Raw genomic sequence first — 57172 nt, forward strand, 5'->3', positions numbered from 1 at the left:
CTTGGTTTTCTATTCGGCCTTGGCTTCGATACGGCGACCGAGGTCGCTATGTTTGGCGTGTCAGCGACACAAGTGGCCAGAGGCGTTCCGGTCGAGGCGATCATGGTCTTCCCGGTGCTGTTTGCTGCCGGTATGTCCTTGATCGACACAACTGACGGCGTGATGATGCTCGGCGCCTATGATTGGGCCTTCGTCAAGCCGATGCGAAAACTTTACTACAACATGACGATCACACTGGTTTCGATCGTCGTAGCCGTGCTCATCGGCGGTATCGAGGCCCTCGGATTGATCAGTGACAAGTTGGGGTTGGAAGGTGGCCTCTGGGACATCGTCGGCGGATTGAACGATAACTTCAACAATCTCGGGTTCGTGATCATCGGCGTCTTCCTTCTCGCCTGGATCCTCTCCTTCGTGATCTACAAAGTTAAAGGCCTGGACGACGTCAAAATCAAAAGTCCGGTCTGACGCTATCGCAAAGGTTTCAAGGGGCCATCGCGACGGCCCCTTGTCTCTATGCAAGTCCGAACCCGCAGGTCACACCGCTCTCGCCTTATTCAGTACGTTTAATCTAAGGGTCGTGGCGAGGACAAGTCCAGTCTCTTTGGCGACAAATCCGACAATGATCTTCGAGATATTGAAGAATGCCGCCGATCAAGAGCCGACGGCTGATTTGACCGAGGGCCAAATAGCTCAAAAAACAAATAGCCGAACCGAATTTGCCCAAACATCCTAAAGGCACGCACTCACTCACCGCGCAGCACTAATGATTTTACAAATTCCTTTGCGGACAACATCCTTACTGGTGAGCTGGCCGGCCTGGATGTCAAACACGACATCTACCCTGACACCTGAGCCTTTTTGGCGTGCGACGACGCGGAGCGTTTGAACTCTACCACTGCCACTTGTTTCCTGAAATGCGTCGATCGACGAGAGTTCTTTATTGGTCCTGATGCCCGAAAAGCCCTCCGCCGCTACACCCTGTGCCAATCTCTTCAAAATCACTGGCGCGCTTGCTTTTGGATAGTCTTCCCATGAGCGGTAGCTGAGCGCGGTGAGCATAGGCACACCCGATACCGTAAAATTACCTTCGCATGAGGCTGCCTGTACAAGCGTTGTTTCGCCAAGCAGCAAGGCTATCATTATCACCACAGTCTTCATTAGCTTCCTCATCGGTGAGTATGTTGATTTCCACTAAGGCTGACCCGGCTTCGGAGTGAGCTCCTCAGTACGGCTGCCACCCTGTCCCACGGGCCGATACGCTTCAATGAGATCGCAGAAATTTTGTTCAAGTCGGGTGCGGTGACGCTCCGGTTGAACGGTGGAACCGGGTAAAGGGCGGTCGGTTTCGGCCCGCACTCGCCCAGTGTGAAGTGCTCCGTGCAACTGGGGTGGGCCTTTCGCACGAACATCCTCACCACACGACGGTGCAGCTCTGGAAGACGTTCATACTGAGTACCCTTCTCTCAGTTCGCACCGGTGCACAGCCTAACGATAGCATCAAACTCCAGACGCACCGGGACTGGGACCGGTGCGTATCAAATGCCGGCTGGAGAGCCAACGCCTTGGAGTCCGCGAAAAGTGCACATGTGTCTATATTTCCAAAAAAGCTCGAGTGTGCTGGCCAGTTAGAGCTGGGTGACATAGGTCTGTTTGCGAAGCGTGGGCTTGCGACCGGAGAAGGCTCAAACCATGGCGGCGCAGTTGCACTAAACTTTCTCGGTCCACGGTCGGGAAAACATGTCAATCGGACGAGCCAAACCAATGTGTCGCGAGCGTCTCACAACTCTTGCAGAGATCATTTGTTACGAGGATCCCAACATGACTTTCCAACAGGGCGCACTCTTTCGTATCGTTCTTTTCGTCCTGGCAATATCAATTCCCGTTCTGGCAGAAGCCGCCGACGGAAAAAGCGATTGCTTCGGATTCAACGCTCTAGATGACGACCCGCTCTCCGCGCAGCTCTATGAAGTTCAGCCCGGTGATAAGGTCGAGTTCCAGTGCCCTGAGCGATCCCTTTTTTGCAGTAAGGGGGCCTTCGTGCTGCCTGGCGATCAAGTGGTCGTTACAAGAATCGACGGTAATAGGGGATGTGCTGAATATCTTAACGCAGCGAAACCACATGACACGGATACAACGGCCGGTTGGCTGCCACTAGAGCGCCTGTCTAAGCAATCACCCCGAGCTGACTGGGTTGGCATTTGGGGGGACGACGAAACAAAAATTATCGCCAAACAGCAAGGAGATAAAGTTCGCGTTGATGCAACAACGACTTTGCAGCTTGGAAGCGGAGACGAAGGAGGTCAGTTTGCCGCCGTTATAGACAGTACCAAGCCGCTAGCGAAGTTTGGCTTTGAGTGGGACTTCAAGGGAAATATGGGCAAACTGCTTGCCTACCAGGAAAAGGTGGGCCCGGGAATATGCCAGGTAAAAATGAACCAGCTTGGACGATATCTTGTTGTAGGAGACAACCATATGTGCGGAGGCATAAACGTAAGCTTTTCGCGCGTGTACAGACGGGCCTATGAAAAGGTGACAGCTACCCAAGCCCAAGCGGCGGAAAATTCGCCCGAGGTCAGCAACAAAGCTGACGGCATCCGTCCCTCCTACGGTTCTTGTCTAGAGAGTTCCGAGGGTGTCACCCTCGACATGCGGAATTGTGCCTCTGCAGAATACAAATATCAGGACGATCGTCTTAACACCGCTTACCGCCGCCTTCGCACCAAATTGGAGAAAAATGCTGCTGCAAGATTGAGAGACGAGCAACGAGGCTGGATTGCACAACGCGACAAACAGTGCGAGGCCGATAAAACAAGTGGGACCTCTGCGCTAATCGTTTCCGATGATTGTTCTGTCACAGCTACAGCTAGACGTGCAGCGGAGCTCGAGAGCAAACTTTTTCAATAGCGGATGTGACAAGCCAGGAACCCGCACAGCCTATGTTGATTACTCAGGAGCGAAACATGCGCCGCACCTATTGGTTAGCCGTCGCAATCCTTATCTTGGCATCACCTAGCTTTGCAGCAGGCTTCGCCTGCGGAAAGGCCGGTACACCAACTGAAAAAATGATTTGCGTCAACAGCGCGCTAGGCGAACTCGATACGAGACTTCAACAAGCCTATATCAACGCGATGGCTGCGGCCGCACCCTCAAGTAAACCCACATTGTTGACTGAACAGCGCCATTGGAACCGCTATGTTCGCGATATCTGCATGGATGAGGCTTGCCTCACGCGCGCATACGAGGCGCGTATCTCCTTACTCTCGAGGAAAGACATGTACATCGCCGATGCGTCGCAGTGCGAAATCCGCCAAGGCAAGTCGTGCCGCGGCGTTGTCACAATGCGTGACACCGGAGCTCGGGTGGAATCGTTCAACAAATCACTGGCGGAAAACAAGAGCCCCGGCCGTATACTAGGGTGCGAACAACTGATCGACCTGCCCAGCGGCTCCTTCGAAGGCAATCATAGTTTTGGTGGGCTTTGCATCCTGACAAAAGGTGCCGTGCGGCAACGCGTCCATATCTGCAATGACGAGATGGTGGGCCATTTCGCGCTTGAACCTTCCACGGACGACACTGCCCTTGCCTTGCGCGATTTCACCAACAGCCGTTGTTTCGGCGGATGATATGTCCGCGAAGTCATCGGCTGGTTGCCCTAGTCATAAATCATACAACGGATGGGAGTCACAAAGGAGGCAATTTAAATTCGGAAAGTGGATAACCTATTTAATTCAACCATTAAAGGCCGTCGATGTCGGAGTCCCAGGGGCTGAAAATACCAGCTCGTCCGCGTTAACGCCAATAGCGAGCTCAAATCAGTAATCAATATCAAGCAGATATCTGCGGGTTGCCAAAGCGTCTCCGAGCTCCCGCGTGGCAAGATGTGAGGGATTAATGTTACAGGCAAAAATGATACGGCAGTTGGCCTTTTCTGCGCCACTCATCACTTTGGCATTGCTCACGTTGACTGGATGTGTGTCCGAGCAAAATCAGGGCGTGGCAGCGCAGCACCAACTGTATGAGGTGTTCTCACCTGGGTCCGACGTGCCTCACTTTGTCACCGCTGACAAGGTCAGCGAATATACGCAAGGTAAACCGCAATCCGGGATGGAGCAGGACGCATCGCAAGATGATCAAGAGCAATATCAGAGGGCTGTTCAACAGGATCTGTCAAACCGGGAGTTCCTCCGAGGTCAACAAGGTTTCCAGTAGGCGTTACGATGACAGGCCGGGAAGCCCCTCCGGTGGTCGCCCAATGCGGCGATGACGGAGACGCCTCTGCAAGATCGCCGGGGCGATTTTAGCAAATCAAGCGCATCCGATTTCTTTTCAGGAGTCATTTAAATAGTGTCTAACTATCTTTTAAAGGTGCACATCTGTTCGAATCTTTATTAGGGCCCTCACCAGATTGCCCATCTGGGATACATAAAAGCCGACAATTTGGACGATTGGACGGATTATATTATGTTAGAATGTAGTTTCTGGGGGATCTTGGGAAAATGGCTTCATTGTCACCAGCCCGCCTTTCGTACGCGTAAGCAAATAGTAGGGGCCTTGACCGCATTTTTGACTATGGGGGCATCATCGTCGGCCTGGGCCATTAATTGCGATAAGGCGGTTGCGCCTATTGACAAAAGGATATGCGGCAACGCCGGCCTGAAGGCGGCGGATGCCGCCATGGGCCAAGCTTACGGCGTAATCCTTAAGGCAGCGCCAGATTCTGAAATTCGAAAAATGCTGACGGACAGCCAACGCCGGTGGATTGCTGCGCGCGATGACGGCTTAAGTGCAAATTCTGAAGGAGCCCCCCTTCCGATCAGCGAGCTGCAAAAGGCGTTTGCCGAGCGGACCAGCCGGCTTAAAGACCGCACAGACAAGGGATTGATCGCCCAAGCCGCGGCACAACGGCGGTTTTTGGCCAAATACACGGGTGGGTCTTTCACCGGGTTCGAGACGAATTGCGAATTTATCCCCAATGACAGTGGCGGAACCAGCTTCTCCTACCAATGCTTTGGCGCCATGCATGTCCAACAGAATTATCGAGTATGCAGTGCCAGAACGGATTGGGCGACTTGGTCACTTTCCGAATATCACGGCGTCAGCGCCGTTAAGGGCGATGTCGCGAAGCTCTCGGCTATATGCGGCGATCAGTCAGGCAACATTTGCAACAGTGGAGACGGAAGAGACGAAGATTCAACGTGGAAACTCCATCCTGAAAGAGACGAACGTCTCCTCTCACCGAAATCGAATCTGACAAAGCTTGACGTAGAGGGCGTCTGGCCGCTTGAGGATAGCGACGTCAACTGGTTCGACCAGTGTTTGACGAACGCAATTTTCCCGCCGGCTCAGTAGCAAGCGTTTGAGGAAGACGAATGATACATCAGAGAAAAGCATTCTTAATGGGTGCTAAAAGGTGGGCCCGCTCCATACAGCGGTACGCTGATCGCGTGCGGCTTGCTTCTTGCATCCAACACGGTGTCACGGGCCTGAAAGCGCAGGAAGCTCGGTGGCTCCTTAGCCCGGCGAGCCGTATCAGTGTCTCCAAGTCCTTCTGATGCGGTGAAAGAGGGCTCGTGTTTCTTGCCCCTGCGGCATTTTATCGGCGAAGCTAATGACAAATCGAACAACATTTGATGAGAACGTGATATGAATGATTTTCCTCGGACGTCCTCTTCCATTCAACGTCTGCGTATTCCCCTGATTGGCCTCGCCCTTGGCATTCTACCCTTGTGGGTGTTCATGGGCGCCTCGCAAAGCGTTTCGGTGGATGGGGTTTCGGTCTCGCAAACACGGTTCAACGTTCTTGGTCTCGCTATGGCCAGTGTCGGCCTTGGCATGGTTGTCAAGCTGTTATGGAACGACGGCCCTTGGCGTGAACGCTGGCTCCCTCGCACCGCTCTTGCCTTTGTCGCGGCCTTTGCCTGCGTCGTTCAACTCGCCTATTCCGCTGGCTTCATCGATCTGAATCTGAACCAACCCGCCGGCGAGAGCGCGCAAGTGCCCGATTTGGCAGCGGACGCCGACTACACCATCGATACCGTTCCCCTAGCTCGAGGCGGCGAGTGGCGTGCGGAAAAGCGTGTCAACAAGCCTGCCAAGTCCAGCGCACCACCGGATGAATGCATCGCATTGCGTTTGATCGGCAGGGCCAGCGAGATCGGTCTGCACGCACAGGGGCAAAGCCTCACGCTCGATATCCGTGACGATCATCGATCTTTCATCGGCAAGGCCGTTGGAATGATTACGCTTTCAACCGGGACGTTGCAGCGCCAATTTCCCGGGACGGTCGCGAACGAGAATGTAATAATGGCAAAGTTGAGCCAGACGGATATGGCCGCCCTGCTAACGGCCCTAGAGCAAGGCACAGATCTTACGGTGACCTCGTCGGTCACCGACCCGACGACGGCGTCGCTCACCGGCGCAGCCCCAGTGTTTGAAGCGTTCCGCACCTGCACAAATCTGTCCCAGCAATGAGACGAGGGCTTGTTCCCAAAAGGAGCCTATCGGGCATTTACCGCCAGTCGAATCCGAGGACCCACAATGCTGGACGAACCAGCCATGGTCGCATAACTTAAACGATATGGCCTTCGGCAGACCAGGTGCGGTTCAAATCGTCTACTATTTTTAACCAAGGAGCGAACATGTTTGTACGTGCTGCCCTAATCTTTGTCCTGCTGTCAGGATCGGCCGGGGCCGCCGGCGATCAGTCATACCAAAATCCAAGATTTGGCTACTGGATCGAAATACCGAAGGAATTTAAAATCGCCTCTGCGGCGGATAATAATGACGGGATCACGCTGGAGTCTTTGAATGGTAAGGCAAAGTTGTTGGTGTGGGGCAACTATATCATGGAGAAAAACTTCAAGGCCGAAAGCGACCGCCAACGCAAATTTTACGTGGACGATGGTTGGCGCATTTCCTACGAGAAGCGCCGACCTTCTTGGGTGAGCTTTTCTGGCGCTCGCGACCACCTTATACTTTACGTACGGGAAATCGCGCTGTGCGATGGAGCGATGGGAAATTTCTCCCTCGAGTATCCCGAGGCTGATCAAAAAATCTATGGCGACGTTATTGAACAGCTTCTGAAAAGCTTTGTCCCACTTGGTCATTGCTAGGGAAGTGAAGTGTGTCTGGATGGTCGGATCTTACAGTCCTTGGCTGGAAATGTCTCATGGCATTGCTCTGTTACCCAACGAGCGTCAAACAGAAGAAACTCAATAAGATTCATCAAGAGGCAAGCCACAATGCGCCGTTACGTCGTTGTCCTCATGGTTTTCCTAACAATCTTATTTATGATTTCACCGTTTATCGTCACCGGCTTGGCAAGTCTGACCGCGAATCTTGCCGGTTGTGAATTGAATGAAGGTGAGACCCACGCGTGTGTAATTCATGGAGAAGATTACGGTGAGGCTCTTTATAAGATGGGTATGTTCTTATGGATGATAGTTTTTACCGTTCCCATGGGGGCACTTGCGCTCGCGACCTTGACGATATCTGTACTTTGTCGCGTTCTATTCAGAGCCATTGCTCGAAATAAATCCGCAAGAGGCAAGCATATCTCGCCGTAACAGGAAACTATCGTGTTTCTTACAAGCGGGTATCTTGTGTCAGGAGGTAAGGTCTTGATCCCGAATGGAGGTGCCGATCCAATTCTTAGCAACGTCTAAAGCAACAATAGTACTCCAGTTTATGTGGCCGATTCAGATGTTTAGCTTATAAAATCCGACACGCAGGATGAGAACGCCTTAACTCCCGCTTGACCTTCTTCGCGTGAATAGAGGTTGTAGCGTTCCAAAGCCCAGGCAGGCTTTGACGCCACCCGCCTCGGCACATAATAAGGTCACCGTTCATGTCGACGGCAGGTCAAATTAGGCCGGCCTGGATACTGGGAACCAAGAGCAGCGAAATTTGAAATTTGACGATGCAAAACCTTTCCAGCTTTGTCTTTGATTTTTCAACGATCGACTTTCCCGAAAGAGATCGCTTCCAGATGTGGATCCAGGACAATCATTGCGATTGTCGATTGTGGGACACTTCATCTCGGGCCTACGATGCGAGGGCAACCGGTGCCGCGCTTGGCCCTTTGATCCTCTCTGGCCGACAGTGGCTTGGGGAGGGGTTAGCGCCTGCCTATGAAATTTTCCGAACGGACCGCCGTATCCGCACAGACGGATACGACTTCTTTCGCTTCACTTTGGTTTTGGGCGGTCGATTTACCTACCGTTCGAAGGATCCAACATCTGTGATGTTGGCTGGCGATTTGTTCGTAGTGGACGCGTCTCAGGTCAACGAGTGCCTGGTGGAGACGAACAACGTGATTTCGATCGCCGTACCGAGAGACATGCTGCCGAGCCAGACGGCTCTGCTACATGGTCATGCGCTCAAAGGCGGCATCGCTAGCCTCCTGGCAGATCATTTTATTTCGCTGTTCGGCAATCTTGCAGGGTTGAGGGAACAGGATATTCCTTATCTCGTGCAATCAACCTTGCAACTGCTGACTGCCGCCGTTTCATCTGCATCCGACGAGATGCAAGTCGCCGCAGCTCCTATTCGTGACCTTTTGTTTCGTCGTATTTTGCGATATCTGGACGCACGCTTGCTCGATGCCGATTTGACTCCAGCAAAAATCTGCCGCGAGGTCGGTGTATCAAGGGCCAAATTATACCAATTGTTTGAGGGCAACGGCGGCATAATGCGGCAGATACAGCGCAAACGTCTACACCGCGCCCATCAGTTGCTGGCCGATCCAAGCCAACCGAAGCCACATATCGCGGAGATTGCGAGCAGCCACGGTTTCACTAGCGAAAAGTATTTTTATCGTTTGTTCAAAGCGGAGTTTGGCCATACCCCGGGTGAAACACTCGAAAAAACAGGTCTCCATTACTCTGCTTCCGTGACGGTTCCTATCGGGCCTTTTGGAGAACAGATCATCCGTCCTTCGGGCTGGACATTGCCGTTTGGGGTTCCGAAAAGCTAGAATGATCTGTTGCGAAACTTAGACGGATCTGCACTCGAAACAAATAAGAAGGCACTTGGTTTGTGTATATCATTTGCCGGAGGTCGCTATCCTCCGGCGTGCGATTTGGTTCAATATGTAGGATGCGCTCCGCCCATGTCTTTATCAGTCCGCCGCGGCTTGCACAATACCACCTACACGATTGCCGTGCTTGTCTCCGTCTTCAACGCTCCGACCCTTATCTCAAAAGCGATTGCGAATGACGGAATTAGCGTAAAAACCACTGTCCCCGGAATAGCAATTGCCCGTCTTTCAAAACTGCCCAAGCCGCCCGAACCCATATCGTCGGCGACAGCATGCAATGTGTTGCGAGAGTTGAAAACGCAGGGCGGTAGCGAAGCCACCTCCTTGGGATGGGGCGTGACTGGGGAAGCGAAGCTGGGTCAATATGACGCCGTTAGTTTTGCAGGCCGACTCGATCAGGTAGCGGGCAGCGCTTGTGAAGTTGCCCAGGGAAACGTCGCCTTGTTCGATGGTACAGAACTGCTAGCGATATTGTACGCCGACAAACAAAGCAAATTAACAATTGGGCGGATCACTGCGGTGAAGGACCGTGTGCGCATTCTGGATGGTGGGTTGGTTGCGATGCCTGTAGGCGAGATCCGTTTTCGTGGCGATCAGACGATTGAGGTCGACCCGCTAGCTCCAGAGGAGGGCGTTTGCGACGACAAAGGATTGGTGCCAAATGTATACGGCAAGCCTATTGCGCAGGCGCGCAAGCAGATCATGGCGAGGGGCTGGGTGCCATATCAGAGCCCGCCCTCGTCAACTCGGGACCCGGTTGGAGACGACATTCGCAAAACAGGGATCGTGGAGGCCACAGATTGTTCCGCCACAGATTTTGCCTACTGCAGAAACTACTATCGTCAAGGTCATATGGAGCTAGGGGTTACCACATTTGGAGATGATGACCCGAAGGTCTCAGATTACGCAGCAACCTGCGACCAGTCCAGTTGGCATGAGTCGAATTGAAGGATCGGTATCGCGTTTCGCACCGCCGCGCGGGCAAACTGCGCAAACATTGATCCCTTCGCAGACCATTTCGCGATCAGCCGATTAGCCCCGCAGCGGGGCCACAGTTCGGCGCTACTACTTGGCGAACGGGTTCGAATTTTTATCCCACTCGAGAGGATTTCCACCGGTTGCTGGTTGTGACGGAGCGGCGGTCTGCTGATCGTCGCCGCTCTTGTCGTCTTTAGGTCGAAATCTGGGTGAAAAGTGCGGTAATACGAGCCGCGCCCACGAGCGGGTGATCTTGGACGCCTCGTCGGGGCAGCGAGCAGCGCGCTCCTTGGGCAGCATCCCGTTGTCGACCATGGCGCCGTTATTTTCGGGATCTGACCCATATACCATGCATAGAAGATTGAAATAACGCTGCGCATCTAGCGCATGCTCGTCCGCAAATGCGGCAGTATCGGGAGAACCGGACTGGCTGTTGACTTTGAACCAGACGGAAGCAAGCTGGAGAACGCGCGTAATGTCATTTTTTGTCTCGCCGTCGTCAGCGTGTGTGAGCAGCAGCACTGCCGCAAGCTGGTCGACCGAATCTTCCTCGCGTCCGACTGCCGGAATATCAAGCAAGTCGATCAACGCATGTCCTGACTCATGCAGTAGGATGAAACGAAGGTTATCCCGCACGAACTCCACAGTTAATGCCTTCGGGTCGGATGCACCTTTTGAAAGGGCTTCGCCCATTTGCAGGAGGCTGTCGATCATTTCATAGCAAAGGAAAACCGCGCCGTTTTTTTTGTCGTAGAACGCATTGATTGTATTGCATTGTCGCGTGACGTAATGCAGCGGGCGTGGCGTGACGAAGAGCCCATCCAGCCCGTTGATCTCCGGGATGTTCAAAAACAAATGCGTGTCGATAGCCCACTGGTACGCGTAATTGAATTTTGGATCTTCCGGTGCGAAATAGTGATACACGAACCGTAGTCCCTTTCCATCCGATGTTACTAGGGAACCATCAGCCGGTGGTGGAAGCGCTCCTTCTTTCTGTTCCGTTAGCCCGTCCTTGTCGTTTACCTCAGCCGACTGGTTATCAGTCCCCTGTTGAGACGGAGCTTGGGAGGTTGTCGGACCGCTGGAGCCGCTCACGCTCGGCGCCTGATTAGCATTTGCCAGGTCTGCAAGTTTTCCCAACGTTGGGTAGCTCGGGTCGCCGTCTGCGGGGTCCGCACCGAATGGATAGAAACTGCTTGAAATCAATACGGAGACATTGTCGAGCAGCTTGCCGTTTTTGTCGTTATTCCAGCTTAAGTCATAACCTCGAACTTCAGCACCCCGCTGCTCGAAACGAGTGTAGAACTTGCGATTGTTATTGGTGCCTGAGGTGATGAACCAACTCTTACGCTTGAGCTGATATGTGATCGTGCTTCCCTTCTCGTTCAGAAGGCTTTGATATAGCTTGTCGAGGCGGTCATCTTCGCTACTTGCGAAACGCACAGTCTTCAACACGATGGCTCCGTCCTCGGTTTGCAGGTTCTCACCCCCAAGGGTATTTTCCTGACGTTGCGTGAGAAGAGCGGTGGGATATGAGATCATCATTCCTGTGAGCGATTTATCCAGTTTATGCCATTGGAGTTGTTTTCTCATGTTGAGCGCTACGCCGCCTAATTCCAGTGCGTCTTGCGCTGAAAGCTGACCTGTCGCGGATCTGTCGTGATCGCGCTGATAGCTGGCGATCGCATTGCGGCCGCTCTGCCCGAACGTGCCGTCTGCAAAGCCGTTATAGTAGCCGAGTATGACAAGCCCTTCCTGCGTAAGTCGACGCTCCCAGATGTTGAGTGTGGCTTCCACCGAGGCACTAGTGTCCGCTTGATCTGAAGTCTGGGCAAAAGCTGGCATGAAGCACACTGCGGAGACGATGAAGCTTGTAGCCAGCGCGATGATGGCTTTGGTCGCGAAAGACCTGGCGGAGAAGTTCATTCGGATCTGGCTCCGATATCTATTTGAGAAGTGACGACTTGGTGCTGTACTAGAGGCGCTAAGCGGCGGCCGATCAGTCAACAGGGACGGTGCGCAGCAGAAGGATATCGATATCTCTCTCGGGTTTATAGTTCTGGCTCTTCAGCTCGAACTGCGTTGGACCGATCTTCTTGACACCGTCGCCACAGAAAGAGACAAGTGTTTTAGGATCTCCCTTGTCGACGACTAACCTGTAACTGCCAATCGGCCCTGCCCAGTTACCCCCTGACTTGATGACATAGGACAGGTACTGTTCAAATGACTGAAAGCTCTTGCCGTTGTCGTCAGCGGCTTTTGAATAGAGGGTATGGGCGGCCTTGGTGAAAGCGGCGTCTGTGCAGAATTTTTCGCGATAGGATTTGATGCGATCCGCATCCATGTCGGGAGAGCCGAACGATAGACTGGACTGACTGCCAAGAACCGGCACATATGTCTGCTGAACCGCAATCTCTCGCCCAACTGGGAACGTTTGATTGCGCCAGTATTTGGAGCGCAGTGTCCAAACAGGGTACAGCGTCTGAGATTGCCCACCGTAGTCGCCCGCATCGCCGGTATCGACGAAATTATTTTCTACCAAATTCTTGCGTTGCGCATTCGTCAGCTTGCTGATCGCTTCTTGAGTTGCTTCCACAGTGGGGACAAGCGGGATATGAAGCGCCTTAAGGCGCTCGGTGATTTCTATATCTGCAACCCCGTCGGCGGCAAGGAAGGCGCGTTGTTCGAGCTGCGCTTCGATAGGTTGCCCATCCACCAATGTCTGGAATTTCATGAAATTATCGCTTGCTGGGTCTGGAACGACCGTTGTCGAGTTTGATCCTCCCCCAACAAAGTCGGGCATCGGAAAAGCGATAGTGGTAGTGAAGTCTGTGTTGGCCACGTTTCTGAAGCGATAGGAGACGCGGATAGAGTTAAGGGACAGATACAGGTCCTCGGAAACTATGGTAACCTTGTCCGTTTTTTGGAGGACAAGCCCTCCGGCTCCCAGCGTCGCTGAGCTATCATCGCAAAATGCCGTGCTCGAAGACACTAGAACAAAGAGACAGACGACTGCTTTATTGCGCATCAAGAATTCTTTCGGTGAAGAGGGGTTAGCTCGCGCCAGGTGCAGAGCGACCGCGCATGAGCAACAGCAATTTGGCAGTTGGCCGGATATTCTGAGTGCCCTTCTCTCAGTTCGCACCGGTGCAAAGCCTAGGATAGCATCAAACTCGCAGACGCAACGGGACCGGGACGTATCAAATGCCGGCTGGCGAGCCAACGCCTTGGAGTCCGCGAAAAGTGCACATGTGTCTATATTTCCAAAAAGGCTCGAGTGTGCTGGCCAGTTAGAGCTGGGTGACATAGGTCTGTTTGCGAAGCGTGGAGCATGCGACTGGAGAAGGCTCAAACAATGGCGGCGCAGCTGCACTAAACTTTCTCGGTCCATGGTCGGGAAACATGTCAATCGGACGAGCCAAACCAATGTGTCGCGAGCGTCTCACAATTCTTTGCAGAGATCATTCGTTACCAGGATCCCAATATGACTTTCCAACAGGGCGCACTCTTTCGTTCGTTCTTTTCGTCCTGGCAATATCAATTCCCGTTCTGGCAGAAGCCGCCTACGGAAAAAGCGATTGCTTCGGATTTAACGCTCTAGATGACGACCCGCTCAAGGGCGTCTGGCCGCTTGAGGATAGCGACGTCACCTGGTTCGACCACTGTTCGACGAACCCAATTTTTCCGCCGGCTTAGTAGCAAGCGTTTTGAGGAAATACGGAATGATACGTCAGAGACAAGCTTTCTCAATGAGCGCTAAGGGTGGGCGCGCTCCAAGCATCGGCACGCTGGTTGCGTGCTGCGTGCTTCTTGCATCGGGCACGGTGTCCGCCGCCGGCTTCGACTGCAAGTCGGCTGGAAGCGAAGTCGAAATTCTCATTTGCAAAAACACAGAACTATCTAAGCTAGATGACCAGATGAAAGTGCTGTTCGATAAGATTGAAGGCGAAACATTTGGGCACGATGCCGAGACGGGAGAAACACTTGATCCTGCTGGTAAAGAACTAACTTTTTGGCGAAAGACAGTGCGTGACAAGTGTAAAGATGTGCGCTGCCTGAGGAATGCCTATACCGCCAGGCTCAGGGAAATGCGAGTTAACTGGGCAGATGCGTTGGGTCCGTCCGATCAATGACATCCCCACGTCCGCTCGGATCCAGTGTGGTTGCCGTACGGGTTGCTATTTTGGTCAGCCGCACCGCATCTCGCCGGACGGAGTGTATTGCTACCTACGTCAGTCAGGTCCTTTTGCTGATTTCAGCGGCGCGCTTAGCCTATCTCTTACCATGTACCAATCATTCGATTGCCGATGCCGCACCGGTTCGCGGTGAAAGTGAGCCTAGTATCTCAACAAACTCGTCTCGTCGCCTTTGGGAATATTTTAGAATTGGAGAATTCATGTCCGCCACGAGGTTCCTTGCGTCTTACGCAACTCTGCTTCTCAGTGCTTCGACGGCAATAGCTGGTGTGAACGGCCCTATCAGATCAGTGACCCTTTCCTCCGGGGGCTTGGCTGAGATTGTCAGGTCAGCCACTATCGATGATAGTGCAGGGCTCGATATCGACGTTCCCATTGACCAGGTTGATGACATCCTCAAAAGCCTTGTCATCCGCGATGACAAGGGCCGCGTTAAAAGTATGTCGCTCACTGGCCCAAAACCCGTAGACGAGACATTTAAGACATCACCGTTCAAGCCTTCTGATTTGGCGTCGCTGCCCTCGCTTCTCAACTCTATCAAGGGGAGCCGTATCCGGGTGGGCGACGGGCAAGAGGGCATGGTGCTCGGCGTGACCGACATTCCGGGCAATGCCCAGTCGAGTTTGAGTTGGCAATTGTCGCTTCTGCGTGATGACGGCACCATGTCTATGGTCGCGATACCGGGCACCGCCATCTCCATTGTAGATCCGACGCTCAAGACAAAGCTAAAAAGGGCTATGCAGATAATTGGGAAAGCTAATTTGGATGTCGCCCGGAATATCCACATCGAGCTAGACCGGCAAGACAGTCGAAACGTTGACGTTTCGTACGTTGTACCGGCGCCAATCTGGAAGACCTCATACCGTTTGGTTACTGGAGTGGATGGTTCTGTCAGACTTCAGGCTTGGGCCGTATTCGAAAATGCTTCTGGCGAAGACTGGAGCGATGTTGGGATCACCTTATCATCTGGGCAACCGGTAACGTTGAGGCAACGGCTCTATGACCATTTCTGGAGGCAACGCCTCGAGGTCCCTATGGATACATCCGAACTTGGTGTCAATCAGCCACCACCTGGGGCTCTACTGGCCAAACGAAGCATGCCACCGCTCGCAATAGCGCCGCCACCGCCGGCTCCCATTGCAGCAACGAGCAGGAGTAACGACGGGTCGATGGCTCATGCTGCGGATCCCGGACTGACAGTTGAGGGAAATGTCACTTCGACGTTTGTGCTTTCAGGCCGCTACAATATCAAAAATGGTGACACAATCGCCGTGCCCATCCTGGATCACGATGCTAAGGCAGAAATGGTATCGCTTTTCCGTCCCGAAAGCGGGAGCGAGCATCCGACCGCTGCGTCGCTCGTCGACAACGATAGTGGCGTGAGCCTGCCGCCTGGCATCATCACTGTCTACGATGGAAAGCAGGGTTTCGTCGGCGACGCCCAGATCCCAGCTCTTCCAAACGGTCAAAAGCAGGCCGTCAGCTTTGCGCTTGACCAGAAGGTTTCTATCACGACCGAGCCTAAATCAAAAACCACCATCACACGGATTAGGGTCGTTAACGGGTTGATCTATACATCATCCGTGACAAGTCAGGAAATCATATACAAAATCAGGGGTGCTAGCGATGCTCCCCGGACCATTCTCATCGAGCAGGACAAGCAGCCCGGCTGGTCATTCAAAGCAGACGGTATGATCGAGGGTACAGTCACCAAAGATCGGATGAAAATTGAACTGCGAACAGGGGAGGTCAAAGCTGCCAAAGCCAGCCTTTCGATCGTAAATGAAGAAAGCACAGCCTTGGCGGACGCAGAACCCGATGCGCTAATGCAGTGGCAGGATGCTGCAGCCGATCCTGCGATGCGTGCAAAACTTGCCGAGCTATCGACCGCAAAGGCGGAGCAAGATGGGGCAAACCGGAAGCTGAGTGCGCTGGACGAGGAGTTTGCTCGTGTTGAAGCGGACCAGCAACGTGCGAGAAGCAATCTTCAATCGGTTGGTTCGGGAGACACCAAATCTCGGTTCGAAAAATTGCTGAACTCCACCGAGAATAAATTGGAAAATATCGAGAAATTGCGGGGGGAGCAGCGCGAGATTATAAGCGTAGCGAGCGAGAAGGTTTCGGCCGCAATTAGATCGTTCTAACGGGTGGTTGGCAGAGGTCAAACGCAATCGCGGTGGTCGTAATTATCCGCAAGTCATCAGGCAACCGTCAACGACGAGCTTATATTGCGCGGACGAAGACATTTTGACAGAATCGACGGAACTCCAATGGGGGTCATCTGCATGCTTTCTTTTCGTTCTTTGCCTCTTTGCGGTCCATGCCGCCCAGCGGTTGGTGTGCCGTCCTTCGATTGCGAGAAGGCCAAGTCCAAAGGCAATTTGTCGGAAAGCCGCGCTTGCGGCCTTAGATTAGCCATTGCCGTTGAATCAGAAACTGCGGTCGGAGTTTGATCCCAAATTCGCCACCGCCTTGGAGGAGGATAAGCGCTGGTTAGTCGGCGCTCGCGGCGAAATCGTCAAGGCCCTGACCGAGAAGAGCGTGCCGGATCTCGGCGAGTTCCAAAGGATCGCCTGTGGCGCGCTGCACGAGTTCGCGAGCGGTGGTTTGGGCATCGTCAATGGCTCGGCTGCCGCCCGAACCAGAGGTCCGTAATCTGGTGGTGACGCGGCCAGATCTGTTCATTCCGGCACTGGCGCAGGTCGGTCTCCATCGTGATCGGGTTATCTTTGTAGGATCCGACAAGGAGGAAGACGTGCTCGCCAACATGGAAGAGGGGCTGTCCTCCTGGGGAGACCGCGGAAAAATGGTCAGTCCTGATTCCGGCCGTCGTTTGCATCGAACCCGCACGGTTCAATGCTCCCAAAAGGCTGCTCAATGGCGTCACGTCCAAGGTCTTCACGGAAGCGTCCGGCACTTGGAACGAAGCGGCCTCGTCGCTAGGCGCGTGGTTACGACCCAACATTGGGTGTTGAATACTCGATCACGCCGCTTGGCTGTTCACGTTGTCAATCGGCTTGGTAACGGGACCCTTGCCGGCTCCCGAAGGAGTTGACGCAATCTCGATGACGTCAGGGTGCCCCCACGATACGTGCCTAACGCCCATACATCAGGCGTTTGATGAGTTTGAGCTTATGCGTCCCATACATGAGGTCGCAGTGTATCTTCCGTCTCCATCCCATTTGGGGGGATAGACCAATGCCTGCTGCAGTCATTTGAGGGTCTGGGTTGGCGGAAAGGTCTTATCCGAAAGGCAGACTTTCAACCATTCATCCCCTAGTCCGTCATCCGCCTCGGGATCCAGTTTCTCCAGCGCCCCCCCCACTGGGCCATCGCTCCCCACTTCGGGACGGCTATCCCACCCCCCGTCGGGCGTCGCATCGCAGATGTCGTCCTTGCAAAGGGCTGTGACCTTTACCTGGCCAGCCACAACGTTTGCGACAAACCGCGTCGTGTAAGCACGAAAGGTCGCCCAGTCCTGCGTCTCGCCACAGATTCGGTCATTGTTCTGATACTGAGCAGTTCCGAAACAGGCGTAGTCGTAACCAAGGTCCCCCGCGTTATGAGGTAAAAAGTTGCAAGAGGAAGAGAAGCCGGCGGAAGGGCCGCCAGTGAACTGAGCGCCGAACTCACGTTGTTTTAGAGCCGCCTGGATCAGGCTTGGTTGCTTCGAGCCTTCGTCCGATTTCGCTTTCAAGATTTTCGTGCGATCCTCGGTGGCGTGAAGAACGAGGCTGCGTTGCAACGGCTTGGGGTAACCCTCGCCAGTCATACCATTGGTGGCCCCGTCAAGGTTGCCAAACGCATCATCTCGAGCGGCCACCCAACGCTTCTGGCTGACAATAAGCATGGTATGGATTTGTGGGTCCGGGGCGGCTTTGAGGATCTCAGCATAGGCCCTACCCATTGCCACATCGGCGCGCAAGAGGCTGGCATCATCGCAAATCATGTGCTCGATATGGCTGGAGGCTCGAGTGCAGTCAATCGCATGCGCGGCCGACGGCAGCGACGCTGCGGCTGCGGCCGCAAGCAGGTATTTCATTGTGTGTCGTTCCTTTGCTGATAACCTGTTGCCTCAATCATTCACCTGTGCCGGGAAACGATCTTCGTCCAGCGTAAAAACGCAGTAAAATTATCACGACGGTGTAAGCCGCACAAGATCGCGGCGTCACCGGGCTCGTGAGTCCCAGTTCTCATAGACATCCAGACCGAGGGATCTGTTATTGGGATCCGTCTTTGAAGGGCTTCTACAGCCGGGCCAACGGTTCGAATCCTATCAAGGCGACCTTTCTTTGAACGGTACTCATGCCATTTCATTCGTCTTGCGGTGTTGGCCGACCTCTATTTGATGCGGGTTGTCTCACGAAGCAGCCCCCGATTTGTTTGGGGCTGCGATCTTATTGAGGGCTTGGGCGGGGCCGATAGGCAGGATACGGCACATCCCGGTCCTGAAAATATTTAATAATTCCCGCAATCATGGAGAGAGCGGCGAAAACCGGAGCTCACTGCTTCCGTTCTTTCAGGACTTCCTCGGTGATGTCGCGGCCGCGCGCGAACACGCCGAGGATCAGTACATCATCGCCCCGTACCGAGAACGCCACGCTGACGCTACGTTTGTAGCCAATGATGCGCAAGCCGGGAACCGAGCTTTCCCGAATGGTTCCACGGTGCGGGAAGTTCTCCAGGCCCTCAATGAAAGTCATCACGCCGTCCACGTATTCGGCGGCAATCCGGTCGCCTGCCTCCATGGCGATATCTACATACAGGGCGTCGAGTTCAGCTTCCGCCTGCAAGTTATAGATAATGCGGTAAGCCATTCCTATTTGGCGTTCGTAGCATTTCGGCGTTTAGCCTCAAAACGGGCGCGGACCGTTTCGGCCGAGACGCCCATCGTTGGATCCGTTATCAGCTGATCATAGCGACGTGGGATCTCCTCGTTCAGCCAACGTTCGCGGGCTGCGTCGTTGTCCTCCAGGAGCCGCAGAGCGGCCCGGACGACTTCGCTGGCATTGCTATAACGGCCAGATTCCAGCTGTTTCTTGACGAATTCCTCGTAATGTTTTCCGAGCGCGACGTTTGGCATAGACGGTCCCTCCTTTACTTTTCCAGTATGGCGCAGCTCATCTTTTATGGCAATAGATGTCAATCTTAGACATGGCGCCTCCCTTGGCGGATAGCCTAAGCCACCCCAGCTAACAAAAACTTGCCTGCGCCCTGCGTCACAGAAACCTTGCCTTCGCTCATCACCAGACGGCCGCGAGCAATCGTTCCGATTGGCCAGCCGACCACCTCGAGGCCTTCATAAGGTGTGTAGTCGATTGCATGCTGCATCAGGCCGTTGTTGAGTGTTACCCGCTTCTCGGCATCCCATATTACCAGATCGGCATCGGCGCCGGGAGCAATCGTGCCTTTGCGCGGGTAAAGTCCAAAACGCTTTGCGGGACTGGTTGCGGTTAATCGCACGAAGTCGTTGAGATCGATGCGACCTTTCACGACGCCTTCGCTGAAGACGATTGCCATTCGCGCGGCAAGGCCAGGAACGCCATTTGGAATACGGGTGAAGTCGGCGTCGGGGCCATTCATCCATTTGCCTTGCGTGCCTGCAAAGCTGTAGCCGCAATGGTCAGAGGAAATCACATCCAGCGTGCCGGCGCGGATTGCAGCCCACAATCCCTCGGCATCTCCTGCGTCGCGCGGGCTCGGGCTGCACATGAATTTGGCACCTTCGCGGTCCGGCCGGCTCATGTCGGCGGCAGTGAGCACGAGATATTGCGGGCAGGTCTCCGCCGTCACCTTGACCCCGCGACGCTGCGCCCTGGCAATCTCCTCCGCCACTTCCGCGCACGACACGTGAAAAATGTGAATCGGTTGGCCAACGAGTTCGGCAAGGGCGATTGCGCGGTATGTCGCCTCACGCTCTACGACCTTGGGTCGTGAGAGCGCATGGGACGCCGGTTCGCTGCGACCCTCCGCAAGCAGTTTTTCTGAGCGCCAGCGGATCGCATCGTAATTCTCGCAGTGAACACACACTGTCGCGCCCCACTGTCTGGCTGCTTCGAGCACGCGTAGAAACTGCCGGTCATCGATGTGCAGCGGGTCGTAGGTGAGGAAAACCTTGAGGCTTCGTATCCCGGCCTCAATCAGAGCGGGAATCTCCGTTCCGATCACTGAATCGGTCGGATCGGTAATGATCTGATGAAACGCGTAATCGATCGGCGATCGGGCGGCGCGCGCCTGATAGTCGCCGAAATGGGCGGCGATCGGCTCGCCCTTGAACTGAGGTGCAAAGGGAATGACGGTCGTGGTGCCACCGGCAAAGGCCGAAATGCCCGCGGTAAGGAAGGTCTCTTCGTGGACGCTGCCATCGGCCTCAAGTTGCTCGATATGGCAGTGGCTGTCGACGCCCCCCGGCATCACCAGCTTGCCCTCGGCCTCAATCACGTCGCGGCCATCCAGCCTGAGCCCGAGCGCGGCGATGCGTCCGTCGTTGATGCCGATATCTCCCTTGAACGTATCGGAGGCGGTGACGATGGTGCCTCCGCGGACAACGAGATCAAATTCCTGCATTATCATGTCCTCCGACGAGCCGGGCTAATGTCGCGCCCGCTTACGATATCGAGAATTTCAGAGGCGACGTTGCGCAGATGGGTCACCATCATCGCCCTTGCGCGCCGGCCGTCGCCCCTGGCAAAGGCATCCAGAAGGGCAACATGCTCCGCCGCATCGGCTGCAACTCGACCAGCCGGACTGGTGAGTTCAAACAGACGCGTGGTGACACGCAGTTGCCGTATCATCCGCACAAGGACATCGTTGCCAAGCGCCTGCGGGAAAAGCATGTGCAATCGGTCATCTGTATCCCAATGTTCCGCGGCCTGCGCTTCCAACGTGCCGAGGCGGAGAATATCGCTACGCAGCGCGTCGATTGTTTCCGGCTTGATGCGGCCGACCGAGAGCTCGACGGCTTCGCCTTCCAGAAGCTCGCGAACCTTGAGCGCCTGAAAAAACTCCACCGGCTGCACCTGGCGCACGGCGTAGGAGCGTGACCCCTGCTTGACAAGCAGGCCTTCTGCGGCCAGCCGCAGGATCGCCTCTCGTATCGGCGTGCGCGAAATGTCGAGCTGCTGGCCCAGCCGTCCTTCAACGACAAGGCTGCCGCCAGGCAGCTTGCGCGTCAGGACAAGGCGGCTAAGTTCGTCATAGGCCCGCTCCGCGAGGCTTGCTTCACCAGTCATAACCGACATGAGACCATCATCAGTCATGCGTCACAACCCAGAAGTCCGGCGTCAACGAGCGCCTGCCGAAGTCTTGTCATTTCTGCCGGCGGAAGGTCGGTGATCGGAGCGCGTGGACTGCCATTGCGCCAAAGCCCGAGCAACTGCATGCACGCCTTGAGGCGGGCCGTGGCCCATCCCATCGGATGCGCGCCATAGATGGCGTTTGCCAGGGGCTGAATGCGCTCATTCAATGCACGCGCCATATCCATATCGCCCTCTTGCACCGCACGATCAAGCGCTACGATCTCCCGCGGCATGATGGCTGCCAAGCTGACGAGACTACCCTCGCTGCCAATCGCAAAGCAAGGGAGCAAATGCTCGTCGCCGGATGCCATGACCTCGACATGCGGGGCCACCCGTTTGACGAGCCGGCGGTTTCGGTCATAGGTATTGCTCTCCCAGCTCCCTTCCTTGATACCCACGACGGTCGGCAGCTGAACCAGCTCGGAAAGGACCTCGGGCCTGTAGGCAAGCGAGGACGCGACGCCAGCCTGGTAGAGCATCATCGGCGTTGAAGCCACCGCGGCGATCTGGCGATGATGGGTTACAGCCATGGCGTTGTCCTGCGACAACGCCCAGGAAAACGGCGGGAAGACCAGAATGGAATCGGCGCCCGCCCTGGCTGCATCATCGGCATGGCAAGCGGCTTCTGCCGTTGACTCACACAACAGTCCCGAGACAACGATATGGGTGCGGCCAATCGTTTCAACGGCGATCTCGGTAACGCGGCGACGTTCATCGCGGGTCAACAGAAAGTTCTCTCCGGCGTGACCGTTGCAAAGGACGCCGACGATGCCCGCTTCGGCGGTGACGCTACGAAAATGATCGGCCAGCACTTCCTCATCGATCGTGCCGTCATCGCGAAACGGCGTGAGGGTTGCGACGTAGATGCCGCGAAAAGGGTGATCTATGGCAGGTATCAAGGTGTATCCTCCTCGTTCTTGATCAGCCGGGCAGGGTCGAACAGCGGCAGTTCTGGCTCCAGTCCGAGGATCCGGTCGGCAAGCAATTTGCCCATATAGGGAGCGCTGGTGTATCCGGAATGGGCGCAGCCGATCACATAGGCTTCCTCGAACCCGGGGAGGGGGCCAATGATCGGCATGGCATCGGCGGTCTCGGATTCGAGGCCGAGCCAGATCCGTACGATACGGGTGTCGTTTAGCGCTGGAATGGCGTGACGGGCAAGTTGCACATTGCCGATCAGGTTCTCCGGGATGGTCTCCACCCCTCCACGAATCGGATCGCCGATACCCTGCCAGCCGCCGCCAATCAGCACGCTGCCGTTCTCGAATTGCTTCAGCGACAGAAGTCCGTTGGCAATGCCGACCACGCTGCGCATCACAGGCCGCATGCGTTCCGTCACTACAAGCTGGTTGATCAGGCACTTGATCGGGACGCGCAGGCCAAGCCAGCCAAGCATCGACTCCAGCCAGACGCCGCCGGCAAGCACAAGGCGCTTGGCCACGGTGCGTCTGCCGTCCTCGTGGCGGATTGTGTAGCTGCCCTTCTCAAACTCTATGCCGCCTACAGGCCTATTTTCGAGAATGGAGACATTGGCCGCGACCAGAGCCTTTCGATACGCCCGACCTGTAAGATAGGCCGTCACGTGACCGTCGAGTTCGCAATATGCAGCGGCGATCAGCGAAGGGTTCACGCCTGGGTCCACTCGAAGTGCCTCGGCGGGAGTAATCAGCCGGATGGGCGCGCCCATTGCTGCGCGCGCATGCGCCCTTTTTTCCAGCATCTCCTGTTCAGCTGCCGTAAAGGCGAGAGACAGTCCTGGAGCGGACCGTGCGCCGACATCCATGCCCAGCCAGTTCTCTGCGTCGAGCCAGAGTTCACGGCCTTTTATCGCATAGGGGATGAGGCCGGCCCGGGTCATATGCAGGGTCAGCGTACCGGCATTTACGCCCGAGGCCTCGCGGCAAATGTCACCTCGATCGATCAACACAACACGCATCCCGCTGCGGGCAAGATGAAGCGCGGCCGTCGCACCCATCGCGCCGGCACCGACCACGGCGATATCATACGTCTGAGATGGATTCATCGACGTCATAGCGGAGCCGGCGGAGGAAGCTTGAGTTCGGCATAATCGACCGTCTCGACAAGATGGGCGACCGGCAGCGGACGAAATGGCGTGCGGCCCGTGAACATGCCAGACCTTGGAAACTGTCCTGTTGCATCGGCCAGCAGGGCTCCCGCAATGTCTCCGCATATGCGCCCCTGACACGGTCCCATGCCGCAACGGGTCCATGCCTTCAGCTGGTTCAAGCTGCGTGCGCCTTCGCTGCAGGCAATGTCGATGTCCCGCCGGCTGACGTCCTCACAGCGACAGACGATGGCGTCGTCGGCGATGCCTTTGATCTGCCCTGGCTTCAGTGCCATCAACTGCGCCATGGCGCCGCCGAAACGGAGTGCCTGTCGCGCCTTTTGCCGCGGCACAGACGATTTCGAGAGGTAGACTTCATCGGACAGAACTCCAAGGTCGCGAGCTACAGAAAGACCCGCGAGGCGCCCGTTCACCTCAGCTGCAGCCGCCCCCGAAATTCCCGCGCCGTCACCGATCACGTAAAGGCCAGGCACGCTGGTGCGAAAATCCGAATCCGTTTGCGGAATCCAGCCGCCACGCGCCTCATCGAACGCATGCTCGGCACGCAGCAGCCTCGTGACGTCGGTTGATGCCGTCAGGCCGTTTCCAACCGCGACGGCATCAACGACGATCGTCCGCTCCGCGCCTTCCGACGGCAGGCCATCATTATCGACCGGACCGATCGTTGCCTCGATTTCGTCCTCGCCCCGTCGAGCAGCATTGCGGATGGCATGTCTGTTGAAGAAGGGAACGCCTGCGCGATGAAGTCGCGCCAGCCATCCTGCACCGCGCATGGCAAGGTCGGGTCGCGTCAGGAAAGCCGCGCCATGTGCCAGCCAATCGCCCCGTGAGGCAAGATCAACGACACCAGCGACCTCCCCAGCGGCCTTGAGAATTCCGGCGGCAACAGCCAGCAGCAACGGCCCTTGTCCTGCCACCAGCGTCCGGCGTCCCGGCAAAATATGTTGTGACTTCAGGAGGATCGTCGCGCCGGCAAGGCCTGTTATGCCGGGAAGCGTCCAGCCGGGAAAGGGAACGACCCGCTCCTGCGCGCCGGTAGCCACGATGATCTTACGGGCGCGCCAGGACACCGGCCCGCTTTTGGAAAGGCCATCCACTCGCAAGTCGGGAGAGACCGACCAGACTGCGTGACCGAAGCGCGTGTCGACAGCGCTTTCTGCAAGACGGCGGCGCAAGGCGTCTCCAGCCCGGCTTTCGGGGGTGGATTTTAGACCTTCGAAGCTACGAGGTGCCGCGCGATAGACTTGGCCGCCCGCCGCCTGGGCCTCATCGACCAGCAATACCCGGAGACCGCAAGACGCAGCCGACAGAGCGGCCTCGCCTCCGGCCGGGCCGGCACCAATAACAAGGACATCATAGATCTCGGTCATGCGATCGTTCCCTTTCGGACAACCAGACCATCGGCGCATTCCGACTGGCAAGCCGGTCGACGGACGCCATCCACTTCAACCGAGCACTCCTGACAAAGGCCCATCCAGCAGAACGGGCCGCGCGGGGCATGGTCATTCGGACTCTCGCGAAGCGTTTTATAGCCGGCCACCAACAGTGCCGCCGCTATCGATTCACCCGCATAGGCATCAACTGAGCGACCTTCGAACGTGAAGCGCACGACCTTGCCGCGCTCCACGTTGCGCTCCCGTAGATGCCTAGGGTTCGATTCAATGGGTTGACTTTCATCTGGCACAGTGTTTTTCTCGTCTACGAACGGTATACGATAGATACACCGTCAAGACTGAATACGCAACGGCTCGCATACGGAAATATTGCGGAACGTTTCAAGTAGACTAAAAAAAGGGGAACGATATGAATGGTTTAAAAAGGGCTTGTCTGCTTGCCGGCGCAGCGTGGCTGGCATTTTCGGCAGGGGCTGCTAACGCGCACAGCCTGGATGAAATCTTGTCGGCTAAGAAAATTGTCGTTGGAATCAATCCGAACCTGCCGCCCCTTGGGCGCTTCAACGATAAAAACGAAATCGAAGGGTTCGACGTCGACGTCGCCAAAAAGTTGGGCGAATTGCTGGGCGTAGAGGTTTCGCTTGTGCAGGTGTCGTCGGCCGACCGGGTGCCGTTCCTGGCCACCGGCAAGGCAGACATCGTCCTTGGCGCACTGACCCGAACAGCCGACAGGGCCAAGGTAATCGACTTTTCGCTGCCGATTCAGACCGAAGCAATCAGTGGACTGGTGGCAAAGGATAAGCCCTACCAGACCATCGACGATCTGAACTCCGCTGACGTCCATCTTGTCGAAGTCCGCGGGACGACGCCTGTCGATTTCGTCAAGGACCGCCTGCCGAAGGCGCAGGTGACGCTCTTCGATAACTATCCGGATGCTGTGCGTGCGCTCGAGCAGGGCCGTGGCGATGCCATCGTCGACGTCGTCGACTATCTCGGGGCCTACACCAAGAATTATAGCACGGAGATGCGCGTCATTACCGACAAGTCTGCCTCAGTCGACTATGACTGCATCGGCATTGCCCAGGGCAATACGGCGCTGAAATCCTGGATCAACGTCGCCTTGTACCAGTTGCAGACCAACGGCTTCATGAAGACGAGCTACAAGCAGTGGTTCGGGATCGACATGGTCTATCCAATTCCTGTCACATCTTACTTCTGAGCGGCGACGACTGATACGGACGGGATCGGGTCATGCATTACGTTCTGCACTACAGTCAGATTACGTCCTATCTGCCATATTTTATAGGGGGCGCTCTGCTCAGTCTTGAGTTGAGCGTCCTGGCTTTCTTGGGCGCGATGGTTCTTGGGTTCGCGTTCGCGATCATCCGAAAGGAAGGCGGCCCGATCTTTTCGCGCCTGGTGCGCGGCTATGTCGTATTCTTCACCAATACGCCACAGCTCATGCAGATCTACGTGATTTTCTTTGGCTTGCCGGATCTGGGAATCGTCTTCTCACCGTTCGCAGCCGTGCTGATCGGCATGACGCTGAATGCGGCGGCCTATCTGACCGAGATCCTGCGGGCCGGGCTGGCATCCGTGCGGCCCGAGGAAATCGACGCGGCTGAGACGCTGGGGATGAGCCGGGTTCAAAGCTTGCGCCATGTCATCATACCGCATGTCTTCCGTGTTGCCCTGCCTCCACTCAGCAACCAATATATCCTGATGACGCTTGGCACCTCGATGGCCGCCGTGTTCGGGCTCGAAGAGCTGACGGGGCGGGCTTTCAACGTCAACGCGACGACGTTCCGCTCGATCGAAATCTTTTCGACGATAGCTGGCCTCTACGTCGTCATCACCTTTATCGCGACGATCTTGCTTGCCGTGGTCGGACGCTGGGTCTTCCGCGCACGGATCAGGGTGCTTTGATGCTGAAAGACATTCTCGTCCAGATTCCTCAGGTTTTCACAAGCTACAATATACTCTTGCTCGCAGAAGCGGCACTGACGACGCTTTATCTTTCGGCAGTCGGCTGCCTGGTCGGCGTCGTCTTCGGGACGCTCCTGTCCCTGGCCCGCCTTTCGCGCTCACCCTTAGTTTTTCCATTCAAGGCCGTGGCCTTCGTCTACGTCGAGGTCTTCCGCCGCGTGCCCTTCCTGGTAACCCTGCTGATGTTCTTCTTCGGGGCGCAGGTGATAGGACTGGATCTGTCGCCGCTTGCCATCACCGTCATCAGCACCTCGATCATTTCCACTGCCTTCGTCGCCGAAATTATCCGCGCAGCTCTTGCTGCCGTCAGCCCGAGCCAGTTGGAAACGGCCGCGGTGATGAACTTTTCGCCGTGGCAAATTCTCTACCATGTCCGCTGGCCGCAGGCGTGGCCATTGATACTGCCGCCGGTGTTTGGTTATTTCGTGCTGTTCATCAAGGACACCGCACTCGCCTCACAGATCGGCGTTCTCGAACTGACCCAGGCCGGCAAAATTCTCAATACCAAGGGTTTTTCGGCTCTGCTGGTCTTCACGACCATCCTGGTTCTGTACTTCTTGATTTCCTATCCCTTGGCTCGGCTAGGGACTTATCTGGAGAGCTATATTGGCGCATCTCGACATTCGCGGTCTCGCAGCCCGTTACGCTGATCTCACCGTTCTGGACGGTATAGACCTGACGGTGGAGCGCGGCGAGATCGTCAGCTTGATCGGACCATCTGGGTCCGGGAAAAGCACGCTCTTGCGCGTCATCACGGGTTTGCTCAAGCCGGAGCGAGGCGACATCATTCTCGATGGAGAGAGGATCGATTATGCAAATCGGCGCTCGCTTCAGGCTGCGCGCGAGAAGCTGGCGATCGTTTTTCAGCAATACAATCTGTTCGGAAACATGACCGTGCTCGGCAACGTGATGATCGCGCCGGCAAAAATCCGCAAGCGCGACAAACGCGAGGTCGAGGCCGAAGCCAAGATCTGGCTCGACAAGGTCGGCCTTGGCGACAAACTGAGCGCCTATCCGGACGAGCTTTCGGGCGGCCAGCAACAGCGCGTGGCGCTGGCGCGCGCGCTTTGCCTGAAACCGGAAATTCTGCTGCTCGACGAAGTCACGTCCGCCCTTGACCCCGAGCGGGTGAGCGAGGTCCTCGACACGATCAAGCTCCTCGCTTCCGAAAACATCACCCTGTTGATCGTCTCGCACGAGATGAGTTTCGTGCGCGAGGTATCCGATCGTGTGGTCTTCATGGCGAACGGCCGGATCCAGGAAATAGGGACTCCGAAGCAGATATTCGACGCGCCTCAAGTTCAGCGCACCCGAGACTTTATCGGCAAGATCGCCCGCCCGGCGCATACCGATTTCATTGCCCCATCCATGGAGATCTAGAGAGAATGAAACTGAAGATAACCGCTGGCCCCTATGTCTTCGACGCGGTGCTTGAGATCGAACGAGCCCCCGAGACATCGAAGGCTTTCTTGGAGCGCATGCCCTACGAGGGGAAAATCGTCCATGTGCGCTGGTCCGGCGAGGGCGTCTGGATACCGCTTGGGGACTTTAATTTCGGTGTTGGCTATGAGAACCATACAAGTCACCCGGCGCCAGGCCATGTTATTCTCTACCCCGGCGGCATTAGCGAAACCGAAATACTAATCGCCTACGGCGGCGTGGCATTTTCTTCAAAGGTCGGTCAGCTTGCAGGCAATCACTTCATAACAATCACGTCGAGCCTCGATAAGCTGTATGAGCTGGGCCGCAAGACTTTGTGGGAGGGCGCACAGTCTATTACTTTCGAAAGAGTAGAGGATTAAAAACAGCGATTTATCCGTGTTGGATAGCGAAGGGTAAGCTGGAGCGCTCCCTAAGTATTTGCCGTGATGACGGTCTCACCTCAATCGGTGGGAACGTCCGGTACCTCCGTGTAGAAATTTGGCACCGGTAAACTTCTGAAAGTGCCTTCTATTTGGTGACCTCACGCTCTCATACGATCAATAAGCAAACCAATCCCAGGTCACATTTCCGTCGATTGCAGATGTCTTCGAGCGAACTCTATCAGGCTGACGATATGGCCCGCCACCGCATCCCGGGTAGATTTCTCATCTCCAAGCTCGATCGCTTCGATTATGACGAGATGTTCGGTCGAATCCGGCCTGAGGCGGTCCTTTAGCCGCTCGATTTCGAACAACCGCGTCGTCGCCCGAAGTTCCCGCAGGACCTTTGCCATAACCGCATTGCCGCAATTGTCGATGATCATGTTGTGAAGGTTGTCGTCTGAGAACCAGTGCTGATCGGTATGATAGGCGGTGGCCCCAAGCAGTTCGTCAATTTCTCTCCTGACTGTTATGAGTTGGCGACGGGGGATCGCTTTTATGGACAAGACTGCGGCTTCGGGTTCGATGAGCAGGCGAAGCCTCAGGCTTTGCAAATACTCGCCGATGTCCACATGACGAACTACGTAGTTCCGGCCATTGCCCTTGCGGACGAGACCTTCGCCCTCAAGGCGTTGAAGGGCTTCCCGCAAGGGAGTTCTCGAGATGCCAAGTGTCTCGGCAAGCCGAGCTTCCACGATGACATGGCCCCCCTTCAGCCTGCGATGCCTAATCATGTCGGATATGGCCTTGTAGGCCATGGATGCGAGATTATGCCCGCTCTTGTCTGGGGCGGTCTCCACCCGCCCGCTTGAAACGTCTGTCACAGTCCTGTCGATCTCCAATCCGCTTCCGCCCGATCTCTCGCGCGACGCGCCACTTCCTTCAAGATGGCTCTTGTTGCATATGATAACCGATATCGAAAAGGGACCAACATAATTGCCTGGTGACAATGAACTTGATGAGCAGGTCGATACCAGTCTTGCGGATAATACATACCGCAGCGTGCTGGCGGACATTCTTGCCGCCCGACTTGTCGGCGGATCGGTTGTGCAGCAACGCAGACTGGCTGCGCAGCACTCGGTTTCGCGGTCGCCGATGCGCCACGCACTGGGGAGACTGGAAGGCGAGGGGCTCCTTGTTCGCGACGAAAAGGGAGTTCTGTCTGTTCGGGTGATCAGCCTCAAAGACTATCTCGACAGCTTGGCGATGCGCGCCCTTCTTGAGCCGCCAGCCGCTGTCCAGGCGGCTCTGCACGGTCGTCGAGATCGCGTTGAATCGCTCTTCGACATGCTCGACGCAATCGAAGCAAATGCCGATCCTGACCCTGAGATCGTATGGCAATTCGATGATGCACTGCATGGTTACATCGCTACTGAGAGCGGAAATCCATTTATGTCCGCCGCCATTGCGGAGATGCGGCGCTACACGACCATTTTCGAAAGGCAGATGGCCGTGGTTCGGGCGAAGCCCGGCGTCGGCGAGCACCGCGCAATACTCGAAGCCCTTTCCAAGGGCGACGGCGATGCAGCCCGGCTGGCGATGATCAATCATCTCGAGGTGGTCAGGCAAGGCGTTCTCTCAAATTACTGAATGATCGAAAAATCGCGCTTGCATCACCAAAATACTTTTGTATAAAAGTGGGATCCCATATGAATGCACGCCTGGGACCCAACGATAACAAAACTCCAGAGGATAAAATGCTCCATTCTCACATCAAGCGCTGCATTCTTGCGGCATCCGTTCTTTCGATTACCGCATCGACCGCGTTCGCCCAATCCTGCCAGCCCAAGGTCGCCGCAGGTGAGCTGATAAAGCCGGGCACGCTTGTCATGTCGACCAACCCAACGCTGCCGCCACTCCAGTTCATCGATTCCACCGGCGACCTCAAGGGGATGCGCATCGAGCTGGGCACCGAAATCGCAAAGCGTCTCTGCCTTCAGCCCGAGTATGTTCGCATTGAGTTCTCCGCGATGGTTCCCGGTCTGCAGGCCGGACGTTGGGATATGATCAATACCGGGATCTTCTTCACGGAGGAGCGAACCAAGATCATGCAGATGATCCCTTACGAAGATCAGGCGATCAGCGTCTCTGTAGCGCCGGGTTCCGACAAGAAGGTCACGACAAAGGACGATCTTGCTGGCATGACTGTCGGCGTCGAAATCGGTGGGTTTGAAGAAACCAAGGCCCATGCGCTCGACAAGGAGCTTCGTGATGCAGGCAAGGAAGGTCTCACGATCCAGACCTTCGACAACTTCGCATTGGCCTATCAAGCTTTGCGCGCTGGCCAAGTCCAGGGAGTCGTGTCGATCGACGCGGTCGCCAAGGACTATGACTCCCGTGGTGATTTCAAGCGCGCGATCAGCGGCCTATACCCAGCTCCGGTCGCATTGGCATTCAAAAGCCCCACCCTTGCCGACACCGTCGCCGCAACGCTGAAGGAAATGAAGACCGACGGCTCGCTGAAGACCCTCTTTGACAAGTACGGCTTGCCGATGGTCTCAAGCGACTATTCTGTAAAGGGTCCTGGTCGCTGATCCAACGCGCGATTTGGTTTAAGAACGGGATGGCGCTTCCTGCGCCGTCCTCTTCAGGAAAGTCTTGCAAATGACGCTTTGGAACTGGTCCGGCTTCTTCGGGTACCTCGTCAATCCCTTCATTCTCGGCGGCGTATTCACCACGGTCTGGTTGACCGTCGTCTCGCTGATGACCGGCTTGATAATCGGGTTTGCGCTTGCTTTGATGCGGCGGTCGCAGGTCCGGGCGCTCTATTACCTCGCCAAGGCGTACATCTGGCTGTTCCGCGGGACGCCTCTTCTGGTCCAATTGATTGCGATTTACACCGCGCTTCCGCTCTTCGGCATCAAGTTCACGGTGCTTGAGTCGGCGCTCATCGGACTGGCGTTGAACGAGGCCGCCTACCTGGCCGAGATCATACGCGCGGGCATCGAGGCCGTGCCGGACGGACAGACGAGAGCCGCGCGGGCGCTCGGTATGACGGAGCGACAGATCATGCGCTACATCGTCATGCCGCAGGCCTTCAAGGTGATCATTCCGCCGCTCGGCAATTCGGTCAACGGCCTTCTCAAGACAACCTCAGTTACCTCGGTCATTTCGGTCGAGGAGCTTTTAAGGCGGACGCAGGTGCTGATCCAGGAGCGGTTCATGGTGCTCGAACTCTTCGCCGTGGCAGCGATCTACTATCTTCTTCTTACCACCCTCTGGGATTTTTTCCAGAATCACATCGAAAAGCGCTTGGGCCATGCCGAATCGCGGCTATCGGCGAACCAACGACGCTAACCTCAGGAATTAAAGACATGACCTCGAAATTTCGCGGCGTTTACACCGTGATGATTACACCGTTGGACGAAGACGGTGCTGTTGATCTGACGGCACTCGCCGCCTTTACCGACTGGCAGATCCGCGAAGGCATTCACGGTCTCATTCCCCTTGGTTCCACGGGCGAGTTCCTGTCTCTCAGCGAAGACGAGCGGGATGGTGTTGCGAGGACCGTCATCGAGACGGCCGCGGGGCGTGTTCCGGTATTGATCGGCACTGGCGCGGAGGACACCAGGGAATGTGTCCGGCTCAGCAAGAAGGCGGAAGAGATGGGTGCGGACGGGGTAATGATCATCCCGCCATTCTATTCTACGCCTACCGATGACGAGATCGTCCATCACTACAGGACTGTCGCATCGTCGATCTCCATTCCGATCATGGTCTATAACAATCCGGCGACCGCCAATGTCGATCTCAAGCCAGAACTGGTGAAGCGGATCGCGGCGATCGAAGGCTGTGACTACATAAAGGAGTCGACACTGGAGGTCACCCGTGTCCGTGACATTATCCGTCTGGCCGGTGACAACATGACCGTATTTGGCGGCATCCTGGGTTTCGAGTCCTTCGTTCTTGGCGCGCAGGGCTGGGTTGCCGTCGCCTCGAACGTCGCTCCGGGGCCGATGGCGCGGATATTCGAGCTGGTTGCTGACGAGAAGAACATCGACGAAGCAAGAGCGCTTTATCTGAAGTGGCTTCCGGTCATCCAGGCCGTCGGAGGTCAGGCCTACGTTGCAGGATCGAAGTCGCTTCTCAATCACATGGGATTCGGAGCGGGACAGCCGCGGCCGCCGCGCCTGCCGTTGCCGGCTGCACAGGATGCTGCGATAAAGAAGATGGTTGCCGACTTCTGCCTCAGCTTCCACGCCTAAGGGACGACTGCATGCCCGACATTCTCACCAAAACTCCAGAAGTCGGGCTGATCAACCTCTTTGTAGATGGCGTCGGCATCGCCGTCGAGAAGGGCCTGTCTGTAGCAGCCGCGATCGAGGCATCGGGCTCTCACGGATTTTCCCGAGGTCTAAAGGGAGAGCCGCGCGGTCTTTTCTGCGGCATGGGCGCGTGTCAGGACTGCCTCGTCGCGGTCGACGGCAGACTGAGCCAGCGGGCATGCATGACGATCGTCGCGGACGGAATGCGCATTGAACGCCCTTCACCTCGGGCTGAGATCTCGTCGTCGGGCATCGCCGATCTCTGCGACGTCCCTTCGTCGCTCCCTACGCGCGTGATGGACATGCTGGTGGTGGGGGCGGGACCCGCGGGTCTCGCCGCTGCCCAAGCGGCTGTCGCGGCGGGCGCAAGCGTCACGATTGTAGACGAGCGAGCCACGCCCGGTGGCCAATACTTCAAGCAACCGTCGAGCGACCATGCGAAAGAGCATCTGCGTGGTGACGCGCAGGCGAGCCAGGGTGCCGATCTAATTCGCTTGCTCGAGAAAAGCGGCGTCGCCATTCTCAGGGGTACCATGGTCTGGGGTGCTCAGCTGAACGAGGATGGTAAAGCGACTATCGGATGCTTCGGGCCTGACGGTGCATTCTACTGCCAGCCGAAATTTTTGATCATAGCGACAGGTGCTTACGAACGACCCGCCGCCGTGCCGGGTTGGACCTTGCCTGGTGCGATGACAGCAGGTGCGGCACAGACGCTGCTCAGAAGCTATGCGACCGTTCCGGGAAAGCGGATCGTCGTCACCGGGAATGGCCCTTTGAACATTCAGGTGGCAAACGAGATCCGCAAGGCGGGCGGTATAGTTGTCGCTCTTGCCGATAAGGCGGCGCCACCGTGGAAGTCGCCTGGAGCCGGCGCGCAACTCTTTGCTGCCGATGCCACGCTTGCGTTACTGGGCTGTCGTCAACTCTCGGCGTTGCGATCTGCCGGAACGAAGGTCTTCTGGGAGACCACCCTCAAAGCGATTCACGGGCGTGAGAAGGTGGAGAGCGTCACCATCTCGGGGCCAAAGGGTGAGCGAACTATAGACGCTGACGCTGTATTGATCGGCGGCGACTTCACCCCATCCAACGAATTGTCCCGACTGCTTGGATGCGGCCATGAAGTCGTCGGTGGCGAGCTGTCCGCGATCTGCGGCGAGGGTGGCGAGACCACGATAGAAGGTATCCACGTCATCGGTGAAGCTGCTCGCTTCGGTGGGGCGTATGTTGCAATGGCAGAAGGGCGTCTAGCGGGCTTGGCCGTTGCGAAAAAGCTCGGTCTGGATGCCTCGCCAGATATCAAGGCGCAGCGACGACTCGGTCGCCATCGCGCATTTCAGAAGGCACTCTGGAACCTGTTCGCGCCAATCGAGAATGCGGTACAAATTCAGCCGCCGGAGACCATCGTCTGCCGCTGCGAAGGTGTCACTCTAGGGACATTGCAGGCAATCAGCGCGCGTAGCGCAAATGACGTCGCGACGGTGAAGCGGCTGTCACGTGCTGGTATGGGTCGTTGCCAAGGACGCTACTGTAGTAAGCGCGTGGCGAACGTAGTGGGCGAGACTCGTCGAGGCAGCGAAACTCAGGGTTTCCTTGCCCCTCAGATGCCACTTCGTCCTCTTCCGCTTGCAGCACTTGCGGTCGAGAAACCGGAATGGGGTGGTCATAAAAGGGCCATGCTGCCAGAGAGGTCACCCCGTGTCGAGATTGTGCCTTTACCCATATCGAGCATTTCGACGCTAGTCATCGGGGCAGGGATCGCAGGCCTGTCCACGGCGCTTTTTCTTGCCAGAGCCGGCGAAGATGTCGCAATCGTCGAACGCGCCTTCCCTAACTCGTTGGCGTCGGGCGGCAACGCGGGCAGTCTTCACGCCCAACTGCTTTCCTTCGATCACGGCAGCCGCGCCGAGGCCGGGGGAGGGCCTGCAGTGCAAACTTTGCCGTTGCAGCGCGATTCCATTCGCCTGTGGGCCGACTTGCAGAAGGAACTCGGCCGGGATTTCGAAATGAAAGTGACAGGCGGCGTCATGGTTGCCGAGACCGACGCGCATATGCGCTTTCTTGCGGCCAAGGTGGCGGCAGAACGTGGAGCTGGCATCGACAGTCGACTGATCGACCGTGACGAGCTTCGCCATATCGAGCCGCATCTGTCGCCGGACTTCGTCGGTGCAGCCTATTGCTCGCAGGAAGGCAAGATCAATCCGCTCGTTGCCACGCAATACGTTCTCGAAGCGGCGCAACAGCAAGGTGCCCACGTGTTCGAGCGCTGCGAGGTCCTCTCCATCGCCTCGGTAGCCTCCGGAGGCTTCGACGTGAGAACGTCGCGCGGCAACATTCGAGTAAAACGCGTCATCAATGCCGCCGGCGCGTTCGCCTCACGCATCGGCGCAATGCTTGGTCTTGATATCCCCGTGTTCGGCGCGCCATTGCAGATGGTCGTGACCGAAGCAGCAGCGCCCCTTATCACCTGCCTCGTCGCGCATGCTGATCGGCATCTGACCTTGAAGCAAGCGTTCAACGGAAACTTCATCATCGGCGGCGGATGGACCGCAGGTCTCGATCCGGTTCACCAGCACCCCCGACCGTCGTTTTCCAGTCTTGAAGGCAATCTTTGGGTTGCCCAGCATGTCGTGCCCGCCCTTCGCAAGCTGAACGTCATTCGCAGCTGGGCGGCGATGAACATCAATATCGATGGCGCCCCGATCCTCGGAGAGCACCCGTCGCAGCCTGGGTTTTTCAACGCGGTCACATCGAACGGCTACACACTCGGCCCGCTGATCGGACATCTCACGGCTCAGCTGGTGCTTGGGCGCGAGACCGGTCAGGCGCTGCAGCCTTTTTCCATATCCCGCTTCTCGAAAGGTCGATCATGATCGAGATCACAGGCATCACAAAATTCTACGGCAGCTTCGAGGTGCTGAAGAACTGTTCCGTAAAGGTGGAAAGAGGCGAAGTCATCGTCGTTTGCGGGCCTTCAGGATCCGGCAAATCCACGCTCATTAAATGCGTCAACGGCCTGGAGCCCTTTGACCAGGGTTCGATCCGTGTCCACGGCATCGAAGTCGGGGATCCGAAAACGGATCTGCCAAACCTGCGCACCCGCGTCGGGATGGTTTTTCAGAATTTCGAGCTCTTTCCGCATCTGACGATCATAGAGAACATCATGCTAGCCCAGAAGATCGTCCTCGGTCGTACGGCAGTCAGTGCCGAAAAGAAGGCTATGGAGCTTCTCGATCGCGTCGGTTTGGTCGAACAAGCAAAGAAATATCCTAGCCAGCTTTCGGGCGGCCAGCAGCAACGTGTCGCGATTGCCCGTGCCCTGGCCATGGATCCGCTCGCCATGCTTTTCGACGAGCCGACCTCGGCACTCGATCCGGAGATGATTTCGGAGGTTCTCGATGTGATGACCGGGCTCGCGAAGGACGGAATGACGATGATGGTGGTGACGCACGAGATGGGTTTCGCCCGCCGAGTCGCCACCAGAGTCATCTTCATCGACCAGGGCGAGATCCTTGAGGATTGCCCGAGCGAAGAATTTTTTTCGGGGAAACACAATCCAAGGACGGAAGCGTTTCTCGGCAAGATTCTTCAGCATTGAAAGGCGTTGCCATGCCCGAACTCGATCTCGTCATCAAAAGCGCCAACGTGGCCACCGCGTCGCACTGTTCCTGGGCGATGTAAAAGAGCGGGACAAATACCGGCCATCTGCAACTCGGCCAGCCGAAAAAGATTATCACAACTGAAAAATAGAAAGATCGACAATGAAACTGAAAATTACCGCAGGCCCGTTCACTTTCGATGCCAAGCTGGAGGTCGAGAAAGCGCCGAAAACCGCGGAGGCGTTCTTGAAGCACCTGCCCTTCAGCGGGGAGATTGTGCACGTTCGCTGGTCGGGCGAGGGCGTCTGGATTCCGCTCGGAGACAAGGACTTCGGCGTCGGCTATGAAAACCACACGAGCCATCCCGCCCCTGGTCATATCATTCTGTATCCCGGTGGGATCAGCGAGACGGAAATTCTGCTTGCCTATGGCGGTGTCGACTTCTCGTCAAAAATGGGCCAGCTTGCCGGAAACCACTTCATCACCATCACCTCTGATTTGGACAAGCTCGCTGAACTGGGCGTAATGACGCTTTGGCGGGGTGCCCAGGCAATCAAGTTTGAGGTTGCGTAGAATGGGCAAACCGACACGCTACCGTCAGCGTGTCGGACATCATCGGATTTCCGAGTTTCCAGTGAATTGCGACTTGCAAATGCTTTGATCGGTGGCAGTCGTTCATACCCGGTGGGCGCCACCTAGCAGACTGTGGTTTAGACTGCACTGAGGCATAAAATGAGCGGCATTTAGATAGCCTCGCTAGCTTGCGCAGTATCATTTCTCTATGTCGAGGCACACGAGGTTGTGAGATGCCCGGAATTGGCCGCGTAGTCACTTCGCGGTCAGTCTTCCAAAGACTGCTGGCACCCAAGTCGGGAGATGTACCTCGCGAAACCGCGATAATTCAATAGCTTCACATTGAGGTCATTCGCGGGTCGCAGGTCCAAATCCTATCAAGGCGTTGGAATCGCAGAATGACGAAGTACAAGCACAAAACGTTCGGTGATAATCGGGTCGAACTTAACGCCGTTGACGATGATGCCAAGCTGGCTGAGTTCGCACGTGAAAAGCCTCGGGTGAGGTCGTGCAGCGCACTTCGTCGCGATATAGAGGGTGTTACCAGGTGGCCGCGCCACCTCTCCGAAAGCCGATGCGACGTTAATGACATGTCCATCCCGTCCTTGCAAAACGTTTTCAGCATCCTTGGTAAGCGCGATCGGAGAGCAGACGTTTACACTAAAACAGATGCCTTAAGACTGAACAGGCGATCCAGGAACGGAATTTTACAGCCTCGCGCCGTCGACAAGGGTGTCGAGACAACCTTCGATTTTTTTTCGAAAGCCTTTTCGATGACGACGATTAGGGCGTTGGTACCCTCGATCGTGCTGAGGTTTGCGCCAATGGCGTCCCGCTGGTCGAAATGAGGTTCACATTGCGTGGCCTTAAAAGGCTCCTGGAAAAACCCTGTTCTGCCAGCCATTCGATCGTACCGATGGTTCCGCCGCGTGCTCGAACCGGCCTTGCCATTATCTGGACGGGATCAGTTGGGCTCACTATAAAAATCCTCGACAAGTTTTGGCGTGATGCGGTGATGAGTCGCTTGCTCGTAGTCATAGGCGAAAGTTAGCAGGTCCGCCTCGCTCCACAGGCGGCCGACGAATATCAGGCTGAACGGGCCGCCATTAGCAAACTGGCCCGCCGGCACCGTTACGCCCGGCAGCCCGGCAATGTTGATTTCCGACACCGTCGTTGCCGGGAAGGTGGCTTCGTCGAAAATGCCTGGCAGCGCCTCGGACACCTGCGGAAAAATAAGAAGATCGAGATTGTTCTGCCGCATGACGGCATTGAACACCCGCAGATAGGATTGGCGCAGCGCCAGAAATTCGCTGAGATCGGGGACTGCCGCCGGATTTTCTAGGGATTTGCTGAGGATCGGCATGGTCTTCGGGTGACTGCCCAGCAGCTTGTCATCGGCAAAAGGGTCGTCCGCCAGCAAGCCCTTTAAAGCCAGCAGCGAATTTGCTGCAGCCGAAGGGCCAAGCCGGCGGAGATAATTGTCGAAGTCATGGGCCATCGATTCCATGCCTCGCGGATCGAAATCACCCTCCAGGGCGCTGAGAGCGGCAAATTCCGTGCCGGCAAAAGGATCGTCGACCGCGACGATGCCGCGCTGCCTGAGCTCGTCAATCGCCACGGCGTAAAGCGCGGCGGCTTCCTTCGACAGCGGCTTCGTCCGCCATCCGGCACCGTAAAGGCCGACACGCGCGCCGTTGAGGGCGGTAAGGCTCAGCTTTGCAGTGTAGCCGCCCTCGGGAATATTGCCGATGCTCGCCACCGTTTTCGGGTCTTCGGCGGAATAGCCGGCCAAGACGTCGAGCAGCAGGGCGGCATCGGTGACAGTACGGGCATGCGGGCCGACGACGTCGCGGGTCGAGCCGGCCAGCGGCGCGACGCCGGCGTTCGGCACCAGGGCAAACGTCGGTTTGACGCTGACGAGGCTCTGGGCGGCGGCCGGGTTCTGGATCGAGCCGCCGGTCTCCTCGGCCAGGCCAACGACGGCGAAGCCGGCGGCAATCGCCGTTGCCGTGCCGCTCGAGCTGGCACCGGGGGCAATGGCGCGATTGACGGCGTTGTAGGTCGGGCCGTCCCAGCTCGAATTGGCGCGGGCGCCATCATGGCTGAAGGCCGGGATATTCGTCTTGCCGAGAATAATCGCCCCGGCCGTCTTCAGCCGGCCAACGACAGGCGCGTCGCGTTCCGGCATCAGATCGATGCCGCCCGTGCCGCTGTAGAGTTGCGCCCAGCCGGCTGTCGACGGCAGGCCGACAAAATCCATCGCTTCCTTGACGACGACGGGCACGCCGGCCAGGGGGCCGAGCGTTTCGCCGGCAGCCCGGCGCGCGTCAATGGCCTTCGCATCCGCCAAGGCAGCAGAGTTCATGAAGGTAAAGGCATTGTAGTAAGGCTCAAAGCGCTCGATCCGCGCCAGACAGGCGAGCGTCAGTTGCTCTGACGTATAGGCGCCGCTGGCAAAGGCGGCTTGGATGTCGTCAATTGTCAGTGCGGCGATATTAATATCGGCGAGGGGAGACATGGGGCTAGATGCGTTCACGATGATGCTCCAGACGTGGTGGATGGGAAACGTGCGCGACGCTGTCGCCGCCTCGGCTAGGCAGCTGCTTTAGTCGCGATCGAGCTTTCGATGAGGCCCAGCAGATGCGGCGTGTCCATGACATCGGCGAAGATCGCCGACATGCTGATCAGCGTCGCGTTGTGCTCCTCGTCGCTGAGCGTGGCGTTGGCGTCGGTCATGAAGATGATGTTGTAGCCCATCTGCAACGCGTCGCGCGCCGTGCTTTCGCAGCAGCAGTTGGTCAACGTGCCGGTGATGATCAGTGTGTCGATGCCGCGTGCCTTCAGTTGCTGGTCGAGATCGCAGGTCTCGGGAATGAAGGCTGAAAAGCGTGTCTTGTCGAAGACGAGGTCAGCGTCCCTGACATCCAGCTCCGGCGCCAGCTGCCATTGGTCGGCGCCGCGCGAAAACGCCTCCGTCATGATGTCGAACTGGGTCTCGCTCATATAATTGTGGAACCAGACGTTCCAAGGCAGTTTTTCGGCCGCGTCATAGGTGTAGCGCAGAAAGACATTGGTGCCACCGGCGGCCCGCACCTCCCGGGAAATGCTGTTGACAGCGCCAACGATTTCGCGCGTCACCGGCACCTCGACCGCCGCACCCTCGGCGACGAAACCAACCTGCAGATCAACGATGATATGGGCGACCTTCGCCATGTCGAGACTGTCGAAAACGTATTCCTTGCCGCCGCGCTGCTTGCGGCCGCGATCGATGATGTGCTGCGGGATCGAAATCTTATGCATGTCGCTCTCCTTCGGTCAGGGTTGATGATCAGGGTCGGGAGTGATCGGGCGGCAGCCTGGCGCCTTGTCGACATGATCAGAATGAAATAATTAATTACGAAACTATCAGCTTGGCAAGTATTTTAATTATCGGCGTGGTGATTAAATAGGCCGCGCCGTCAGTCGATGAAAATTGCGCCAACTGTTTGACAGCCTCCTTCAAGCCATGCACTATGACGGCACACAGCGGATTACTTTCCAGGGCAACTGTTAATCCAATCGGATTGGCAGACCGTCAGCCATGGGCGAGGCATGGGACGAACTGCCGCTTCGATGCCCACAGAAGGGACAGCAACATGAAAGTTGGTCTGCTACATCCCCGAACCGGCGTTGCCGGCATGTGGGCGCCATCCATGGATGCGGCCGCCCTGGTGGCGGCGGCCGAGATCAACGCTGCCGGCGGCATCCTCGGCGAGGAGATCGAACTGGTGTTCGGCGATTGCGGCTTTTCCAACGGCGAGGCGCTGGCTGCCGTCAATATGCTGCTGGAGGTCGATGGTGCCGAGGCGATCATCGGCGGCCATCCGAGCAATATCCGCGACACGATCAGTGATCGGGTGTCGCACCGCGTTCCCTATATCTACACGCCGCAATATGAAGGTCTTGCCTGCGGTCCCTCGACCATCGCCATCGGTAGCGTCGATCACGAATTGATGGCGCCGGCGCTACACTGGTTTCGAAACGACAAGCGCGCCGAGCGCTTCTTCTTCGTCGGCAATGACTACATCTGGCCGCGTTCGGCGCTGGCGACCACCCGGCAACTGATGTTGCAGCAGGGCGGCAAGCTCGTCGGTGACCTGCTGGTGCCGACCCATCCAATTGATTACACGGCGGTCTTGCGGCAGATCGCCCGCAGCGGCGCGCAGGTTGTGATCCAGGCGCTGGTCGGCCAATGTTCGGTCGAATTTAACCGAGCCTTCGCCGCCGCCGGGTTGGACGAAAAGATGCTGCGCTTCGGCCTGATCGTCGACGAGACGGTGATCTGCGGCATCGGCGCCGATGCCTCGAACAATCTATTCACCGCCGCCAACTACTTTTCCGAACATCATTCGCAATCGAACGATCATTTCCTCGAGCTCTATCACGATGCTTTCGGCGAATATGCGCCGCCGGTATCGGCTGCGAGCGTCGGCTGCTATGAGGGTTTCCATGTGCTCGCCGGCCTTGCCCGCGACCTCCAATCGCGCGACAGCCGCAGGCTTGCCCATCACCTGAAGCGTTCCTTGACGCGACCGGCGGCCCGCCACATGCTCAGCGGCAAGCCGGTCGGACGATCTCCGGGGGTCTATCTCGGCCAGGCCGAAGGCGCCACCCTGCGGGTTGTTGCGGCCTTGGCACACTGAAGAATAATTGAAAACGAAATATTGTCAGTTTCCATCCCTGATGCTATCAGGGCGTCGAGCAGTATTAGGGAATCCGAAATCACTTCATGGCATTTCTGGCGTGTCGACGCCGGCTCGTGTGGTTGAAATGACGCCGGCAGACAACGTCTATTGCTAGAAAATGAAACTAAAGAAAAGCAAAGTGTCGGGGTGGGAGGAAATGGCTCCAATTCGTCTGAAGGACCAGCTGGCCTATATGATCGCCAGTGTCAATCGCCAGCTTGAGCAGGAACTCGAAGAGCGGCTGCGCCCGGGCGGCGTGCCGATCGAGCAGTTTCGCATTCTCGAGGTGCTGGATGCCAGCGAACCTTGTGCCATGGGCGAAATCGCCGGCCTGTCACTGATTGAGCCGCCGACGCTGACTAAGATCATCGACAAGATGGTGGCCGAAGGACTGGTCTATCGCGCGCCGGACCCGAACGATCGCCGCCGCGTGCTGATCCTGACGGCGCCGGGCGGCAAGACGCTGTTCAAGCGGCTGCGGGGGGTCTCAACGGCCCAGGAGCAGCGGATCGTCGAATTGCTGGAATCCGACCGGGCGGCAGAACTGCGCAACCTGCTGCGAGAATTGATCCAGTAAATGGATGACAGTGGCGGTCGGCTGGCGGGCCATCGACCGCTGTGACCGCGACGAAGCCTGCTGATACGTAGGATGAAACGGTCACGCGATGAAAACCATCGGTGTTTGTCAAAGAGCAAGTCGGACCGGGCGCTGAAAGCTGCCCAGCGGCTGGTTCGTGGAGTGGTGGTTATCCTCTGTCAGGATCTGATCCTTAGCTGCGCTGAGTCTTCGTCTGCCTCTCTTTCCAGCTAAGGAAAGCATCCGGGCCTCCTTGTTTCGCTTCCGGCGGGCGAAAAAAGAAATTTCAACATCCTAAGTGAGAGCGAAGCGCTGGAACCTGCCCGAGCAGATGCAGCCACAAGATCCGCAGGCGCTGAATTGACATACGCACTCCATCTTCTGCGCGTCTGCCGGCCGCCGTCTCGCCTCAAAACCCCGTCGGGCGGCGAGTGTGCCAGTCGGTCGCCTGCTGATATGCGTGCGCGACTTTCAGCAGCATCGCCTCGGACCCGTGGATGCCGGCCAGCTGGAAGGCAACGGGACGTCCATCATCGGTGAAGCCGCAGGGCAGCGTCACGGTCGGTACGCCGCTGGCGTTGAACGGCGTGGTGAATTTGCCGATGATGTTGAAATCGATGGCGACGGCCGCCCGGACTTCTTCCCAGGTCGGCGTGCCGCGGCCGAAGACCGGCATGACGAAGACATCGATAGCTTCGGACATGCTGACGATGGCGCCGCGGAATTTGTAGCGCTCGATGACGCCCTTGCCGATATCGACCGGGTTGGCGCTGCGGCCGGCCTCCATGCCCTGGCTGATCCAGCCGCCATAGCGCGATGCCTGCGACGGATAGGTTTTTTCGTGGGCCGCTGCCATTTCCATCATAGTCATCGACATGGCGTAGGTCAGCAGCGTGTCGATCGCCGGGAATTTGACGTTTTGGGTCAGCGCGCCGATCTCCTCGAGGACAGTGATGGCGTCCTTCAGCAGGCCGATCGTTACCGGATCAGCATCTGGCGCAACATAATCCCAGTCGAGGCCGATCTTGATGCCGCGAGCGCCATAAATGCCGTCGAGCGCTTCGAGGTAGTTGGGAACCGGCGCCCTCAAGGTGGTCGTGTCGTTCCTGTCCCAGCCGGCGAGCGCCTGCAGCATGGCGGCGGCGTCCGCGGCTGAACGGGCCATCGGGCCAAGATGGTCGAAGGTGGCGGCAAGATCGAAAATGCCGTAGCGGCTGATCAGGCCCCAGGTCGGCTTGATGCCGGTCAGTGCGTTGCAGGCCGAGGGAAAGCGGATCGAGCCGCCGGTGTCGGAGCCGATCGCCGCATAGGTGAGGCCGGCCGCCGTCGAGACGCCGGAGCCGGAGGAGGAGACGCCGGTCCAAAGGTCTTTTTTCCAGGGATTGACCGGCTCGGGCATGTCCGGATGGTGCTCGATCGTCGCGCCCTCGGTCATGTGCAGCTTGCCGAGCAGGACGGCGCCGGCCTCGGCCAGTTTGGTCACCACCGTGGCGTCGTAATCCGGCTTGAAATCCTCGTAGATTTTCATGCCGCCGGTCGTGGTGATGCCCTTGGTGAAGCACAGGTCTTTGACGGCGATCGGGATGCCGTGCATCGGGCCGCGATAGATGCCCTTGGCAATTTCTGTTTCCGCGGCTTTGGCTTGACGCAAGGCCAGATCGGCGGTGACGGTGGTGTAGCTCTTCAGGCCGGGGTCGTATTTCTCGATGCGCGAAAGGATCGCCTCGGCGACGGCCACCGGCGAAACGGCGCCGCTTTCGATCTGCTTGGCTACGGATGTCAGGGACTGGAAATGGATGTTTTCGAGGGACATGCGGCAAAACTTTGTTGTTCGAAATCAGGAAAGCGGCGGGCGGCGGGTGTGCCAGTCGGTGGCCTGCTGGTAGGCATGGGCAGCCTTCAGCAATTCGGCTTCCGAGAGATGCGGGCCGATCAGCTGCACGCCGAGCGGCATGCCGACAGCCGACAGGCCGCAGGGCATGGTGACGCTGGGGCTGCCGGCGATGTTGAACGGCGCAGTGTAGCCGAGGAAACCGTGCAAATTCTTCAGATGGGCGTCCATTTCGTCGTAGCGCGCGCCGATAAAGGGATAGACCGGCGAGATCAGCGCATCGATGCCGACGAACATACGCGCCAGTTCGCCCTTGAAACGGTCCTGGGTGATGTAGGCCTTGGCCATGTCGATCGGGCTGTAGGCGAAGCCGCGCTCGAGGGCGGCGGCAAGCTGCGGGCCGAACAGTGCCTTGTCCGCTTCAAAGACCGGCTGGTGAAAGCTGGCGCTTTCGGCATCGGTGATGATCATCTGCGCCGACGTCGCGGCCCTGCGGTCCGGGACCTTGACGGGGACGATGATGGCGCCCAGATCGGCAAAGACGGCGATCACGTCCATGATCGCGGCGATCGTCTCGTCATCGACGCCAGTTTCGAGATAAGCCTCGTCGACGCCGATGCTAAAACCGCGGGCGCCGCGCACCCCGTCGAGCGCGGCCAGATAGTCGGGCGTCGGGGCCGACACGCTCGTCGGGTCCATCGGGTCGGGGCCGGCAAAGGCGTTGAACATCGCTGCGGCGTCGGCAGCGCTGCGGGCCATCGGGCCGATGGTGTCGAGCGAATCAGCCAATGGAAAGACGCCGTAGCGGCTGGTGCGGCCCCAGGTCGGTTTGAGGCCGGTGACGCCGTTGGCGGCCGAGGGAAAGCGGATCGAGCCGCCGGTGTCGGTGCCGAGGCTGGCAAAGCACAGGCCCGCCGCCGTCGCCGCCCCCGAGCCGGAGGACGAGCCGCCTGGCCAATAGTCGCTGTTCCACGGATTGAGGCAGCGACCGAGCGCTGGGTGATGCTCGCCGAAGGCGCCTTCGTGCAGATGCAGTCGGCCAAGGATGATGGCGCCGGCTGTTTTCAGGCGGTGGACGATGGTGGCGTCCTTGTCCGAGACGAAATCCTTGTAGGCGAGCGAGCCAAAAGTCGAGGCGACGCCCTTGGTGTGGAACAGGTCTTTTATGGCAATCGGCACGCCATGCAGGGGGCCGCGGTAGCGGCCGGAATCGATCTCCGCCTTGGCCACAGCTGCGTCCGCCATAGCGCTGTCGGCTGCAATGGAGAGATAGGAATTCAGCGCCGGATCGACGGTTTCGATGCGCGCCAGCATCGCCTCGGTGAGCGTGACCGGGGACAGGTCGTGGCTGGCGATCAGGGCGGAGACCTCGAGAAGGGAGGCATAGTGCAGGTCGGTGACGGTCAAGAGAAAACCTCGCTCAGGCGGCCCTGGCCGGTTGGAATTGGGCCGGGCGGCGCTCGGTGACGCCGGCAACCGCCTCGTAGGCGGCGCCGATGCGCAAGATCGTCGGCTCGTCGAAGGGGCGGCCGATGATCTGGGCGCTGAGCGGCAGGCCGTCGGCACCAAAGCCGATCGGCAGGGCCAGGGCGGGGTGGCCGGTGACGTTGAACGGGCCGGTCAAAATGCCGGCCCAGCGGCCGGCGTCGGGGCCGAAGGCGGAAAAAGGGCCGGCTGTCGTCAGGGCGTTCGGGGCGAGCAGTGCGTCGTGGGTTTTCAGCAGACCGTTGACGGCCGCGGTCAATTCGCGGCGCAGGCGCTGGGCCTGCACCAAGTCGGAGGCAGACAGCACGGCGCCTGAAATCAGCTGCTGATAGGCGTAGCGGCCATAGGCATAGGGCCGGGTTTTCAGGTCGGATTCGTGGATGGCGTAGGCTTCGGCAAACAGGATGACACGGTTGCAGGCGTCGAACTGCTCGAAGGGCGGCATGTCGACCTCCTCGACGATGGCGCCGAGGGCTGACATCTGTTGAGCTGCCGCGTCGAGGGCGTCGGTCGCCTCCTTGGTGAGCGACGGATTGTCGATAAAAAATTTCCGGGTATAGCCGATCCTAAGGCCGGCAATACCCTGGCTGAGCGGCGCGCAAAAATCTGGGACAGGGACATTGGCCGAGGCCGGGTCTCGCGGGTCGTAACCGGCAATCACCTGCATGGTGAGTGCGGCATCCTCGACCGACCAGGACAGCGGGCCGCAATGGTCAAGCGAATAGGCGAGCGGAAAGGCGCCGCGGCGCGAGACGCGGCCATAGGTCGCCTTGAGACCGACGACGCCGCAAAAGGCGGCCGGCCCGCGGATCGAGCCGCCGGTGTCGGAGCCCATCGCCATGCGCATCATTCCGGCGGCGACGGCCGCGGCCGAACCGGAGGAGGAGCCGCCGGTGAAATGATCGAGATTCCAGGGGTTGCGGGCAGGCGGGAAGGGCAGGTCGAAACTCGGGCCGCCAATGGCGAATTCGAAGGTGCCAAGCTTGCCGAGCAGCACGCCGCCGCCGGCCGAAAGTTTTTCCTGCACGGCGCAATCGGATTTTGGCACGTTGTCGCGCAACAGGTTGGAATGGCAGGTGGTGCGGATGCCGGCGGTATCGTAGAGATCCTTCAGGCCGTAGGGGATACCGTGCATCGGGCCATGGTCGAGACCCTGGGCGAAATTGGCGTCGGCCCTGTCGGCATCGGCAAGGGCGCGCTCGGTCGTGACCAGAACGAAAGCATGAATGTCGGGGTCTGTGGCCCTGATCGTTGCCAGGGCATCTTCGGTGAGCTGGCGCGAGGTCAGCGTTCCGGCGCGCAACGCGGCGCCGGCTTCGGCGATGGATAAAAGGTGGAGCGGCTTGGAAACGGTCATCGTCAGTCCTTTTCAACGAGGCTGTAGACGTGCGCGGGTTCGGCGGCGGCTGTTCGCGGCTGGCGCAGCCAGTGAAGGGCGGCCAGCAGCCGCCCGGCAACGGCATAGGTGCCGGCAGCGCGATCGGCCGGCGGCACGACTCCGGCATCGTGGAAGCGTTGTTCGATGGCAGCGATATCGGGCGGTGAGGGGGGGTGCGTCATGGTCGATCTCCTTCAGGATCTCGCCACGTTAATGTAACAATTGATAATTGAAAACGATAATATCTATTGGTGAAATATTAGCCCGGATGCCACTTTTTTGCACTGCAGCATTCAATTTTACGCCCTATCATATTGGCAACGCGCAACATTCCAACGCGTCGCAAAGATGCACGCTTCGTTGGAAATAATTAAAATGCTTTAATTTTTAATATTTTACAATTCGTTAGAGCAATTTCGTCGGTGCTGTCGTGCTACCGGCTCGGCGGCTGGCACGGGCTTTGCAAGATAGTCTCCGAACACGGCGCATCCGCGGACAGGAGAAAGCACGATGACACCACTGAGAATGCGAGGCCTTTTCAAATCGGCTGCCTTTGCAGCCTTTGCAGCGATGGCTGCCGCCGGCTTTACCGCCCCGGCATCGGCGGAAACGGTGCTGCGCGTCGCCATGACGGCAGCCGACATTCCCGATTACACGGGCGCCCCGGACCAAGGTTATGAAGGCTATCGCTTTGCCGGCTACACGCTCTTTGATGCGCTGGCGCTCTGGGATCTGTCGAGCTCCGACAAGGCGGCCGATATCAAGCCCGGTCTCGCCACCTCCTGGACGATTGACCCCGCCAACAGCAAGCGCTGGATCTACAAGCTTCGCCAGGGCGTCAAATATCATGACGGCTGCGACTGGAACGCCGATTCCGCCATCTGGAATTTCGACCGCGTCCGCGATCCGAAATCGCCGCAGTTCAACCCGCGCCATGTCGGCCAGATGGGCACCTATGTCGCCAACATCGCCAGCGTCGACAAGATCGACGACTACACCATCGCCATCAACACCAAGGTCGCCAACTCGCTGTTTCCCTACGAAATGGCGATGTATTACATGATTTCCAATTGTGCGGTCACCGCCGACAAGAATGATTACAAGGCCTATGCGGCAGCCCCTTCCGGCACAGGGCCCTACAAGTTCAGCTCCGTCAGTCCGCACGAGCGGCTGGAACTTGTGAAGAACGACAAATATTGGGACCCCGCCCGCGTGCCAAAACATGACCGGCTGGTGCTGCTGCCGATGCCAGAGGCCTCGACCCGCGCGGCCGCCCTGCTCTCCGGCCAGGTCGACTTCGTCGAGGCGCCGTCGCCCGACACCATTCCGCGCCTGAAGGGCGCCGGCATGCAGATCGTCACGGTGCCCTATCCGCACAACTGGGACTACATGTTCCGCATGGACGTCCCGCCGTTCAACAATCTTAAGGTTCGTCAGGCAGCCAACTATGCCGTCAACCGTCAGGACATGGTCGACATGCTGCAGGGCGTGGCCACCGCCGCGACGCAGACGCTGATCCCGTCGCAAGCGTGGTACGGCAAGCCGGTCACCTATGACTATGATCCGGACAAGGCCAAGGCGCTGCTGAAGGAAGCCGGCTGCTCCCCGTGCAAGATCAAGGTCGGTATCTCGACCTCGGGCTCCGGTCAGATGCAGCCGCTGCCGATGAACGAACTGGTCAAGGAGCAGCTCGACGAGGCCGGCTTCGAGGTCGAACTGGTGCCGATGGACTGGAATGCGTTGATCGGCGTCTTCCTGTCCGGCGCCAAGGGCACCGAATACAATGCCATCAATTTCTCGATGGCGCCGATCGATCCGGTGCAGGGCATCCTGAAGAAATGGATGACCAGCTACGCGCCACCGAACTGCTGCAACTGGGGCTTCTACTCCAATCCAGCCGTCGACAAGCTCGGCGCAGAGGCGACGGCCGAATTCGATCCGGCCAAGCGCGACGCCCTGCTGACCCAGATGAACGAAGCCGTCGTCGCCGACGCTTCAGAACTCTATATCGTCCACGACCTCAACCCGCGCGCCCTGTCGCCAAAACTTTCCGGCTTCGTCCAGGCCCAGAGCTGGTTTCAGGACCTGACGCCGATCGTCGTAGCCCCCTGACCTGACACAGCGGCCGCAGCTTTGCCTGCGGCCGTTTCGCATCGTGCGACGACAGCCTGATGAAACTGGAGACATTGCATGTGGCTCTACGCGCTTCGGCGCCTCGTCCTGACCATACCGATATTGTTCGGCGTCACGGTCATCTGCTTCGCCCTGGTCCATATCGCCCCTGGCGATCCGATCCAGAACCTGCTGTCGCCGACGGCCTCTGCCGCCGATGCAGCCCGGCTGCGCGCCGCCTACGGTCTCGACCAGCCGATCCCCATTCAATATCTGATCTGGATCGGTAAAGTCTTTGTCGGCGATCTTGGCCAGTCGATCGCCAACAATTCGCCGGTCTCGGGCGAGGTCGTGCGGGCCTTTTTCAACACGCTGACCATCGCGCTGATTTCGGTGGTGCTGGCTTTCATCCTGTCAATGGTTCTCGGCGTCATTGCCGCCTACAAGGCCGGCACCTGGGTCGACAAGCTGATCACGGCGGTGGCCGTATTCGGCATCAGCGTGCCGACCTTCTGGCTCGGCGTCGTGCTGGTCATCCTGTTTGCCGTCAATCTCTTCTGGCTGCCGGCGACCGGCATGGGCGCCAGCGGCTCGGAGAATTTCAGCTATCTGCGCTGGGCCGATTTCAAGTTCGCGATCATGCCGATCGATCATCGCGCTGGCGCTGCCGCCGCTCGGCATCATGACGCGCACGACGCGCTCGTCGCTGGCCGAAATCCTCAACCAGGATTTCATCCAGACCTTGCGCGCCAAGGGCATGAGCGAATTCCAGATCATGCGCCATGCGGTGCGCAACATCATGCCGCAGGCGGTTGCCATGCTCGGTCTGCAGCTCGGCTACCTGATTGGCGGCTCAGTGCTGGTGGAAACGGTGTTCACGTGGCCAGGCACCGGCTTTCTGCTCAACAAGGCGATCCTCACCCGCGACATTCCGCTGCTGCAGGGGACGATCCTGGTGCTGGCCACCGCCTTCGTGCTGATCAATCTCGTCGTCGACCTCGCCCAGTCGGTAATCGATCCGCGCATCAAGCGAAGCTGAGGAAGTTTTCATGTCCGATATCCCGATCCACTCCATGCCCGTGACCGTCGCCCCTGCAGCGAAGCCCGTCCATGTCCGCGGCTACTGGGGCAGTGTCTGGAACCGCCTGCGCTACGATTACGTCACGCTGTTCTGTCTGCTCGTCATCCTGCTGGTCGTGCTGTCGGCGATCTTTGCCCCGTGGCTGGCGCCGATGGATCCGGACAAATCGAGCATGGCCCACCGCCTGAAGGCGATTGGCACCAAGAACTATCTGCTCGGCACCGACGAGCAGGGCCGCGACATGCTCAGCCGTATTCTCTATGGTGGCCGCGTGTCGCTGACGATGGGCATTGTCCCGGTGCTGTTTGCCACCACCATCGGCGGCCTGTTCGGCGTCATCGCCGGCTATTTCGGCGGCAAGGTCAACATGGTGATCATGCGCACCATGGACGTGTTTTTCGCCTTTCCTTCGGTATTGCTTGCCGTCGCCATCTCCGGCAGCCTTGGCGGCGGCCTGACCAATCAGCTTTTGACGCTGACCGTGGTGCTGATCCCGCCGCTCTGTCGCGTCGCCGAAACCGCCACCAGCCAGGTGCGGACCATGGATTTCGTCGATGCGGCCCGCGCCAGCGGTGCCTCGACGGTATCGATTCTGTTCACCCATGTGCTGATCAACGTCATGTCACCGGTCATGGTCTATGCCTCGACGCTGGTGTCGGTGTCGATCATTCTGGCATCGGGCCTATCCTTCCTCGGTCTCGGCGTCTCGCCGCCGACCGCCGACTGGGGCCTGATGCTGTCGACGCTGCGCCAGTCGATCTATGTTCAGCCGCTGGTGGCCGCCGTCCCCGGCGTCGCCATCCTCATCACCTCGATCGCCTTCAACCTGGTCAGCGACGGTCTGCGCCAGGCGATGGACGTCAAAGCCTGATCGAAAGGACACAGCCATGACCGATCTGATCCTTGCTCCCGCTCCGGCGCCCGTCGATCCGCGTGATCGCGGTGGTGCGGCGCAGCCGATGCTGATTGTCGAGAATTTCAAGAAGTATTTTCCGATCCGGGCCGGGCTGCTCAGCCGCAAGGTCGGCGAGGTCAAGGCCGTCGACGACATCTCCTTCTATGTGCTGAAGGGCGAGACGCTCGGCATCGTCGGTGAATCCGGTTGCGGGAAGTCAACCCTGGCGCGGCTGCTGATGTATCTGATCGACCGCGATGAAGGCCATCTCATTCTCGATGGCGACCCGGTCGGCGAAGCGCGCGGCGTGCCGCTCAACGGCCTGCGTCGTTCGCTGCAGATGGTGTTCCAGGACAGCTATTCGTCGCTCAATCCGCGGCTGCCGATCGAGACCTCGATCGCCTATGGGCCAAAAGTGCAGGGCGCCTCCGCCAAGGATGCCAAGGACCAGGCACGGGCCTTGCTGCAGAAGGTCGGGCTGAAACCGAACCTGTTCGGCCAGCGCTATCCGCACGAACTGTCCGGCGGCCAGAAGCAGCGCGTCAACATAGCCCGGGCGCTGGCGCTCGATCCCCGCCTGCTGATCCTCGACGAGGCGGTGTCGGCGCTTGACAAATCGGTCGAGGCGCAGGTGCTCAACCTGCTCGCCGACCTCAAGGGGCAACTGAACCTCACCTATATTTTCATCTCCCACGACCTGCATGTGGTGCGTTACATCTCGGACCGGGTGCTGGTGATGTATCTCGGCCAGGTGGTCGAGATCGGTCCGGTCGGGATGATCTACGAGGACCCGAAACACCCCTATACCCAGGCGCTGCTCGAATGCCGGCTGAGCATGGATCCGGACGAGCGCGTCGAGCAGGCGCCCCTCGCCGGCGATCCGCCCAATCCGGTCAATCCGCCGTCGGGCTGCCGCTTCCACACTCGCTGCCGCTATGTCGAAGATGTCTGCGTCTCGACCATGCCTGATCTCGGCAATGTGCTCCAGGCCACCCCCGAACGGCACTTGGCCGCCTGCCATATGGTGCATGCCGGTTCGGGCCACAGCCGTGCGCCCGCAATGGCCGATGCCTGAGCCGCCACCAAGGAGATGCGACATGGATGACATGATGTTCTCAAACCGCCCACTGCCCGATGCGCAACAGATCGCGCCGTTCGTGCATGTCGACGACCTGCGCGTCCGGTTCGTCAGCCGCGACGCCACGGTCAAGGCGGTCAACGGCGTCTCCTTCGATTTGGCGCGCGGCGAGGTGCTATGCGTCATCGGCGAGTCCGGCTCCGGAAAATCGGTGATGATGCGCTCGCTGCTGCGGCTGCATGCCAAGAAGCGCACGGTGATCGAAGGCACGATGACGGTCGGCGAGCACAACATCACCGATGTCAGCGACAAGACCATGTCGCAGCTGCGCGGCTCGACCATCTCGATGATTTTCCAGGAGCCGATGACGGCGCTCGACCCGCTCTACACGATCGGCGACCAGATCGCCGAAACGGTGATGCGGCATGAAAATATCGGCAAGCAAGCTGCCTGGGCGCGGGCGCTGGAGCTGCTCGAGCTAGTGCGCGTGCCATCGCCGGAGGGACGGCTGCGCGCCTATCCGCATGAGCTTTCCGGCGGGCTCCGGCAACGGGCAATGATCGCCGTGGCGCTGTCGTGCCGCCCGAGCCTGCTGCTCGCCGATGAGCCGACAACGGCGCTCGATGCCTCGGTGCAGATCCAGGTGCTGGTGCTGCTGCGCAAGCTGCAGCGCGAGATGGGCATGTCGATGATCTTCGTCACCCACGATCTCGGCGTCGCCGCGCAGATCGCCGACAAGGTGGCGGTGATGTATGCCGGCCGGATCATCGAATATGGCGAGGCGCGCGATGTGCTGCTGCACCCGATGCACCCCTACACCAAGGCGATGCTGGCCTCGACGGTCAAGGATCAGGCGCGCGGCGAACCGCTCGAGGCAATCGGCGGCACGCCGCCGGACCTGCGCGCCCTGCCGGAGGGCTGCAGCTTTGCGCCGCGCTGCGCCTATGCCGGCCCGGACTGCACCATCGCGATGCCGCCGCCTCTCACCGACGCTGCCGGCCACATGGCCCGCTGCTTCAAGGTCGGCGTCGCCGGCGAACGGCTGTTCTTCGATCCGAAAATCGTCGAGCCCCCGTTGGCCATGGGGCAGCTATAGACATTCAAATTACTGTCAAAAGAAATAATTGAATTATTGACTAAACCGGAGCGCGCCGCGATAGTTGGATATCACGGGAGCTCAGCGACACGCTCCACCGTTTGGTCTGCGGACGATTTTTCCCATCGGCTTTGGGTCACAAAAAACCAAGCCATGGCGTCTCCGACAAGAGGAACAGAGAATGGCCGACCATCATCTCATGCCGAGCGTCGAAACCTGCCACTGGGGCTATTTCGATGCCACCAAGGCGCCGGCTATCAAGGTCGCCAGCGGCGATATCGTCACCATCGATACTGTCACCGGCGCGCCGAACGTCCTGCCGGATCCGGAAAAATTCCACATCCCGCCGGCGCTCGCATCCATCTATGCCAACCTCAAGCCCGAGGGGCCGCATATCCTCACCGGCCCGGTCTATGTCGAGGGCGCCAAGCCCGGCCATGTGCTGGAGGTGCGCATCCATGAGGTGTCGCTGCTGCAGGACTGGGGGTTCAACGTCATCATGCCGCTGCTCGGCACCCTGCCGCATGATTATGACGAGCCGCGGCTGGTCAATATCCCGCTCGACAAGGAGCGCAACGTAGGCATCATGCCCTGGGGGCTGGAGCTCGAACTGGCGCCGTTCTTCGGCGTCATGGGCGTTGCACCGCCAAAGGGCTGGGGGCGGATCACCTCGGTGGCGCCGCAGGCGACCGGCGGCAATCTCGACAACAAGGAACTTGTGGCCGGAACCACGCTCTATCTGCCGGTCTTCGTCGAAGGCGGCTTGTTTTCCTGTGGCGACGGCCATGGCTGCCAGGGCGACGGCGAGGTCTGCGTCACCGCCATCGAGACGGCGCTGCGCGGCAAGTTCGAGTTCATCGTCCGCGACGACCTGAGCTTTACCTATCCGCGCGCCGAGACGCCGACCCATCACATCACCATGGGCATGGACCCCGATCTCGACCAATGCGCCGTCAAGGCGCTGCGCGAGATGATTGCGCTCCTCGGCGAAAAGGCCGGCCTGTCGCATGCCGACGCCTACATGCTGTGCAGCCTTGCCGGCGACCTGCACATTACCCAAACCGTCAATGTGTCGAAGGGCGTGCATATGATGATGGAGAAGAAGAACGTGGTGGCGGGGAAGAGCACATGAGCAAGATCCGCATCGCCCATCTGGCCGGCCCAACGGCGACGATCCAGAACACGCCGCCGCTGGTCACCTCTAACAAGGCGCGGCTGCGCAAGGGGCTGGCGCCCATCACCGCCGGCAATGGCAATGCCGCCGCCTTCGATCCGCTCAGGGCACAGCGGCTGGCGGCGCCGGTCAAAGTCTACGTCGAGCAATTCTCAGCCCATCCGCTCGAAGCAGACACCGCCGAGCTTTACGACGAACCCGACGGCTATGTCGGCACCGATGGCAGTTTCAACAAGGCGCGCCGCGCCGACAGCGACAAGCCGGTCTACGAGATCGAACTGACGCCGGAAGACGGGCTTTATCCCTTGCCCTACATGGCAATGCAGAAGGACGGCTCGCCCTGGGAAGAAGAAGCCACCTATCTCAACAGCCCGAAAGCCCGGCAGGGTTTCTTTCCCGATGGATCGCGCAGTTTTGAGGAGATCGACCGGCTGTCGATCGGTGCCGACGGCAAGGTCAATCTGATCGGCGGCCGGGCCGATGTCGATTTCTACCGCGTCGCGCCGCCCGGCGGTTTTACCAAGGGCCTTGATCCTGCCGAGCGCGCCGATATCGGCGAGGGCGCCATTTCGGCCGAGCGCATGGGCTGGGATTTCTTCGCCTATAAACCGTACAATCTGGCAAAATCGCCGCCGCGGCCGATGCTGGCTAAGATCACCAACGATGTCCAGGCCGTCATGGCATCCGGCATATATGACGGCGCCATCTGGACGCAGGGCAGCCCGCAGGTCGAAGAAACCGCCTACTGGTTCAATCTGCTGATCGACACCAAATTGCCGATCGCCTGCAATGCGGCGCAGCGGCCGCAGGGGCAGATCAGCAATGACGGCCCGGCCAATATCGTCGATTCCGTCACCTACATCGAATCCGGTATCTGGTCGGACGGCAATGGCGGCAATCGCTGCGGCACGGTGGTCATCCAGGAGCAACAGTTCTTTGCCGCCCGCGAGGTCGCCAAGGTCGACGCCCGGCCCGGTGGCTACATCGCCACCGGCGGCCATGGCGGCATTCTGGGGCAGATCACCCACGCCGGCGCGCCCTATGTCATGTATGTGCCGGCCTACAAGCATACGGCAGAGTCTGACGTCAACATCACCCGGCTGCCCGCAGCGGTCAAAGGGACAAGGCTCAGCGGCGATGTCGTCGAAACTGTCGATGTCCGGGTCAAGGACGAGGGCGGGCAACTGCTGGCCGATGCCATCCCCTCGGTGTCGATCGTCAAGGATGGCGGCTATGCGGCGGAAATGTTCGGCGACGATCCGGCGCCCGAAGCCGACCTCGATTTCCTCATCCGCCACAAGCTGAGCGGCGGCCGGCTGGCCGGCTTCGTCGTCGAGGGCCTTGTGCCGTACGGCCAGGCGACGTCGGAGTTGCGCACCATGATGCTGCGCAAGGCGAGTTTCTGCGGCCTGCCGGTGGTGCGCGTCGGCCGTGGTTATCCGGAGGGCTTTGCCGATCCGCAGGCTTTTAGCCTCGCCGGCATGAACCTCACATCCACCAAGGCGCGGCTGCTGCTGATGGCCTGCCTGATGAGGTTCGGCAGCCTGCCGGCAGCAAGCGACCCGGCCAATCCGACCGACGACGAAATCAAGGCGCTGAAGACGGCGCTGGCCGCCTATCAGGCGGTCTTCAACACGCACTAGTCGGCAAAGGACCAAACATGCTCCGACTTCATGGAATCCTCGGTGGCGAGAAAGATCCGCAATATCGCGATCAGTTGCACCGTCTCGAACATCATGACGGTATCGAGCTGCTGTTCGTGCCGCCGTCGGAGGCCGGCCGCAAGCGGTTTCGACTATCGACCGACCGCGGCACCGACTGCGCCATCAGCATCGACCGCGACCAGGAGCTGACCGACGGCGCCGTGCTTTTCATCGATCCGACCCGTGCCATCGTCGCCCGTTTCGGCGAACAGGCCGTCTGGCGGCTGCGGCCGGCGAACAGCGCCGCGGCGCTGAAACTCGGCTGGAACGCCGGCAATCTGCACTGGAGGGTGCGCTTCGAGGACGACTGCATCGTCATCCTGCTCGACGGCCCGCGGGCCGATTATCGCGCCCGCATCGCTCCTCTGATCGACGAGGGTGATATCGAGGATCTTGCCGATGTTTGACACCGCCCAGGCGCTGACCCTGATGCAATACGGCGACAGCGCCTATCCCGCCGGCGGCTTTGCCTTCTCCTGGGGCCTCGAGGGCCTAGCTGCCGATAATCTCCTCGACGGTCCGGCCGATCTCGATGATCTGATCGAGGAACATCTTGCCCGTCGCTGGAATAGCATGGACCGGCCACTGCTGCGTCGCGCCTTTGATGCGGCCATTGATGTCGAGGCGCTGCTGGATGTCGACCGTTATGCGGAGGCGGCTACCTTCTCGGCGCAGATGCGCGACGGTTCGCGCCGCGCCGGACGGGCGCTGCTCGGCGTCGCGGCCCGGCAGCGCGGACCGTTGTCGCTATCCTTCCGGGCGCAGCT

At 58.3% G+C, this 57172-nt stretch carries 54 protein-coding genes and 2 pseudogenes (2 of these 56 only partly in view); 36 read left to right on the forward strand and 20 right to left on the reverse strand.

The window, feature by feature from the left end; all coding sequences use genetic code 11:
* Positions 1–465, forward strand: the end of a protein-coding gene (locus tag EQW76_RS22420; protein ID WP_142831179.1) for a HoxN/HupN/NixA family nickel/cobalt transporter. 594 nt of this gene lie to the left of the window's left edge; the window shows 465 of its 1059 coding nt (coding positions 595–1059); its start codon lies off the left edge, out of view; it ends in the stop codon at positions 463–465.
* Positions 466–747: 282 nt separating this feature from the next.
* On the opposite strand, the gene EQW76_RS22425 is transcribed toward EQW76_RS22420, so the two are convergent.
* A complete protein-coding gene (locus EQW76_RS22425; RefSeq protein ID WP_142831180.1) occupies positions 748–1158 on the reverse strand; it encodes a hypothetical protein in 411 nt (136 codons plus the stop codon).
* Positions 1159–1818: 660 nt separating this feature from the next.
* Here EQW76_RS22425 and EQW76_RS22430 point away from each other — a divergent pair.
* The 9 genes from EQW76_RS22430 to EQW76_RS22470 all read left to right on the forward strand — a co-directional run bounded on the left by EQW76_RS22430 (position 1819) and on the right by EQW76_RS22470 (position 9985).
* Positions 1819–2904: a lysozyme inhibitor LprI family protein gene (locus EQW76_RS22430; RefSeq protein ID WP_161990981.1), complete on the forward strand. Its 1086-nt coding sequence runs from the start codon at positions 1819–1821 to the stop codon at positions 2902–2904.
* A gap of 56 nt (positions 2905–2960) precedes the next feature.
* Entirely contained in the window at positions 2961–3623 is a 663-nt protein-coding gene (locus tag EQW76_RS22435) for a lysozyme inhibitor LprI family protein (RefSeq protein WP_161990982.1), read from the forward strand.
* A 268-nt stretch (positions 3624–3891) separates the two neighbouring features.
* A complete protein-coding gene (locus tag EQW76_RS22440; protein ID WP_142831183.1) occupies positions 3892–4209 on the forward strand; it encodes a hypothetical protein in 318 nt (105 codons plus the stop codon).
* A 342-nt stretch (positions 4210–4551) separates the two neighbouring features.
* Positions 4552–5349, forward strand: coding sequence for a lysozyme inhibitor LprI family protein (locus tag EQW76_RS22445; protein ID WP_161990983.1), 798 nt, complete (start codon positions 4552–4554; stop codon positions 5347–5349).
* 294 nt (positions 5350–5643) lie between these two features.
* Complete coding sequence (locus EQW76_RS22450; RefSeq protein WP_142831185.1) at positions 5644–6471, forward strand: hypothetical protein; 828 nt, start codon at positions 5644–5646, stop codon at positions 6469–6471.
* Positions 6472–6638: 167 nt separating this feature from the next.
* Positions 6639–7112, forward strand: coding sequence for a hypothetical protein (locus tag EQW76_RS22455; protein WP_142831186.1), 474 nt, complete (start codon positions 6639–6641; stop codon positions 7110–7112).
* A 129-nt stretch (positions 7113–7241) separates the two neighbouring features.
* Positions 7242–7565 (forward strand): hypothetical protein, encoded by a 324-nt coding sequence (locus tag EQW76_RS22460; RefSeq protein ID WP_142831187.1) that lies wholly within the window; start codon positions 7242–7244, stop codon positions 7563–7565.
* A 353-nt stretch (positions 7566–7918) separates the two neighbouring features.
* A complete protein-coding gene (locus tag EQW76_RS22465) occupies positions 7919–8974 on the forward strand; it encodes an AraC family transcriptional regulator (protein WP_143123255.1) in 1056 nt (351 codons plus the stop codon).
* Between the two features lie 135 nt (positions 8975–9109).
* A complete protein-coding gene (locus tag EQW76_RS22470) occupies positions 9110–9985 on the forward strand; it encodes a hypothetical protein (protein ID WP_142831189.1) in 876 nt (291 codons plus the stop codon).
* A gap of 117 nt (positions 9986–10102) precedes the next feature.
* Here the strand turns inward: EQW76_RS22470 and EQW76_RS22475 are convergent, their stop codons facing one another.
* On the reverse strand, positions 10103–11941 hold the full coding sequence (locus tag EQW76_RS22475) for a DUF4344 domain-containing metallopeptidase (RefSeq protein WP_142831190.1): 1839 nt from the start codon (positions 11939–11941) through the stop codon (positions 10103–10105).
* A 73-nt stretch (positions 11942–12014) separates the two neighbouring features.
* Complete coding sequence (locus EQW76_RS22480) at positions 12015–13043, reverse strand: DUF4424 domain-containing protein (protein WP_142831191.1); 1029 nt, start codon at positions 13041–13043, stop codon at positions 12015–12017.
* A 694-nt stretch (positions 13044–13737) separates the two neighbouring features.
* Between EQW76_RS22480 and EQW76_RS22485 the strand changes: the two genes are divergently transcribed.
* The 3 genes and pseudogenes from EQW76_RS22485 to EQW76_RS22495 all read left to right on the forward strand — a co-directional run.
* On the forward strand, positions 13738–14148 hold the full coding sequence (locus tag EQW76_RS22485) for a hypothetical protein (protein WP_142831192.1): 411 nt from the start codon (positions 13738–13740) through the stop codon (positions 14146–14148).
* Positions 14149–14411: 263 nt separating this feature from the next.
* Positions 14412–16355 (forward strand): DUF4139 domain-containing protein, encoded by a 1944-nt coding sequence (locus EQW76_RS22490; RefSeq protein ID WP_161990984.1) that lies wholly within the window; start codon positions 14412–14414, stop codon positions 16353–16355.
* Between the two features lie 424 nt (positions 16356–16779).
* A pseudogene (locus EQW76_RS22495) lies at positions 16780–17023 on the forward strand (damage-inducible mutagenesis protein); the annotation flags it as partial.
* Positions 17024–17422: 399 nt separating this feature from the next.
* Here the strand turns inward: EQW76_RS22495 and EQW76_RS22500 are convergent.
* The 9 genes from EQW76_RS22500 to EQW76_RS22540 form a co-directional block, all read right to left on the reverse strand.
* A complete protein-coding gene (locus EQW76_RS22500) occupies positions 17423–18253 on the reverse strand; it encodes a lysozyme inhibitor LprI family protein (RefSeq protein ID WP_142831194.1) in 831 nt (276 codons plus the stop codon).
* Between the two features lie 460 nt (positions 18254–18713).
* The gene (locus EQW76_RS22505; RefSeq protein WP_142831195.1) at positions 18714–19028 is read right to left on the reverse strand and encodes a type II toxin-antitoxin system RelE/ParE family toxin; all 315 of its coding nucleotides are present in this window, start codon (positions 19026–19028) and stop codon (positions 18714–18716) included.
* Positions 19029–19030: 2 nt separating this feature from the next.
* Positions 19031–19294, reverse strand: a complete 264-nt coding sequence (locus EQW76_RS22510; RefSeq protein ID WP_142831236.1) for a type II toxin-antitoxin system ParD family antitoxin — start codon at positions 19292–19294, stop codon at positions 19031–19033.
* A 95-nt stretch (positions 19295–19389) separates the two neighbouring features.
* Positions 19390–20778 (reverse strand): dihydropyrimidinase, encoded by a 1389-nt coding sequence (hydA, locus tag EQW76_RS22515; RefSeq protein ID WP_142831196.1) that lies wholly within the window; start codon positions 20776–20778, stop codon positions 19390–19392.
* A 2-nt stretch (positions 20779–20780) separates the two neighbouring features.
* On the reverse strand, positions 20781–21452 hold the full coding sequence (locus EQW76_RS22520; RefSeq protein ID WP_244615430.1) for a GntR family transcriptional regulator: 672 nt from the start codon (positions 21450–21452) through the stop codon (positions 20781–20783).
* 14 nt (positions 21453–21466) lie between these two features.
* Positions 21467–22408: a dihydrodipicolinate synthase family protein gene (locus EQW76_RS22525; RefSeq protein WP_142831198.1), complete on the reverse strand. Its 942-nt coding sequence runs from the start codon at positions 22406–22408 to the stop codon at positions 21467–21469.
* Positions 22405–23541 carry an FAD-binding oxidoreductase gene (locus EQW76_RS22530; RefSeq protein WP_142831199.1) on the reverse strand — a complete coding sequence of 379 codons (1137 nt, stop codon included), beginning with the start codon at positions 23539–23541 and terminating at the stop codon, positions 22405–22407. Before EQW76_RS22530 ends, EQW76_RS22525 begins: the two co-directional genes overlap by 4 nt.
* On the reverse strand, positions 23538–24965 hold the full coding sequence (locus EQW76_RS22535; protein ID WP_143123256.1) for an NAD(P)/FAD-dependent oxidoreductase: 1428 nt from the start codon (positions 24963–24965) through the stop codon (positions 23538–23540). The genes EQW76_RS22530 and EQW76_RS22535 overlap by 4 nt, the downstream gene beginning before the upstream one ends.
* On the reverse strand, positions 24962–25222 hold the full coding sequence (locus EQW76_RS22540) for a (2Fe-2S)-binding protein (RefSeq protein ID WP_142831201.1): 261 nt from the start codon (positions 25220–25222) through the stop codon (positions 24962–24964). The genes EQW76_RS22535 and EQW76_RS22540 overlap by 4 nt, the downstream gene beginning before the upstream one ends.
* A gap of 269 nt (positions 25223–25491) precedes the next feature.
* Here EQW76_RS22540 and EQW76_RS22545 point away from each other — a divergent pair, with 269 nt between their 5' ends.
* Genes EQW76_RS22545 through EQW76_RS22565 form a run of 5 tightly spaced genes read left to right on the forward strand, consistent with a single transcriptional unit; the run spans position 25492 to position 28777 of the window.
* Complete coding sequence (locus EQW76_RS22545) at positions 25492–26208, forward strand: transporter substrate-binding domain-containing protein (RefSeq protein ID WP_244615433.1); 717 nt, start codon at positions 25492–25494, stop codon at positions 26206–26208.
* Between the two features lie 32 nt (positions 26209–26240).
* Positions 26241–26915 (forward strand): amino acid ABC transporter permease, encoded by a 675-nt coding sequence (locus EQW76_RS22550; protein ID WP_142831203.1) that lies wholly within the window; start codon positions 26241–26243, stop codon positions 26913–26915.
* The gene (locus tag EQW76_RS22555; RefSeq protein WP_142831204.1) at positions 26915–27625 is read left to right on the forward strand and encodes an amino acid ABC transporter permease; all 711 of its coding nucleotides are present in this window, start codon (positions 26915–26917) and stop codon (positions 27623–27625) included. Before EQW76_RS22550 ends, EQW76_RS22555 begins: the two co-directional genes overlap by 1 nt.
* A complete protein-coding gene (locus EQW76_RS22560; RefSeq protein WP_142831205.1) occupies positions 27582–28355 on the forward strand; it encodes an amino acid ABC transporter ATP-binding protein in 774 nt (257 codons plus the stop codon). The genes EQW76_RS22555 and EQW76_RS22560 overlap by 44 nt, the downstream gene beginning before the upstream one ends.
* 5 nt (positions 28356–28360) lie before the next feature.
* Positions 28361–28777 carry a DUF3830 family protein gene (locus tag EQW76_RS22565; protein ID WP_142831206.1) on the forward strand — a complete coding sequence of 139 codons (417 nt, stop codon included), beginning with the start codon at positions 28361–28363 and terminating at the stop codon, positions 28775–28777.
* 200 nt (positions 28778–28977) lie between these two features.
* On the opposite strand, the gene EQW76_RS22570 is transcribed toward EQW76_RS22565, so the two are convergent.
* Positions 28978–29595, reverse strand: coding sequence for a GntR family transcriptional regulator (locus EQW76_RS22570; RefSeq protein WP_142831237.1), 618 nt, complete (start codon positions 29593–29595; stop codon positions 28978–28980).
* 178 nt (positions 29596–29773) lie between these two features.
* Between EQW76_RS22570 and EQW76_RS22575 the strand changes: the two genes are divergently transcribed.
* The 7 genes from EQW76_RS22575 (at position 29774) to EQW76_RS22605 (ending at position 37271) form a co-directional block, all read left to right on the forward strand.
* Positions 29774–30427 (forward strand): GntR family transcriptional regulator, encoded by a 654-nt coding sequence (locus tag EQW76_RS22575; RefSeq protein WP_142831207.1) that lies wholly within the window; start codon positions 29774–29776, stop codon positions 30425–30427.
* 107 nt (positions 30428–30534) lie between these two features.
* The gene (locus tag EQW76_RS22580) at positions 30535–31371 is read left to right on the forward strand and encodes an ABC transporter substrate-binding protein (protein WP_142831238.1); all 837 of its coding nucleotides are present in this window, start codon (positions 30535–30537) and stop codon (positions 31369–31371) included.
* A 70-nt stretch (positions 31372–31441) separates the two neighbouring features.
* A complete protein-coding gene (locus EQW76_RS22585) occupies positions 31442–32134 on the forward strand; it encodes an amino acid ABC transporter permease (RefSeq protein ID WP_142831208.1) in 693 nt (230 codons plus the stop codon).
* A 17-nt stretch (positions 32135–32151) separates the two neighbouring features.
* Positions 32152–33042 (forward strand): 4-hydroxy-tetrahydrodipicolinate synthase, encoded by an 891-nt coding sequence (gene dapA, locus EQW76_RS22590; RefSeq protein ID WP_142831209.1) that lies wholly within the window; start codon positions 32152–32154, stop codon positions 33040–33042.
* An 11-nt stretch (positions 33043–33053) separates the two neighbouring features.
* Positions 33054–35972, forward strand: a complete 2919-nt coding sequence (locus tag EQW76_RS22595) for an FAD-dependent oxidoreductase (protein ID WP_142831239.1) — start codon at positions 33054–33056, stop codon at positions 35970–35972.
* Entirely contained in the window at positions 35969–36697 is a 729-nt protein-coding gene (locus tag EQW76_RS22600) for an amino acid ABC transporter ATP-binding protein (protein WP_142831210.1), read from the forward strand. Before EQW76_RS22595 ends, EQW76_RS22600 begins: the two co-directional genes overlap by 4 nt.
* A 163-nt stretch (positions 36698–36860) precedes the next feature.
* On the forward strand, positions 36861–37271 hold the full coding sequence (locus EQW76_RS22605) for a DUF3830 family protein (protein WP_142831211.1): 411 nt from the start codon (positions 36861–36863) through the stop codon (positions 37269–37271).
* Positions 37272–37926: 655 nt separating this feature from the next.
* On the opposite strand, the gene EQW76_RS22615 is transcribed toward EQW76_RS22605, so the two are convergent.
* Genes EQW76_RS22615 through EQW76_RS22625 form a run of 3 tightly spaced genes read right to left on the reverse strand, consistent with a single transcriptional unit; the run spans position 37927 to position 40571 of the window.
* Positions 37927–38175 carry a hypothetical protein gene (locus tag EQW76_RS22615; protein ID WP_142831212.1) on the reverse strand — a complete coding sequence of 83 codons (249 nt, stop codon included), beginning with the start codon at positions 38173–38175 and terminating at the stop codon, positions 37927–37929.
* Between the two features lie 60 nt (positions 38176–38235).
* The gene (locus EQW76_RS22620) at positions 38236–39807 is read right to left on the reverse strand and encodes an amidase (RefSeq protein WP_341798999.1); all 1572 of its coding nucleotides are present in this window, start codon (positions 39805–39807) and stop codon (positions 38236–38238) included.
* Between the two features lie 56 nt (positions 39808–39863).
* Positions 39864–40571 (reverse strand): cysteine hydrolase, encoded by a 708-nt coding sequence (locus tag EQW76_RS22625; protein WP_142831213.1) that lies wholly within the window; start codon positions 40569–40571, stop codon positions 39864–39866.
* A 335-nt stretch (positions 40572–40906) separates the two neighbouring features.
* On the opposite strand from EQW76_RS22625, the gene EQW76_RS22630 reads away from it, so the two are divergent.
* Together EQW76_RS22630 and EQW76_RS22635 are read left to right on the forward strand one after the other, a co-directional pair.
* The gene (locus tag EQW76_RS22630; RefSeq protein ID WP_161990985.1) at positions 40907–41953 is read left to right on the forward strand and encodes a substrate-binding domain-containing protein; all 1047 of its coding nucleotides are present in this window, start codon (positions 40907–40909) and stop codon (positions 41951–41953) included.
* 199 nt (positions 41954–42152) lie between these two features.
* Entirely contained in the window at positions 42153–42572 is a 420-nt protein-coding gene (locus EQW76_RS22635) for a MarR family transcriptional regulator (RefSeq protein ID WP_162854777.1), read from the forward strand.
* 409 nt (positions 42573–42981) lie between these two features.
* Here the strand turns inward: EQW76_RS22635 and EQW76_RS22640 are convergent, their stop codons facing one another.
* Genes EQW76_RS22640 through EQW76_RS22655 form a run of 4 tightly spaced genes read right to left on the reverse strand, consistent with a single transcriptional unit; the run spans position 42982 to position 47448 of the window.
* Positions 42982–44385 carry an amidase gene (locus tag EQW76_RS22640; protein WP_142831215.1) on the reverse strand — a complete coding sequence of 468 codons (1404 nt, stop codon included), beginning with the start codon at positions 44383–44385 and terminating at the stop codon, positions 42982–42984.
* Between the two features lie 24 nt (positions 44386–44409).
* Positions 44410–45810: an amidase gene (locus EQW76_RS22645; protein ID WP_142831216.1), complete on the reverse strand. Its 1401-nt coding sequence runs from the start codon at positions 45808–45810 to the stop codon at positions 44410–44412.
* A gap of 13 nt (positions 45811–45823) precedes the next feature.
* Positions 45824–47245 carry an amidase gene (locus EQW76_RS22650; RefSeq protein ID WP_142831217.1) on the reverse strand — a complete coding sequence of 474 codons (1422 nt, stop codon included), beginning with the start codon at positions 47243–47245 and terminating at the stop codon, positions 45824–45826.
* 2 nt (positions 47246–47247) lie between these two features.
* Positions 47248–47448, reverse strand: coding sequence for a hypothetical protein (locus tag EQW76_RS22655; protein ID WP_142831218.1), 201 nt, complete (start codon positions 47446–47448; stop codon positions 47248–47250).
* 328 nt (positions 47449–47776) lie between these two features.
* Between EQW76_RS22655 and EQW76_RS22660 the strand changes: the two genes are divergently transcribed.
* The 9 genes and pseudogenes from EQW76_RS22660 to EQW76_RS22700 form a co-directional block, all read left to right on the forward strand.
* Entirely contained in the window at positions 47777–49378 is a 1602-nt protein-coding gene (locus tag EQW76_RS22660) for an ABC transporter substrate-binding protein (protein WP_142831219.1), read from the forward strand.
* A gap of 78 nt (positions 49379–49456) precedes the next feature.
* Positions 49457–50417 (forward strand): annotated as a pseudogene (locus EQW76_RS22665) (ABC transporter permease).
* Positions 50418–50451: 34 nt separating this feature from the next.
* On the forward strand, positions 50452–51330 hold the full coding sequence (locus EQW76_RS22670) for an ABC transporter permease (RefSeq protein WP_142831243.1): 879 nt from the start codon (positions 50452–50454) through the stop codon (positions 51328–51330).
* Between the two features lie 16 nt (positions 51331–51346).
* Positions 51347–52429: an oligopeptide/dipeptide ABC transporter ATP-binding protein gene (locus EQW76_RS22675; RefSeq protein ID WP_143123257.1), complete on the forward strand. Its 1083-nt coding sequence runs from the start codon at positions 51347–51349 to the stop codon at positions 52427–52429.
* 22 nt (positions 52430–52451) lie between these two features.
* Positions 52452–53528 carry an ABC transporter ATP-binding protein gene (locus EQW76_RS22680; protein ID WP_244615437.1) on the forward strand — a complete coding sequence of 359 codons (1077 nt, stop codon included), beginning with the start codon at positions 52452–52454 and terminating at the stop codon, positions 53526–53528.
* Between the two features lie 181 nt (positions 53529–53709).
* Positions 53710–54660 (forward strand): acetamidase/formamidase family protein, encoded by a 951-nt coding sequence (locus EQW76_RS22685; protein WP_142831222.1) that lies wholly within the window; start codon positions 53710–53712, stop codon positions 54658–54660.
* Positions 54657–56345, forward strand: coding sequence for an asparaginase domain-containing protein (locus EQW76_RS22690; RefSeq protein ID WP_142831223.1), 1689 nt, complete (start codon positions 54657–54659; stop codon positions 56343–56345). The genes EQW76_RS22685 and EQW76_RS22690 overlap by 4 nt, the downstream gene beginning before the upstream one ends.
* A 17-nt stretch (positions 56346–56362) precedes the next feature.
* Positions 56363–56812: an urease accessory protein UreE gene (gene ureE, locus EQW76_RS22695; protein WP_142831224.1), complete on the forward strand. Its 450-nt coding sequence runs from the start codon at positions 56363–56365 to the stop codon at positions 56810–56812.
* Positions 56805–57172, forward strand: partial view of an urease accessory UreF family protein gene (locus tag EQW76_RS22700; protein ID WP_142831225.1) — the 5' portion only. 313 nt of this gene lie beyond the right edge of the window; only the first 368 of its 681 coding nucleotides appear in the window; it begins with the start codon at positions 56805–56807; its stop codon lies beyond the right edge, outside the window. The genes ureE and EQW76_RS22700 overlap by 8 nt, the downstream gene beginning before the upstream one ends.

Origin of the sequence: Rhizobium sp. rho-13.1, from assembly GCF_007000305.1 — a bacterium.
Classification (GTDB): Bacteria; Pseudomonadota; Alphaproteobacteria; order Rhizobiales; family Rhizobiaceae; genus Rhizobium; species Rhizobium rhododendri.

What these genes read in the sequence shown, in the direction of transcription:
- EQW76_RS22425 (WP_142831180.1), bottom strand. Translation starts at nt 1,158, where the DNA reads ATGAAGACTGTGGTGATAATGATAGCCTTGCTGCTTGGCGAAACAACG.
- EQW76_RS22430 (WP_161990981.1), top strand. Translation starts at nt 1,819, where the DNA reads ATGACTTTCCAACAGGGCGCACTCTTTCGTATCGTTCTTTTCGTCCTG.
- EQW76_RS22435 (WP_161990982.1), top strand. Translation starts at nt 2,961, where the DNA reads ATGCGCCGCACCTATTGGTTAGCCGTCGCAATCCTTATCTTGGCATCA.
- EQW76_RS22440 (WP_142831183.1), top strand. Translation starts at nt 3,892, where the DNA reads ATGTTACAGGCAAAAATGATACGGCAGTTGGCCTTTTCTGCGCCACTC.
- EQW76_RS22450 (WP_142831185.1), top strand. Translation starts at nt 5,644, where the DNA reads ATGAATGATTTTCCTCGGACGTCCTCTTCCATTCAACGTCTGCGTATT.
- EQW76_RS22455 (WP_142831186.1), top strand. Translation starts at nt 6,639, where the DNA reads ATGTTTGTACGTGCTGCCCTAATCTTTGTCCTGCTGTCAGGATCGGCC.
- EQW76_RS22460 (WP_142831187.1), top strand. Translation starts at nt 7,242, where the DNA reads ATGCGCCGTTACGTCGTTGTCCTCATGGTTTTCCTAACAATCTTATTT.
- EQW76_RS22465 (WP_143123255.1), top strand. Translation starts at nt 7,919, where the DNA reads ATGCAAAACCTTTCCAGCTTTGTCTTTGATTTTTCAACGATCGACTTT.
- EQW76_RS22470 (WP_142831189.1), top strand. Translation starts at nt 9,110, where the DNA reads ATGTCTTTATCAGTCCGCCGCGGCTTGCACAATACCACCTACACGATT.
- EQW76_RS22475 (WP_142831190.1), bottom strand. Translation starts at nt 11,941, where the DNA reads ATGAACTTCTCCGCCAGGTCTTTCGCGACCAAAGCCATCATCGCGCTG.
- EQW76_RS22480 (WP_142831191.1), bottom strand. Translation starts at nt 13,043, where the DNA reads ATGCGCAATAAAGCAGTCGTCTGTCTCTTTGTTCTAGTGTCTTCGAGC.
- EQW76_RS22485 (WP_142831192.1), top strand. Translation starts at nt 13,738, where the DNA reads ATGATACGTCAGAGACAAGCTTTCTCAATGAGCGCTAAGGGTGGGCGC.
- EQW76_RS22490 (WP_161990984.1), top strand. Translation starts at nt 14,412, where the DNA reads ATGTCCGCCACGAGGTTCCTTGCGTCTTACGCAACTCTGCTTCTCAGT.
- EQW76_RS22500 (WP_142831194.1), bottom strand. Translation starts at nt 18,253, where the DNA reads ATGAAATACCTGCTTGCGGCCGCAGCCGCAGCGTCGCTGCCGTCGGCC.
- EQW76_RS22505 (WP_142831195.1), bottom strand. Translation starts at nt 19,028, where the DNA reads ATGGCTTACCGCATTATCTATAACTTGCAGGCGGAAGCTGAACTCGAC.
- EQW76_RS22510 (WP_142831236.1), bottom strand. Translation starts at nt 19,294, where the DNA reads ATGCCAAACGTCGCGCTCGGAAAACATTACGAGGAATTCGTCAAGAAA.
- hydA (WP_142831196.1), bottom strand. Translation starts at nt 20,778, where the DNA reads ATGCAGGAATTTGATCTCGTTGTCCGCGGAGGCACCATCGTCACCGCC.
- EQW76_RS22520 (WP_244615430.1), bottom strand. Translation starts at nt 21,452, where the DNA reads ATGTCGGTTATGACTGGTGAAGCAAGCCTCGCGGAGCGGGCCTATGAC.
- EQW76_RS22530 (WP_142831199.1), bottom strand. Translation starts at nt 23,541, where the DNA reads ATGACGTCGATGAATCCATCTCAGACGTATGATATCGCCGTGGTCGGT.
- EQW76_RS22535 (WP_143123256.1), bottom strand. Translation starts at nt 24,965, where the DNA reads ATGACCGAGATCTATGATGTCCTTGTTATTGGTGCCGGCCCGGCCGGA.
- EQW76_RS22550 (WP_142831203.1), top strand. Translation starts at nt 26,241, where the DNA reads ATGCATTACGTTCTGCACTACAGTCAGATTACGTCCTATCTGCCATAT.
- EQW76_RS22555 (WP_142831204.1), top strand. Translation starts at nt 26,915, where the DNA reads ATGCTGAAAGACATTCTCGTCCAGATTCCTCAGGTTTTCACAAGCTAC.
- EQW76_RS22565 (WP_142831206.1), top strand. Translation starts at nt 28,361, where the DNA reads ATGAAACTGAAGATAACCGCTGGCCCCTATGTCTTCGACGCGGTGCTT.
- EQW76_RS22570 (WP_142831237.1), bottom strand. Translation starts at nt 29,595, where the DNA reads ATGGCCTACAAGGCCATATCCGACATGATTAGGCATCGCAGGCTGAAG.
- EQW76_RS22580 (WP_142831238.1), top strand. Translation starts at nt 30,535, where the DNA reads ATGCTCCATTCTCACATCAAGCGCTGCATTCTTGCGGCATCCGTTCTT.
- EQW76_RS22585 (WP_142831208.1), top strand. Translation starts at nt 31,442, where the DNA reads ATGACGCTTTGGAACTGGTCCGGCTTCTTCGGGTACCTCGTCAATCCC.
- dapA (WP_142831209.1), top strand. Translation starts at nt 32,152, where the DNA reads ATGACCTCGAAATTTCGCGGCGTTTACACCGTGATGATTACACCGTTG.
- EQW76_RS22595 (WP_142831239.1), top strand. Translation starts at nt 33,054, where the DNA reads ATGCCCGACATTCTCACCAAAACTCCAGAAGTCGGGCTGATCAACCTC.
- EQW76_RS22600 (WP_142831210.1), top strand. Translation starts at nt 35,969, where the DNA reads ATGATCGAGATCACAGGCATCACAAAATTCTACGGCAGCTTCGAGGTG.
- EQW76_RS22605 (WP_142831211.1), top strand. Translation starts at nt 36,861, where the DNA reads ATGAAACTGAAAATTACCGCAGGCCCGTTCACTTTCGATGCCAAGCTG.
- EQW76_RS22615 (WP_142831212.1), bottom strand. Translation starts at nt 38,175, where the DNA reads ATGGCTGGCAGAACAGGGTTTTTCCAGGAGCCTTTTAAGGCCACGCAA.
- EQW76_RS22625 (WP_142831213.1), bottom strand. Translation starts at nt 40,571, where the DNA reads ATGCATAAGATTTCGATCCCGCAGCACATCATCGATCGCGGCCGCAAG.
- EQW76_RS22630 (WP_161990985.1), top strand. Translation starts at nt 40,907, where the DNA reads ATGAAAGTTGGTCTGCTACATCCCCGAACCGGCGTTGCCGGCATGTGG.
- EQW76_RS22635 (WP_162854777.1), top strand. Translation starts at nt 42,153, where the DNA reads ATGGCTCCAATTCGTCTGAAGGACCAGCTGGCCTATATGATCGCCAGT.
- EQW76_RS22640 (WP_142831215.1), bottom strand. Translation starts at nt 44,385, where the DNA reads ATGTCCCTCGAAAACATCCATTTCCAGTCCCTGACATCCGTAGCCAAG.
- EQW76_RS22650 (WP_142831217.1), bottom strand. Translation starts at nt 47,245, where the DNA reads ATGACCGTTTCCAAGCCGCTCCACCTTTTATCCATCGCCGAAGCCGGC.
- EQW76_RS22655 (WP_142831218.1), bottom strand. Translation starts at nt 47,448, where the DNA reads ATGACGCACCCCCCCTCACCGCCCGATATCGCTGCCATCGAACAACGC.
- EQW76_RS22660 (WP_142831219.1), top strand. Translation starts at nt 47,777, where the DNA reads ATGACACCACTGAGAATGCGAGGCCTTTTCAAATCGGCTGCCTTTGCA.
- EQW76_RS22670 (WP_142831243.1), top strand. Translation starts at nt 50,452, where the DNA reads ATGCCCGTGACCGTCGCCCCTGCAGCGAAGCCCGTCCATGTCCGCGGC.
- EQW76_RS22675 (WP_143123257.1), top strand. Translation starts at nt 51,347, where the DNA reads ATGACCGATCTGATCCTTGCTCCCGCTCCGGCGCCCGTCGATCCGCGT.
- EQW76_RS22680 (WP_244615437.1), top strand. Translation starts at nt 52,452, where the DNA reads ATGGATGACATGATGTTCTCAAACCGCCCACTGCCCGATGCGCAACAG.
- EQW76_RS22685 (WP_142831222.1), top strand. Translation starts at nt 53,710, where the DNA reads ATGGCCGACCATCATCTCATGCCGAGCGTCGAAACCTGCCACTGGGGC.
- EQW76_RS22690 (WP_142831223.1), top strand. Translation starts at nt 54,657, where the DNA reads ATGAGCAAGATCCGCATCGCCCATCTGGCCGGCCCAACGGCGACGATC.
- ureE (WP_142831224.1), top strand. Translation starts at nt 56,363, where the DNA reads ATGCTCCGACTTCATGGAATCCTCGGTGGCGAGAAAGATCCGCAATAT.